Annotated in this window: 50 protein-coding genes (2 of these 50 cut by a window edge); 9 read left to right on the forward strand and 41 right to left on the reverse strand. The window is 71.9% G+C overall.

The window, feature by feature from the left end; genetic code table 11:
- The 11 genes from ABIA32_RS24280 to ABIA32_RS24330 all read right to left on the reverse strand — a co-directional run.
- A protein-coding gene (locus ABIA32_RS24280) for a hypothetical protein (RefSeq protein ID WP_370099235.1) crosses the window boundary here: on the reverse strand, positions 1-1240 show its 5' portion. The gene continues 164 nt to the left of window position 1, outside the view; only the first 1240 of its 1404 coding nucleotides appear in the window; it begins with the start codon at positions 1238-1240; the stop codon falls past the left edge of the window.
- Between the two features lie 29 nt (positions 1241-1269).
- Positions 1270-2691, reverse strand: coding sequence for a hypothetical protein (locus ABIA32_RS24285; RefSeq protein WP_370099238.1), 1422 nt, complete (start codon positions 2689-2691; stop codon positions 1270-1272).
- Between the two features lie 171 nt (positions 2692-2862).
- Complete coding sequence (locus tag ABIA32_RS24290; protein ID WP_370099240.1) at positions 2863-4560, reverse strand: hypothetical protein; 1698 nt, start codon at positions 4558-4560, stop codon at positions 2863-2865.
- 131 nt (positions 4561-4691) lie between these two features.
- Positions 4692-5657, reverse strand: a complete 966-nt coding sequence (locus tag ABIA32_RS24295) for a hypothetical protein (RefSeq protein ID WP_370099243.1) — start codon at positions 5655-5657, stop codon at positions 4692-4694.
- Positions 5658-5749: 92 nt separating this feature from the next.
- Complete coding sequence (locus tag ABIA32_RS24300) at positions 5750-6550, reverse strand: type III pantothenate kinase (protein WP_370099246.1); 801 nt, start codon at positions 6548-6550, stop codon at positions 5750-5752.
- Between the two features lie 44 nt (positions 6551-6594).
- Positions 6595-7551, reverse strand: coding sequence for a carboxylating nicotinate-nucleotide diphosphorylase (gene nadC, locus ABIA32_RS24305; protein WP_370099249.1), 957 nt, complete (start codon positions 7549-7551; stop codon positions 6595-6597).
- A 224-nt stretch (positions 7552-7775) separates the two neighbouring features.
- Positions 7776-9449, reverse strand: a complete 1674-nt coding sequence (locus ABIA32_RS24310) for an L-aspartate oxidase (protein WP_370099252.1) — start codon at positions 9447-9449, stop codon at positions 7776-7778.
- Entirely contained in the window at positions 9446-9901 is a 456-nt protein-coding gene (panD, locus tag ABIA32_RS24315; RefSeq protein ID WP_370099255.1) for an aspartate 1-decarboxylase, read from the reverse strand. The genes ABIA32_RS24310 and panD overlap by 4 nt, the downstream gene beginning before the upstream one ends.
- A 49-nt stretch (positions 9902-9950) precedes the next feature.
- Positions 9951-10802 carry a pantoate--beta-alanine ligase gene (gene panC / locus ABIA32_RS24320; RefSeq protein ID WP_370099258.1) on the reverse strand — a complete coding sequence of 284 codons (852 nt, stop codon included), beginning with the start codon at positions 10800-10802 and terminating at the stop codon, positions 9951-9953.
- Positions 10799-11737: a Rossmann-like and DUF2520 domain-containing protein gene (locus tag ABIA32_RS24325; RefSeq protein ID WP_370099261.1), complete on the reverse strand. Its 939-nt coding sequence runs from the start codon at positions 11735-11737 to the stop codon at positions 10799-10801. Before ABIA32_RS24325 ends, panC begins: the two co-directional genes overlap by 4 nt.
- A 120-nt stretch (positions 11738-11857) precedes the next feature.
- The gene (locus ABIA32_RS24330) at positions 11858-12526 is read right to left on the reverse strand and encodes a lysophospholipid acyltransferase family protein (RefSeq protein ID WP_370099265.1); all 669 of its coding nucleotides are present in this window, start codon (positions 12524-12526) and stop codon (positions 11858-11860) included.
- A gap of 107 nt (positions 12527-12633) precedes the next feature.
- Between ABIA32_RS24330 and ABIA32_RS24335 the strand changes: the two genes are divergently transcribed.
- Entirely contained in the window at positions 12634-13776 is a 1143-nt protein-coding gene (locus tag ABIA32_RS24335) for a low specificity L-threonine aldolase (protein ID WP_370099267.1), read from the forward strand.
- 165 nt (positions 13777-13941) lie between these two features.
- On the opposite strand, the gene ABIA32_RS24340 is transcribed toward ABIA32_RS24335, so the two are convergent.
- Positions 13942-14619, reverse strand: coding sequence for a response regulator (locus ABIA32_RS24340; RefSeq protein WP_370099270.1), 678 nt, complete (start codon positions 14617-14619; stop codon positions 13942-13944).
- A gap of 17 nt (positions 14620-14636) precedes the next feature.
- Positions 14637-15815, reverse strand: coding sequence for a sensor histidine kinase (locus ABIA32_RS24345; protein WP_370099273.1), 1179 nt, complete (start codon positions 15813-15815; stop codon positions 14637-14639).
- 112 nt (positions 15816-15927) lie between these two features.
- Between ABIA32_RS24345 and ABIA32_RS24350 the strand changes: the two genes are divergently transcribed.
- Together ABIA32_RS24350 and ABIA32_RS24355 are read left to right on the forward strand one after the other, a co-directional pair.
- The gene (locus ABIA32_RS24350; RefSeq protein WP_370099276.1) at positions 15928-16950 is read left to right on the forward strand and encodes an SAM-dependent methyltransferase; all 1023 of its coding nucleotides are present in this window, start codon (positions 15928-15930) and stop codon (positions 16948-16950) included.
- Positions 16947-18098, forward strand: a complete 1152-nt coding sequence (locus ABIA32_RS24355) for an NADH-quinone oxidoreductase subunit D (RefSeq protein WP_370099279.1) — start codon at positions 16947-16949, stop codon at positions 18096-18098. Before ABIA32_RS24350 ends, ABIA32_RS24355 begins: the two co-directional genes overlap by 4 nt.
- A 24-nt stretch (positions 18099-18122) precedes the next feature.
- Here the strand turns inward: ABIA32_RS24355 and ABIA32_RS24360 are convergent, their stop codons facing one another.
- The 7 genes from ABIA32_RS24360 to ABIA32_RS24390 form a co-directional block, all read right to left on the reverse strand.
- On the reverse strand, positions 18123-19769 hold the full coding sequence (locus ABIA32_RS24360) for a hypothetical protein (RefSeq protein ID WP_370099281.1): 1647 nt from the start codon (positions 19767-19769) through the stop codon (positions 18123-18125).
- Positions 19770-19843: 74 nt separating this feature from the next.
- Complete coding sequence (locus ABIA32_RS24365; protein WP_370099284.1) at positions 19844-20332, reverse strand: DUF3180 domain-containing protein; 489 nt, start codon at positions 20330-20332, stop codon at positions 19844-19846.
- 59 nt (positions 20333-20391) lie between these two features.
- Positions 20392-20979: a 2-amino-4-hydroxy-6-hydroxymethyldihydropteridine diphosphokinase gene (folK, locus tag ABIA32_RS24370; RefSeq protein WP_370099287.1), complete on the reverse strand. Its 588-nt coding sequence runs from the start codon at positions 20977-20979 to the stop codon at positions 20392-20394.
- Positions 20980-20993: 14 nt separating this feature from the next.
- Entirely contained in the window at positions 20994-21356 is a 363-nt protein-coding gene (gene folB, locus ABIA32_RS24375; protein ID WP_370099290.1) for a dihydroneopterin aldolase, read from the reverse strand.
- A gap of 151 nt (positions 21357-21507) precedes the next feature.
- Complete coding sequence (locus tag ABIA32_RS24380; RefSeq protein ID WP_370099293.1) at positions 21508-21966, reverse strand: nuclear transport factor 2 family protein; 459 nt, start codon at positions 21964-21966, stop codon at positions 21508-21510.
- A 5-nt stretch (positions 21967-21971) separates the two neighbouring features.
- Positions 21972-22829: a dihydropteroate synthase gene (folP, locus tag ABIA32_RS24385; RefSeq protein ID WP_370099295.1), complete on the reverse strand. Its 858-nt coding sequence runs from the start codon at positions 22827-22829 to the stop codon at positions 21972-21974.
- Positions 22830-23035: 206 nt separating this feature from the next.
- Positions 23036-24844 (reverse strand): phosphatidylglycerol lysyltransferase domain-containing protein, encoded by a 1809-nt coding sequence (locus tag ABIA32_RS24390; protein ID WP_370099298.1) that lies wholly within the window; start codon positions 24842-24844, stop codon positions 23036-23038.
- A 190-nt stretch (positions 24845-25034) separates the two neighbouring features.
- Between ABIA32_RS24390 and ABIA32_RS24395 the strand changes: the two genes are divergently transcribed.
- The gene (locus ABIA32_RS24395) at positions 25035-26195 is read left to right on the forward strand and encodes an alpha/beta hydrolase (RefSeq protein ID WP_370099301.1); all 1161 of its coding nucleotides are present in this window, start codon (positions 25035-25037) and stop codon (positions 26193-26195) included.
- Between the two features lie 87 nt (positions 26196-26282).
- Positions 26283-27428 (forward strand): alpha/beta hydrolase, encoded by a 1146-nt coding sequence (locus ABIA32_RS24400; protein ID WP_370099304.1) that lies wholly within the window; start codon positions 26283-26285, stop codon positions 27426-27428.
- 271 nt (positions 27429-27699) lie between these two features.
- Here ABIA32_RS24400 and folE read toward each other — a convergent pair whose 3' ends face one another.
- From folE to dacB, 6 genes are all read right to left on the reverse strand, one after another.
- The gene (gene folE, locus ABIA32_RS24405) at positions 27700-28308 is read right to left on the reverse strand and encodes a GTP cyclohydrolase I FolE (protein WP_370099306.1); all 609 of its coding nucleotides are present in this window, start codon (positions 28306-28308) and stop codon (positions 27700-27702) included.
- 104 nt (positions 28309-28412) lie between these two features.
- Positions 28413-30431 carry an ATP-dependent zinc metalloprotease FtsH gene (ftsH, locus tag ABIA32_RS24410; RefSeq protein ID WP_370099309.1) on the reverse strand — a complete coding sequence of 673 codons (2019 nt, stop codon included), beginning with the start codon at positions 30429-30431 and terminating at the stop codon, positions 28413-28415.
- 300 nt (positions 30432-30731) lie between these two features.
- Positions 30732-31295 (reverse strand): hypoxanthine phosphoribosyltransferase, encoded by a 564-nt coding sequence (gene hpt, locus ABIA32_RS24415; protein ID WP_370099312.1) that lies wholly within the window; start codon positions 31293-31295, stop codon positions 30732-30734.
- A gap of 107 nt (positions 31296-31402) precedes the next feature.
- Positions 31403-32527 carry a tRNA lysidine(34) synthetase TilS gene (tilS, locus tag ABIA32_RS24420; protein WP_370099314.1) on the reverse strand — a complete coding sequence of 375 codons (1125 nt, stop codon included), beginning with the start codon at positions 32525-32527 and terminating at the stop codon, positions 31403-31405.
- A gap of 232 nt (positions 32528-32759) precedes the next feature.
- Positions 32760-33866: a zinc-dependent metalloprotease gene (locus ABIA32_RS24425; protein WP_370099317.1), complete on the reverse strand. Its 1107-nt coding sequence runs from the start codon at positions 33864-33866 to the stop codon at positions 32760-32762.
- 362 nt (positions 33867-34228) lie between these two features.
- Positions 34229-35716, reverse strand: coding sequence for a D-alanyl-D-alanine carboxypeptidase/D-alanyl-D-alanine-endopeptidase (gene dacB / locus ABIA32_RS24430; RefSeq protein ID WP_370099320.1), 1488 nt, complete (start codon positions 35714-35716; stop codon positions 34229-34231).
- A 141-nt stretch (positions 35717-35857) separates the two neighbouring features.
- On the opposite strand from dacB, the gene ABIA32_RS24435 reads away from it, so the two are divergent.
- Positions 35858-36361, forward strand: coding sequence for an inorganic diphosphatase (locus ABIA32_RS24435; protein WP_370099323.1), 504 nt, complete (start codon positions 35858-35860; stop codon positions 36359-36361).
- 128 nt (positions 36362-36489) lie between these two features.
- Here ABIA32_RS24435 and ABIA32_RS24440 read toward each other — a convergent pair whose 3' ends face one another.
- The 6 genes from ABIA32_RS24440 to ABIA32_RS24465 all read right to left on the reverse strand — a co-directional run bounded on the left by ABIA32_RS24440 (position 36490) and on the right by ABIA32_RS24465 (position 43649).
- On the reverse strand, positions 36490-37332 hold the full coding sequence (locus tag ABIA32_RS24440) for an ABC transporter ATP-binding protein (protein WP_370099325.1): 843 nt from the start codon (positions 37330-37332) through the stop codon (positions 36490-36492).
- Positions 37329-38327 carry an ABC transporter ATP-binding protein gene (locus tag ABIA32_RS24445; RefSeq protein ID WP_370099327.1) on the reverse strand — a complete coding sequence of 333 codons (999 nt, stop codon included), beginning with the start codon at positions 38325-38327 and terminating at the stop codon, positions 37329-37331. The genes ABIA32_RS24440 and ABIA32_RS24445 overlap by 4 nt, the downstream gene beginning before the upstream one ends.
- The gene (locus ABIA32_RS24450) at positions 38327-39241 is read right to left on the reverse strand and encodes an ABC transporter permease (RefSeq protein WP_370099330.1); all 915 of its coding nucleotides are present in this window, start codon (positions 39239-39241) and stop codon (positions 38327-38329) included. Before ABIA32_RS24450 ends, ABIA32_RS24445 begins: the two co-directional genes overlap by 1 nt.
- On the reverse strand, positions 39238-40194 hold the full coding sequence (locus ABIA32_RS24455; RefSeq protein WP_370099333.1) for an ABC transporter permease: 957 nt from the start codon (positions 40192-40194) through the stop codon (positions 39238-39240). The genes ABIA32_RS24450 and ABIA32_RS24455 overlap by 4 nt, the downstream gene beginning before the upstream one ends.
- A complete protein-coding gene (locus tag ABIA32_RS24460; protein ID WP_370099335.1) occupies positions 40191-41879 on the reverse strand; it encodes an ABC transporter substrate-binding protein in 1689 nt (562 codons plus the stop codon). The genes ABIA32_RS24455 and ABIA32_RS24460 overlap by 4 nt, the downstream gene beginning before the upstream one ends.
- A gap of 69 nt (positions 41880-41948) precedes the next feature.
- Entirely contained in the window at positions 41949-43649 is a 1701-nt protein-coding gene (locus ABIA32_RS24465) for an amidohydrolase (RefSeq protein ID WP_370099339.1), read from the reverse strand.
- Positions 43650-43755: 106 nt separating this feature from the next.
- On the opposite strand from ABIA32_RS24465, the gene ABIA32_RS24470 reads away from it, so the two are divergent.
- Positions 43756-44478, forward strand: a complete 723-nt coding sequence (locus tag ABIA32_RS24470) for a TetR/AcrR family transcriptional regulator (protein ID WP_370099342.1) — start codon at positions 43756-43758, stop codon at positions 44476-44478.
- Between the two features lie 93 nt (positions 44479-44571).
- Entirely contained in the window at positions 44572-46257 is a 1686-nt protein-coding gene (locus tag ABIA32_RS24475; RefSeq protein ID WP_370099345.1) for a flavin monoamine oxidase family protein, read from the forward strand.
- A gap of 70 nt (positions 46258-46327) precedes the next feature.
- Here the strand turns inward: ABIA32_RS24475 and ABIA32_RS24480 are convergent, their stop codons facing one another.
- Positions 46328-47359: a trans-acting enoyl reductase family protein gene (locus tag ABIA32_RS24480; RefSeq protein ID WP_370099348.1), complete on the reverse strand. Its 1032-nt coding sequence runs from the start codon at positions 47357-47359 to the stop codon at positions 46328-46330.
- A 103-nt stretch (positions 47360-47462) separates the two neighbouring features.
- On the opposite strand from ABIA32_RS24480, the gene ABIA32_RS24485 reads away from it, so the two are divergent.
- Complete coding sequence (locus tag ABIA32_RS24485) at positions 47463-48434, forward strand: helix-turn-helix domain-containing protein (RefSeq protein WP_370099351.1); 972 nt, start codon at positions 47463-47465, stop codon at positions 48432-48434.
- Here the strand turns inward: ABIA32_RS24485 and ABIA32_RS24490 are convergent.
- From ABIA32_RS24490 to ABIA32_RS24525, 8 genes are all read right to left on the reverse strand, one after another.
- Positions 48419-49603 (reverse strand): C40 family peptidase, encoded by a 1185-nt coding sequence (locus ABIA32_RS24490; protein ID WP_370099354.1) that lies wholly within the window; start codon positions 49601-49603, stop codon positions 48419-48421. The genes ABIA32_RS24485 and ABIA32_RS24490 overlap by 16 nt on opposite strands.
- A gap of 93 nt (positions 49604-49696) precedes the next feature.
- Positions 49697-50158, reverse strand: a complete 462-nt coding sequence (locus ABIA32_RS24495) for an isoprenylcysteine carboxylmethyltransferase family protein (RefSeq protein WP_370099357.1) — start codon at positions 50156-50158, stop codon at positions 49697-49699.
- A gap of 67 nt (positions 50159-50225) precedes the next feature.
- Positions 50226-51296, reverse strand: a complete 1071-nt coding sequence (locus tag ABIA32_RS24500) for a hypothetical protein (RefSeq protein WP_370099360.1) — start codon at positions 51294-51296, stop codon at positions 50226-50228.
- A 1-nt stretch (position 51297) separates the two neighbouring features.
- Positions 51298-53001, reverse strand: a complete 1704-nt coding sequence (locus ABIA32_RS24505) for a threonine/serine exporter ThrE family protein (RefSeq protein ID WP_370099363.1) — start codon at positions 52999-53001, stop codon at positions 51298-51300.
- A 115-nt stretch (positions 53002-53116) separates the two neighbouring features.
- Positions 53117-54448 (reverse strand): iron uptake transporter deferrochelatase/peroxidase subunit, encoded by a 1332-nt coding sequence (gene efeB, locus ABIA32_RS24510; RefSeq protein ID WP_370099366.1) that lies wholly within the window; start codon positions 54446-54448, stop codon positions 53117-53119.
- Positions 54449-54476: 28 nt separating this feature from the next.
- Entirely contained in the window at positions 54477-56516 is a 2040-nt protein-coding gene (gene efeU, locus ABIA32_RS24515; protein ID WP_370099369.1) for an iron uptake transporter permease EfeU, read from the reverse strand.
- Between the two features lie 167 nt (positions 56517-56683).
- Positions 56684-57073, reverse strand: coding sequence for a hypothetical protein (locus tag ABIA32_RS24520; RefSeq protein ID WP_370099371.1), 390 nt, complete (start codon positions 57071-57073; stop codon positions 56684-56686).
- A gap of 130 nt (positions 57074-57203) precedes the next feature.
- Positions 57204-57440: the 3' portion of a Zn-ribbon domain-containing OB-fold protein gene (locus ABIA32_RS24525; RefSeq protein WP_370099373.1), read on the reverse strand. It continues 132 nt past the right edge of the window; the window shows 237 of its 369 coding nt (coding positions 133-369); the start codon falls outside the window, past its right edge — the gene reads right to left on this strand; it ends in the stop codon at positions 57204-57206.

The raw sequence follows: 57440 nt of genomic DNA on the forward strand, positions 1-57440 counted from the left end.
GCCAGACCAGGATGCCGGCCATCCCTGCCGAGCAGTAGCCGACGGTGCTGCTGACCGTGTAGCCGCACTCCGGACCCCCAACGACGGTGGTGCCGGTAGGAGCGGTGATCTTCACGAACGGCGCGGCCTCGCCGCCACTGCGGTCGTAGAGCACCGCCGGGCCGTGGTTCGCCATGGTGAAGGACATGGTGACGTCCGTGCCCTTGGCCGCCTTGGCGCTGCTCCCGGTGACGCCGTAGTCGGCGCCGTTGTGGGCGGCGATCCATTCGATGCCGTTGCCCTGGTTCCCGAGCTGGAGCTGTGTGTTCCCGGCCGGCGATGAGCTGGGCCTGCCTGCGACCAGTTGCTTCAGACGGAGCACCTGACCGCTGCCCCGGTGCCAACTGACGCCCGGACCGGGGGCGGTCACCCACTGCAGCGAAGCCTGGTCACCGGCGGGAGCGGCGATCACATCCATGTACGTCCACAGGGCCTGCGGAGTGACCTGCGTCCGCACCGGCTGGGCGAAGGTGACCTTCTCGCCGATCCGCATCCAGTCGGGGAAGTGGCAGAGAGCCGCGTCCTCGTAGCGCTGCCCTTTACGGACGAGCGTGCGGTAGTCGCAGTTGCCGAAGTGTTGGGTGAAGCGGAGGCCAGGCGAGAGCATCAGGCCGACCGCGCTTCCCGCGGCGGGGAGCGTGCCGAGGTTGCTGAAGGTGATCGGCTGGGCAACGGTCGTGCCGACCGCCACGTTGCGGTGCCTGGCAAGCGCGTCGAGGTTGTACGCCGGCCCGCCGACGACCACACGGCCGGTGCCGCCGTGGATGATGAGCCCCGCACCGACGCCCGAGATCGTGAAGCTGCCGACTGACCCCAGCTTGACCCCCTTGAGCGGGGTCACCGTGAACGGAGCCGACTCGCCCATGCCGCCGCTCGCCAGGTCGAAGCTGTCGTCGCAGCTGGCGACCAGCCCGTGGGCCCTGCACTGGGCGGCGAAGGCCACCTTGGCGACCCTGGCCAGCCCGCGCGCGTCGACTGTGAGCGTGACGGACTGGAAGCCGGGGACGTTGCGGCTCGTGCTCCAGTCGAGCTGGGGTGAGACCGCGCCGGCCGCCGGCAGGGCGAGCGGCGCGATCGGCTGCAGCGTGACGACCGGCTGCGGCGTAGCGGTGGCATCCGCCGCGCCCGCACCGAGGCCGAAGGTGACCGCCGTGGCCGCGGCCACAAGGGCGGCGGCGCGGCGGACCGGGAGGAACTTCATGACGATCCCTGAGGTCGGGTGGATGAAGATCAGTTGAGGTGGAGCAAGGTGGCGTCGTTGCTCCGGTTGGGGTCGAAGGACGCCACCCCACCCGGGATCGGACCGGTCTGCAGCCAGACCTTGCCCAAGGCTCCCGGAATGACCCGGTCCACCCGGACGGTCAGGCTGAAGTGGTCCACCCGGCCCGCCCAGAAGTAGTCCATGGAGCCCCAGCAGACGTACGGCCCGTGCGCGGCGACCGTCGGGTCGCCCGAGATGTGCGGCTGGCAGTTGGAGGCCCCGACGATGGTCGTCCCGGGCGGGGGTGTGACCATCGCCGCAGGCGTGCCCTCGCCGCCGCTGCGGTCGAAGAGCGAGGCGGGGCCGCGGTTGTACTCGGTGAAGTAGAAGGTGACTGTGCGGCTCTTCGCAGCCTTGGCGCTGCCGCCGGTGACTCCGAAGTCGGCCGTGTTCACGGCGTAGAGGCTGGCGATCCCGTATCCGTTCCCGCCCGGCAACGGCACGACCCCGTTGGGAGAGCCGGTCGCGCGGCCGGCCTTCAGGGTCCTCAGGCCGAGCACCGCGCCGCTGCCCCGGTGCCAGGTTGAACCGGCGACGGGGGCCGTGGCCCAACGAATCGACGGGTCGCCCTCGGTGGTCACCTGCACGTCGAGGTAGGTGTACAGGGCTTCGCGGGTGAACTGGGTACGGACGGACCGCGCCAGCGTCACCTGCTCGCCGACGCGCAGCGGGCTCTTGAAGTGGCAGAGCGCCCAGTCCTCGTAGCGGAGTCCGGCGTGAACGTAGGAGCGGTAGTCGCAGTTGCTGTAGTGGTCCACGAAGCTGAGGCCCGGCGAGATCATGAGCAGCGCCTCGCTGCTTGCCGCCCCCCGGGTCCCGTCATTGGCGAAGGTCACGGGCTCGGAGATGACCGTCCCGATCCGCTGCTTCTTGTGGTCGACCAGCGGGTTGAGCTGGTAACGGGGCCCACCCACGGTGACCTCACCCCACGCACCACGGATCGTGCCCTGCTGGGAGCTGCCGTAGACCCGGTACCACCCGGTCGCTCCCTGCTTGGCGCCCTTCAGCGCGGACAGGGTCATGCCGGTCGAGGAGCTGACGTTGTACGGCTGCTGGTTGCTGGCGCCCCAGAACATGTCCGGGCAGGTGGCGACGAGCCCCTGCGCGGTGCAGTTGCCGGAGAAGGTCACCGTCGCGACCTTGGCGAGGCCGCGGGCATCGATGACGACCACGGCGTCGTTGACGTTGACGTTCTTCTGGTTGGCGGTCCACTGCCAGTTCGTCTGGGCGGTCCCCGGCGCGGCCGGGAGGGCCGTCTCGATGGGCGTCGCCAGCGTGACCACGGGTTTGGGCGCCGTGGTGGCGTCGGCGGCGCCCGCCCCCATGCCGAAGGCCAGCGCGGCGGCAGCCGTCGCAAGGGCGACGGCGCGGTGGACAGAAGATCGCTTCACAAGCCCCCCTCAATTCAAGAAATCAGGGGCACTCTAGGCCGCGCTACAACGCCCACAAATGGACAGGTCAGGACACTCGCCCGCAAAGAACAAGCCATCTCTTACCGGAGTCATGTCGTCCCGTCCCGGCCCATTTGTGCTGGTCGATCTTCTCTGAGCGCCGACGCGGACTCAGCTGTGGCTGCCCGCACCCGACCTGCGGCGTCGGGTCAGCGCGACCGCCCCCGCACCCAGAGCAATCGCCGCGGCACCGGCGGCGACCAGCGGCAGGGCGTCGGAGCCGCCACCGGTGTGCGCCAGACCGCCGCCGGGGGCGGCAGAGGCGGAGGCGGAGGCCGGGTGGGTCGGCGAGGCGGAGGCCGTCGGGGTGGCGGAGGACGCGATCGTGGCGGTCACCTTGAAGACGGCCAGATTGTTGTCCGGGGTGTTGTCCGCCGGCTGGCCGATCGCGACGACCAGGCCCTCGGCCGCGTTCAGTCGGCTGGTCGGCTTGAGCCGGAACGCGAAGTCCGCCTCCTGCCCAGGCTGCAGCACGCGGGTGACGGCGCAGACGTAGACCGCCGACGGGTCGATGACGCGACCGCCACTGCTCGCCAGCGCCCGCGCCTGAGCGCGTTGGAACGCCGGAGAACGGGTCGACGCACCGCCGGCCTTCGTGCCGTCGACGCAGCCGGTGGGGGCCGACGCGACGCTGACGCCCTTGGGCAGGATCACGGCGATCGCAGCCGTGACCTTCGGGTCGCCCTCCAGGGCGCGGGTCGGCACCAGACCCGCGTTCCGGACGCCGAAGGAGGCGGTCACCGGCCTGCCGACCGTGCCGTGCACGTCGTGCGCGACCGCCGCGACGTCGTCCTTCGTGATGAGGCGCAGCTCGGACATGCCCACGTTGTTGTCGTAGTTGATGTCCAGCGTGCGCGGTTGTACTGCGGGGGACGCCACCGGGACCAGCGTCAGCGCGGCTCCGGTGCCGGCCTTTCCGCCGCCGAAGGTGGAGTCGATGGGCCCGCCCTTCACGTCCCACGCGTACAGCAGCTCTCCCGGGCCGGTGACTATCGGGCCCGCGGTCACCGGCACGTCGGCGCTGAGGCGGTAGGCCTGCCCCGGCTTGACGACGGTGTCGAAGCGGCAGACGACGCCCGCGCCGGTGTCCCCGGGCTGACCGGAGGTGACGCCGTAGGCGCAGTTGCTGTAGTTGCCGGAGCTACCACCGACTCGATAGTCGTCGCCCATGGCGCCGAGGTAGAGCATCACGCCGCCGGTGGCGTCCCGGTCCCCGACGTTGACGACGGTCGGGTTGACCGCCGTGCCCTGCTGCTTCGTCACGCTCAGCACGGCCGGCAGCGGACGCGCCGCCAGGTCCGGTCCGTCACCGATGACGACGGCGGTGCTGAGGTCGCTCTTGGGCTCGATCGGGTCCAGAGCGGCGTCGGCCGCCGTCGCGGTGACGACGACCGAACCGCGCGCGCCCGCCGCCACGCCGGGAGCCGAGCGCATGCCGAAGGTGAGCACCCCGATCAGATCCACGGAGCCGAGGGCACAGCTCGCGTGGAGCTTGGCCGCGTCGGTGAAGGCGCAGTTCTTGGGCAGCGAGAGCTCGACCAGGCCTGCTGCCCTGCTCGCGTCGACGTTCACCTTGACCCCGGTCGCCGAGGGGCCCGCGTTGACGACGTTCACGGTCAGCGGGTGGAAGGTCTGCGCGGGCGCCCCGCTCGACTGCGGGAGCAGCGTGACCTGCGGGCTGGAGAGCACGACGCCGAGGACCGACCCGCCGGAGGCGCCCGCGGGGAGGGCCGTCAGGCCGCCGGATATGACTACGGCGGCGGCGACGGCCCCGAGACGGACCGCCCCCCGCGTGCGTGCGAACGCCATGTGTGGTTCCTGGTGAGGACGAGGTGAGAAGAGGTCAAGATCCAAACACCTCGGGGAACCCGCAGGCTAGGGGGGTGGCCCGAACGTTATCTGTGAATCCCCTGGCAGGCGGCGCTCAGGGGAGCCGGCGCTCAGCCGGTGCCGGTGGCGAGCTCCTCGTCCTGGTCGCCGGCCGGGCGGACGCCGCGCGGGAACAGGTCGCCCGGCGTGGGGATCGGACGCACCGGACGCGCGGAGGCGGGTGCCTTCGGATTCTGGGCCGGGGCCTGGGGCTGGCCGTGCGGTTGGGACGCCGGGGCGGTGTGCTCGGTGCTCTTGCTCATGGCGATCGTTCCTCCTCGACGGGCGGGCAGGGGATACGACTCTGCGCGGGTCTTGTCGCGCAGCCTGGTCGGGCGGTTCGCACGCGCGAAGTCCGCCACCTTCCCCCCGATCGACACGCTCGCGATCCGCGGCGGCCGCGGGATCTCCAGCGCCTGACCCACCGGCGCCTCACTCGCTGACACAGGCTGCGGCTGCCCCTGCGGCTGCGACTTCGACTGCTCCGACTGACGCGCGATCACCTGACGCTCCGCCACCTGCCCGGCCGCCACCGGCAGCTCGGGCGCCGCGCGCGGCGCGGCCAGGGCGAAGACGGGCGACCCGTCGAGCCGACGCCGCACGCTCGCCTCCGCGAGCTCCGCGCAGCGCTGTCGCAGCAGCGTCCGGCGGGCGCGTTCGGCCTGCGCGCAGGGCAGCGCGCTGACCGCGCGCAGCGCGGTGAGGTCGTCGGAGTCCGGCAGGTAACCGTCGGCGACGGCCTCCTCCAGCCGTTCCAGGTAACCCGAGGCGCTTCCCGGCAGGGCGGCGCGGTAACGGACCAGCTCGGCGAGCGCGAACGCACGCATCCGACCCCCCTCGTGCACCGCCTCGTCGATCGCCTCGGACAGCCGGAGGACGTCCTGGACGTCCTCCACCCAGGCGGCACGGGCGGACCCGTCCGGTCTGGCGTCGGCGCCGATCGGTGGATTGAGGACGTGGGCGAGGGCCCGCCGGAGGACCCGCAGCTCATCCGCGCTGAAGGCCATGCCGCCGCGCGACCCGTGAGGCGTAGGCATGGGACGACTGTACGTAGCGAAAAGGGAAAATCGGATGAACCACGAGCATTTCGGCGGGTCGTCCGAATAAAGCCAGCCGTTCGGCGGCGTACTTACTGCTGGCTGGTGGCGGCCGCGGTGTTCCGCTCGTAGACGAGCCGGAGACCGATCAGGGTCAGCCAGGGCTCGTGCACGTCGATGCTGGTCGCCTCGCCGAGCACCAGCGGGGCGAGCCCGCCGGTCGCGATGACCTGGACCTCGTCCGGGTTCTCGGACAGCTCCGCGGCCATCCGGTTCACTATCCCGTCCACCTGCCCGGCGAAGCCGAAGAGCACGCCCGACTGCATCGCCTCGACGGTGTTCTTGCCGATGACGCTGCGCGGCCGGGTGACCTCGATCTTCCGCAGCATCGCGCCACGCACGCCGAGCGCCTCGACCGAGATCTCGATGCCCGGCGCGATCGCACCGCCGACGAAGTCGCCGCGCTCGTTGACGGCGTCGAAGCTGGTCGCGGTACCGAAGTCGACGATGATGCAGGGGCCGCCGTACAGGTGCTTGGCCGCCAGCGTGTTGACGATCCGGTCGGTGCCGACCTCCTTCGGGTTGTCGGTCAGCACGTGCACGCCGGTCTTGACGCCCGGCTCGACCAGCACGGCCGGGACGTCGCCGTAGTAACGCCGCGTCACCTCGCGCAGCTCGTGCAGGACGGTCGGGACCGTGCAGCAGATCGCCAGGCCGTCGACGGACCCGGTCCGCAGCATCGGGTGGGCGCCCATGAGCCCCTGGATCAACACGGCCAACTCGTCCGCGGTGCGGCGCGGATCGGTGGAGACCCGCCAGTGCTCGACGATCTCTTCACCGTCGAAGAGACCGAGCACGGTGTGGGTGTTGCCGACGTCGATCGTGAGCAGCATGGGCGCGCGCCGTTCGTGGTGGGTGAGAGGGACAGGCGGGAGGACTATCCGCGCAGGTCGAGACCGATGTCAAGGATGGGCGAGGAGTGCGTCAGCGCGCCCACCGCGAGGTAGTCGACGCCGGTCTCGGCGACGGCGCGGGCGTTCGCCAGGGTCAGCCCGCCGGAGGACTCCAGCTTGGCCCGACCCGCGACCAGGGCGACGGCCTCGCGCAGCTCGGCCACGGTGAAGTTGTCGAGCAGGATCAGGTCCGCGCCGGCCTCCAGGACGGGCGGGATCTGGGCGAGGGTGTCGACCTCGACCTCGACCGCGAGGTCGGGGTAGGCGGCGCGCACGGCCTTGAACGCCTCGGCGACGCCGCCGGCGGCGACGACGTGGTTGTCCTTGACGAGCGCGGCGTCGGACAGCGCCATCCGGTGGTTGGCGCCGCCGCCGCAGCGGACGGCGTACTTCTCCAGCGCTCGCAGGCCGGGGGTGGTCTTCCGGGTGTCCCGCACGACGGCGCCGGTGCCGCCCAGGGCGTCGGCCCAGGCGCGGGTGGCGGTGGCGATGCCGGACAGGTGGCAGAGCAGGTTGAGCGCGGAGCGCTCGGCGGTGAGCAGGTCGCGGGTCCGCGTGGTCACGCTGAGCAGGACCGTGCCCGCGGCGACGGACGCGCCGTCCTCGACGTGACGCTCGACGGAGAACTCCTCCTCCGCGACGAGCGAGATCACCGCCTCCGCGACCCGGAGGCCCGCGACGACCCCGGCCTCGCGCGCGACGAAGTCGGCGGTCGCGACGGCGTCGGCCGGCACGGTGGCGACGGACGTGACGTCCTCTCCCCCGGCGAGGTCCTCGGCGAGCGCGAGCGTGGCGATGTCCTCGACCTCGACGGGGTCCAGCCCGGCGCTTTCCAGCAGCGCGGCGAGCTCGGGGTCAAGGCCGGTTTCGTACTCTCCCTCACCGCAGGCGCAGCCGTCGCCGCAGCCGTCGACGATTTCGAGTTCTTCGTGGGTATGCACGGACGGTTCCTTTTACTGAGAGGGGAAGTTGCACTACGAGGGGCGCGGGGCTCTACCGATTTGCGGCTACGCCGCGGGGGCGCGACCGGTCACGACGGAGGCCAGGTTGCACCACTAGGGGCGCGGGGAACTGCGCGACAAGCCACCCTGGGACGTAGCGCGCCGAACGAGCAGGGCCATCCGCACTCGGTGGTTGCTCGCGCAGTTCCCCGCGCCCTGGGTGGTCACGGGTTGCTCACCTGCAGATGGCCATCCGTCAAGGTCGTGACCAAGTGCCGCTGCCACTTCTCGTCGTCCCGGTCGGGGAAGTCCTCGCGCCAGTGGCATCCGCGCGTCTCCTCGCGGAGCAACGCGGCAGCGGCCAGCGCCGAAGAGACCAAGTGCAGGTTGGTCGCCTCCCAGGTCTCCACCTGCGGGGGTTCCGTCTTCTCCGGGTTCGGCCCCGAGAGGGCCGCCAGGCCCTCCGTCGCTTCGGCCATGCTGTCTGCGTTCCGCAGCACGCCGACACCCCGCGTCATCACCCGCTGGATCTCCGCCCGCGCCTCGGCGGCCAGCAGCGGCACGATCTCCACCGGGCGGGTGGCGTCCTCGTGACGCGGTGCCAGCTTGCCCAGCCGGTCCCGCTCGATGATGTCCGCGGCGATCCGCTCCGCGAAGACCAGGCCCTCCAGCAGCGAGTTCGACGCCAGTCGGTTCGCGCCGTGGACGCCCGTGCAGGCGACCTCGCCGCACGCGTACAGACCCGAGACGGAGGTGTGCCCGCGCAGGTCGGTCCGCACGCCGCCCGAGGCGTAGTGCGCGGCCGGGGCCACCGGGATCAGTTCCGTGACCGGGTCGATCCCGTGCGAGCGGCAGGAGGCGAGGATCGTCGGGAAGCGCTCCTCCCACATCTCCGCGCCGAAGTGCCGGCCGTCGAGGAACATGTGCTCCGCGCCGGTCTCGTGCATCCGCCGCATGATGCCCTTGGCGACGATGTCGCGCGGCGCGAGCTCGCCGAGCTCGTGCTGGCCGACCATGAAGCGCACGCCGTCCGCGTCCACCAGGTACGCGCCCTCGCCGCGGACCGCCTCGGAGATCAGCGGCTGCTGGCCCTCCGCCTCCGGGCCGAGCCACAGCACCGTCGGGTGGAACTGCACGAACTCCAGGTCCGCGACCTCCGCACCCGCCCGCAGCGCCAGCGCGACGCCGTCGCCCGTCGAGACCGCTGGGTTGGTCGTCGCGGAGAAGACCTGGCCCAGGCCGCCCGTCGCCAGCACGACCGCGCGCGCGTGGACCGCGCCGACGCCGTCGCGCTGGCCCTCGCCCATCACGTGGAGCGTCAGCCCCGCCGTGCGGCCCTCGGCATCCGTCAGCAGGTCCAGCACCAGCGCGTGCTCGATCAGCTCCACGCCCTCGTCGTCCCGCACGTCCCGCACCGCCGAGACCAGCGCGCGGGATATCTCCGCGCCCGTCGCATCGCCGCCGGCGTGGGCGATGCGGCGGCGGTGGTGGCCGCCTTCGCGGGTGAGCATGATCTCGCCGTCGCCGTCGCGGTCGAAGTCCGCGCCCGTGGCCATCAGGCGGCGCACCGCGTCCGGACCCTCGGTCACCAGCGTCCGGACCGCTTCCTCGTCGCAGAGGCCCGCGCCGGCGACGAGGGTGTCCTCGAGGTGCTGCTCGGGGGTGTCGCCGTCCCCCAGCGCCGCGGCGATGCCGCCCTGCGCCCAGCGGGTCGAGCCGTCGTCCAGCATCGCCTTCGTGACGACCAGCACCCGCAACCCGGCGGCGCGCACGCGCAGCGCCGTGGTCAGCCCGGCCACGCCGGAGCCGACGACGACCACGTCCGTGGTCCTCGTCCAGCCGGGGGCCGGGGCGGCGAGCCTGCGCACCGATACCGGTGGCTTGGCCATGACGGTCATGACTGACTCCGTACTGCGTAGGCGGGCTGCGCCGCGACCGTCCCGATCGCGTCGCCCCGCGTCAGACCGCTGCCCTCTGGGGCAGCGGCGGCGTCCGCGCCGGTGTGGGTGATCCGGTTCTCGCGGTCAACGAAGACGATACGCGGCGTGTACGCGCGCGCCTCGGCGTCCTCCATCTGCCCGTAGGCGATGAGGATGACCAGGTCGCCGGGGTGGACCAGGCGGGCCGCCGCGCCGTTGATGCCGATCACGCCGGTGCCGCGCGCGCCGGCGATCGTGTAGGTCTCCAGACGGGCGCCGTTGTCGATGTCGACGATGTGGACCAGCTCACCGGGCAGGATGTCGGCGGCGTCGAGCAGGTCCTCGTCCACGGTGACCGAGCCGACGTAGTGCAGGTCGGCCTGGGTGACGGTGGCCCGGTGGATCTTGGACTTGAGCATCGTGCGGATCATGAGTGGTCACGTCTCCTGTGGAAGTACATGCCGGGGGTTCGGACGGGCGTCAGAACCGGATGCGGACGTTGTCGATGAGCCGGGTCGACCCCACCTTGGCGGCGACGGCCAGCACGGCCTCGCCGGTGAAGTCGTCCCTGTCGATCTCGGTGAAGTCGGACGGGTCGATCAGCCCGAGGTAGTCGAGGGCGATACCGCTCCCCGCCTCTTCAAGTACTGACGACGCCGTCTTCCGCACCGCCGACGGATCGGCACCCGCCGCGCGGGCGTCGCGCCCGGCGAAGAGCGCGCGGGAGAGCGCGAGCGCGCGCTTCCGCTCCTCGGCGGAGAGGAAGCGGTTGCGGCTGGACAGGGCCAGTCCGTCCGCCTCGCGGACGGTCGGCACGCCCACGATCTCCACCGGGAAGTTGAGGTCGGCCACCATGCGCCGGATCAGGGCCAGCTGCTGCCCGTCCTTCTCGCCGAAGAAGGCCAGGTCGGGGGCGGTGAGATGGAGCAGCTTGGCGACAACGGTGAGCATCCCGTCGAAGTGTCCCGGCCGCGATACGCCCTCGTAGCCCGCGCCCATCGGCCCGGCGCTGAGCCGGACCTGCGGCTCACCGCCGGGGTAGACCTCCGCGACGGAGGGCGCGAAGACCAGGTCCGCGCCGGAGTCCCCGGCGAGCACCAGGTCGGCCTCCAGCGTGCGCGGATAGCGATCCAGATCCGCGGCCTCGCCGAACTGCAGCGGGTTCACGAAGATGGTGACGACGACCGTCCCGTCCCGTCCCGCGCGCTCGCGGGCGGCGCGGATCAGCGTGGCGTGGCCCTCGTGCAGAGCGCCCATGGTCATCACCACCGCGCGGCGCGCCCCGCGGCGGGAGACCGCGAGCTCGCGGGCGGTGTTCACCAGGAAGGTCATCGGTTCTCCTCCGCGAGGGCGTCCAGCAGGGCCTCGGCGGCCTCGGGCTTGAGCATCCCGTTGGCCAGCGCGCGGTCGGCGGTGGCGCGGGCCATGGCCCGGTAGGTGTCCAGCAATTGCGGGGTTGTGCGGTGCAATTCGCCGATGTGTGTCCGCACGGTGCCGGCGTCGCCGCGCGCGACCGGGCCGGTCAGGGCGGCGTCCCCGGCGCGCAGCGTGTTGTCGAGCGCCGCGCCCAGCAGCGGGCCGAGCATCCGGCCCGGCTCGGCGACGCCGGCCAGCGCCAGCAGCTCCATCGACTGCGCGACGAGCGTGACCAGGTGGTTCGAGCCGTGCGCCAGGGCCGTGTGGTAGAGCGGGCGGGCCGCCTCGGGGATCCACTCGGGCTCGCCGCCCATCTCCACGACCAGCGCCTCGGCCACCGGCCGCAGCTCCTCCGGCGCGGTCACGCCGAACGGGCAGCCGGCCAGCCTGGCGACGTCGACGCTGGTCCCGGTGAAGGTCATCGCCGGGTGCAGGGCCAGCGGCAGTGCCCCGGCCCGGGTGGCGGGTTCGAGCACCGCGATGCCCTGGGCGCCGGAGGTGTGTGCGAGCAATTGCCCCGGCCGGACCGCACCGGTTGCGGCAAGCCCCGCGACGAGGTCGGCGAGCGCGTCGTCGGGGACGGTCAGCAGCACGAGGTCGGCGGCGGCCATCACCTGCGGCGGGGTGACCAGCCGTACCCCCGGCAGCAGTGCGTTCGCGCGCCGCTGCGACGCGAGGGAGACACCGGAGGCCGCGACCACCTTGTGCCCGGCGTACTGCAGCGCCGCCCCCAGCGCGGGACCGACCCGCCCGGTGCCGATGACGCCGACGGCGAGCCGCGCGGGCCGGTTGTCCGGCGCGGCCGGATCGGGGTCGCCGAAGACAGGCAGCCCGAAGTCGTCAGTGCTCATTGCTCACGCCTCACAGCGGTGCTCTTTCCGTTCCAGTCCCGGAGGGGGGTACCAGACGTTCCGAGTCAGTTTACGGCGGGACGGCGGGGTGACGCTGTGGCGTGCGCTACGTTGCGCGCCCTACGCCGCCTTCGGCGGCTCGTTGTAGACGTCGGCGCGGGGCTGGGCCGAGAGCGCGTGGATGGCGTCCATGATCTCGTCGGTCACCGCGCGACGGACCGGACCGACGGGCGTGACCCCGATCCGGTCGGAGAAGTCGAGCGGCTCGCCGAACCGGATGGTCACCCGGCGGATGCGCGGCAACAGCTTGCCCACCGGCTGGATCCGCTCGGTCCCGGTCAGCGCCACCGGCACCACGGGCGCGCCAGACGCCAGCGCCAGCCAGGCCACGCCGGTGCGCCCCCGGTAGAGCCGCCCGTCGCGCGAGCGGGTGCCCTCCGGATAGATCCCGAAGGCACCACCCTCCTGGAGTACAGCGAGCCCCGCGTCGAGCGAGGCCTGCGCCGAACGGTGGGTGCCGCGCTCGACCGGGATGGAGTCCATCGCGGAGAAGAAGACCTTGGTGAACCAGCCCTTGAACCCCGTGCCGGTGAAGTACTCCGCCTTGGCCAGAAACGACACCGGACGCGGCGCGAGCAACGGGATGACCGCGCTGTCGATGGCGGCGAGGTGGTTGCTGGCGATGATGACGGCGCCGCGCTTGGGGACGTTCTCGCGTCCCACAACGACCGGCCGGTAGATCATCCGCGCCAAGGGGGACAACACCAACTTGGCGAGCGCTTGGGACACGGTTCCTCCGGAGTCGACTGACGGGCGCTGCGGATCGTACGTCATCAGCGGGGGCGACGGGAGCTCCGTCCGCGCGAGGACGCGGGGTCGTCTGAGAGGGTGACCGCATGGCAGACGTAGACGAAAGCTCCCTCGCAGACCCGGCCACCGACCCCGCCGAGCGCCGTTTCACCGCAGTGCGCGGCTGCGAACGACAGCTGTCGGGCGTGCGCCCGCAGAGCCTGGCCGAACGCCTGGCCGACCTGGCCGGCGACGCGGGCCGCGCCGCGTTCGACCTGGACGGACGCTCCGACGTCTACGGTGACGGCATCGTCGCCGCGCTGGAGGACCGCGTCGCCGATCTCCTCGGCACGGACGCGGCGGCGTACTTCCCGACCGGGACGATGGCGCAGCAGGTCGCCCTGCGCTGCTGGGCCGAACGGACGGGCAACCCGCTGGTCGCGATGCACCCGCTGGCCCACCCCGAGGTCCACGAGCGCCACGCCTACGCCCAGCTCAGCGGCCTGCGCAGCGTCTGGCCGACGAACGCGCCCCGCCTGCCGACGGCGACCGAGGTCGCCGACTGCGACGAGCCGTTCGGCACGCTGATGCTGGAGCTGCCGCTGCGCGACGCGGGCTTCGTCCTGCCGGAGTGGGCGGAGCTGCAGGCGACGGTCCAGGCGGCGCGCGACCGCGACGCGGTGGTGCACTTCGACGGCGCGCGGCTGTGGGAGACGACGGCGCACTTCGGCGTCCCGCTGCGGGAGGTCGCGGAGCTGGCGGACTCGGTCTACGTCTCCTTCTACAAGACCCTCGGCGGCGTCAGCGGCGCGGCGCTGGCCGGCCCCGCGGACTTCATCGCCCAAGCGAAGGCCTGGCGGCACCGCTACGGCGGCCAGCTGTTCCAGCAGTGGCCTGCCGCGCTCTCCGCCCTGGTCGGGCTGGACCGGGAGTTGCCGCGGCTGGACGAGTACGTCGCGCACGCGAAGACGGTGGCTCTCGCTCTCGCCGCCGCCCCTGGCTCCCGAATCCATCCTTCGGTGCCGATGACCCACCAGTTCCAGTTCTGGCTCCCCTTCACGGCGGACGAACTGAACGAGGCGACGCTCCGTCAGGCGGAGGAGTCGAAGCGCGTGCTGTTCGGCGGCTGGCGGGATTCCGCCGTCCCGGGCCACGCGCTGACGGAGATCACGGTGGCAGGCCCGGCACTGGAGTGGTCCCCGGAGGACATCGCCAAGGCTTTGACGGAGTTCCTTCTGCAGCTCGGATGAACGATCAGGGGCGCGGGGAACTGCGCGAGCAACCACCCTATGCGGATGGCCCTGCGCGTTGAGGACCATCGGCACGTCAGTGGCTTGTCGCGCAGTTCCCCGCGCCCCTGGAGGTGCAACTGGCCCTCCGCTGTGACCTGTCGCGCCCGCGCCCCCGGCGGGGACTTACCCGCGTGCCTGAACGATGCCCGTCTCGTAGGCCAGCACGACCGCCTGAACTCGATCCCGGAGATCCAGCTTGGTCAGGATCCTGCCGACGTGGGTCTTCACCGTCGCCTCCGAGAGACCGAGGCCCTCCGCGATCTCGCCGTTGGAGAGCCCCTGGGCCACCAGCAGCAGGACCTCGCGCTCCCGTTCCGTCAGCCGCTCCAGCTCCGGGGGCAGCTTCGCTGCCACCGCGGCCGGCAGTACAGCCGTAAAGCGGTCGATCATGCGTCGCGTCGTCGTCGGCGCGACCACCGCCTCGCCGCTGCTGACCGCGCGGATCGCCGCGACCAGTTCGACCGGCGGGACGTCCTTCAGCAGGAAGCCGCTCGCGCCCGCCTTCAGCGCCGAGAACGCGTACTCGTCCAGGTCGAAGGTGGTCAGGATCAGCACCCTCGGCACCGCCGCCAGCCGCGTCGCCGGGTCACAGATGCGGCGCGTCGCCTCGACGCCGTCGAGCCGCGGCATCCGGACGTCCATCAGGACCACGTCGACCTCGGTGTCCGCCAGGATCTCCAGCGCCTGGGCGCCGTCGCCCGCCTCCGCGACGATCTCGATGTCGCTCTGCGACTGCAGCACCATGCGGAAGCCGGTGCGCAGCAGCTCCTGGTCGTCGACGAGCATGATTCGGACGGTCACGAAGGACACACTGCCTTTCAGTTACGGGAAGCACCCAGCGGAAGCACGGCCTTGATCCGGAAGCCGCCGCCGACCCTCGGGCCCGCGTCCAGGCTGCCACCGACCATACCGACGCGCTCACGCATGCCGATCAGGCCGTGGCCGAAGCCGTCCTCGCCGCCTTCGCGGGCCAGCGCCGCGCTCGCGCCGCGGCCGTCGTCCTCGATGACCATGGCGAGGTCGCCGTCCTCGAAGCTGATCCGCACCGTCGCGCTGGCCTGCGGGCCACCGTGCTTGCGGGCGTTGGTCAGCGCCTCCTGGACGATGCGATACGCCGTCAGCTCCACGCCGCGCGGCAGCGGCCTGGGCTCGCCCTCGACCTGGAACTCGACCGGCAGGCCCGCGCTGCGGACCTGCTCCAGCAGGTCCGGCAGCTGCTCGACGCCCGGCTGCGGGACGTACTCGCCCGCCGTGTCCGCGCTGCGCAGCAGGCCCAGCAGGCGGCGCATCTCGGTCAGCGCCTGGCGGCCGGTGCCGGCGATCGTGGCGAGCGCCTCCTTGGCCTGCTCGGGCGAGGAGTCCATCACGTAGGAGGCGCCGTCGGCCTGGACGATCATCACCGAGACGTTGTGCGCCACCACGTCGTGCAGCTCACGCGCGATCCGCGCGCGCTCCGCCGCGACGGCGACCTTGGCCTGCGCGTCGCGTTCGCGCTCCAGCCGCGCGGCGCGGTCCTCGAGCTCCAGGTAGTAGGCCCGGCGGATGCTGGTGAAGCGGCCGAGCACCCAGCTCAGCACGAACGGGGTCGAGGCGAGCACCGCGTACGCGATGATCGACGGGCGGGACATCACGTTGTGGTTGAACGAGATGACCGCGAGCGGCCCGGCCGCGAAGCCGAGCATCAGCGCGGCCCGGGAGGTCCACGGCTTGCCGAACGCGGCCGCGCCGTAGCCGAGCACCAACAGCGCCATGTCGGCGGCGTAGATGTTGTGGGCGTACGCGAGCTGGACGAAGGCGATCGCCGCTCCCGCCCAGAGCACCGCGTCCGGGTAGATCCGGCGCACGCAGAGCAGGCCGCAGAGCCCGACCGAGAGCAACAGTTGGCCGACGCTGCGATCCGCGACCATCTGCGGCACCGACAGCAGGAGCAGCAGCAGCGCCCACGCGGTGTCGGACACCGTGGGGTGGCGGCGGAACCAGCTGTAGAGGAGTTGCACGCTTCCAGATTAGGCAGGGCCGGAGGGTCCGACCGTCCATCGCCGGGGGGACTCCGGTCTCCTCCGCAAGTCGGAGTTGGTTGCCAACGGCACCCGCTGGGAGGGTAGGGGCATGGGCTATCTGCGATGGCGTCAGGCGATGGAGCGGGCCCTCTACGGGCCGGACGGCTTCTTCGTGCGCGCGGGCGCGGGGCCGGCCGGGCACTTCCGCACCTCCGTGCACGCCTCCCCGCTGTTCGCGGGGGCGGTGCTGCGGCTGGTCCAGTGGGTGGACGAGGGGCTGGGCCGTCCGGACGAGCTCGTCGTCTGCGACGTGGGCGCGGGGCGCGGAGAACTGCTGGTCGCGCTGGGCGCGCAGGCGCGGCGGCAGGACCCCGGGCTGGCCAACCGGCTGACGCTGCGGGCCGTGGAGCGGGCCGAGCGTCCTGAGTCCCTGCCCGGCTGGGTCGAGTGGACGGACCGGATCGCGCCGATCGACGCGGGACTGCTCTTCGCCAACGAGTGGCTGGACAACGTGCCGTGCGAGGTCATGGGGCTGGACGAGGAGGGTGTGGCCCGGTACGTGCTGGTCGATCCGCTGACCGGGGACGAGCAGCTGGGCGGCGTCCTCTCGGACGAGGACGGCCGGTGGCTGGAGACCCAGTTCAAGCCCCTTCCGGAGCGGGCCGAGCTCGGTCTGCCCAGGGACCGGGCCTGGGCGGAGGCGGTGTCCACCCTCGGGCGCGGCCTCGCCGTCGCCGTCGACTACGCCCACACCCGCGCGACCCGTCCCCCCTACGGGACGCTCACCGGCTATCGGGCCGGGCAGCAGGTCGCGCCCGTGCCGGACGGCTCCTGCGACCTGACCGCGCACGTCGCCCTCGACGCCTGCCTCGACGCCGCGGCCACAACGAATCCCCGCGTCACCCACAGCCTGTGGACGACGCAGCGCGAGGCGCTGCGCGCGCTGGGGGTCTCCGGGGAGCGCCCGCCGCTCGCCCTCGCGTCGAGCGACCCCGTCGGCTATGTCCGGGCACTGGCCGCCGCCGGGGAGGCGGCGGAACTGACCGCCCTCGGCGGGCTGGGTTCGTTCCTGTGGGGCGCACAGGCTGTGGACATGGGACTCCCGGCGGGATGGCAGACTCTCTCCCCATGAGGGAGACGACGGTCGGCATCGGCGCAGGGGCCACGGAGCTGGGCACCAGCGACATGGTGCTGAACATCGGCCCGCAGCACCCGAGCACGCACGGCGTGCTGCGGCTGCGGCTGCGGCTGGACGGCGAGCTGATCACCGAGGCGGAGCCGGTCATCGGCTACATGCACCGCGGCGCGGAGAAGCTCTTCGAGGCCCGCGACTACCGGCAGATCATCATGCTGGCCAACCGCCACGACTGGCTCTCCGCCTTCGCCAACGAGCTGGGCGTCGTGCTCTCGGTCGAGCGGATGCTCGGCATGGAGGTCCCGGCGCGGGCGACCTGGACCCGGACGATGCTGGCCGAGCTGAACCGGGTGCTCAACCACCTCATGTTCCTCGGCTCCTACCCGCTGGAGCTGGGCGGCATCACGCCGATCTTCCACGCGTTCGAGGAGCGGGAGCGGTTGCAGGCCGTGCTGGAGGAGGCCTCCGGCGGGCGGATGCACTTCATGTTCAACCGCGTCGGCGGCCTGAAGGAGGACCTGCCGGCCGGCTGGTACGGGCGGGTCCGCGGCGTGGTCGCGGCGGTGCGGAAGAAGTGCGAGGTCTTCGACCGGCTGGTGATGGGCAATGAGATCTTCCGGGCCCGGACGCGCGGAGTCGGCGTGCTGTCGCCCGAGCTGGTGCACTCCTACGGCGTGAGCGGGCCGATCGCGCGCGCCTCGGGCGTGGACTTCGACCTGCGTCGTGACGAGCCGTACCTCGCCTACGGCGAGCTGGCGGACGTGCTGCGGGTGCCGGTGCGGCAGAGCGGCGACTGCCTGGCCCGCTTCGAGTGCCTGCTGGAGCAGCTCCACAACAGCCTGGACCTGGCGGACGCCTGCCTGGACCGGATCGCCGAGCTGCCGCCGGGGCCGATCAACCAGCGCCTGCCGAAGGTGCTGAAGGCACCCGAGGGCGCGACCTACGCGTGGACCGAGAACCCGCTCGGGATCAACGGCTACTACCTGGTCTCGCGCGGCGACAAGACACCGTGGCGGCTGAAGCTGCGCTCGGCGTCGTTCAACAACCTGCAGGTGCTGAGCGAGATCCTGCCCGGGACGCTGGTCTCGGACATGGTCGCGATCCTGGGCTCGATGTTCTTCGTCGTCGGCGACGTCGACAAGTAGCCGTCCCGCGGTCCCGCGTAGGCGTCACACGGCGCGGATGGCCCGGACGTCGATCGGCTCGGTCTCGTCCTCGGCGGTGAGGTCGACGATGGCGTGCTCGGTGCGCTCGTGAGCGTTGGTCGGCAGCACGGAAGGCGCCTCCGGCGCGGCGACGTAACGGGCCTGCGCGGCGGCGGCCTCGTCGCCGATGACATCAGCCGGGTCGTTGCCGAGCTTGGAGCCGATCGCGCTCTCCTGCCGCGCGAAGAAGTTGAACGTCCCCGTCGCCCGCCCCTGCCGCGGCAGCGCGGTCGGCGGCACGGCGGCCGCAGGCCGCATCGGCGGCAGCGCGGCCCGCGCCCACGCGGGCGCGGTCGCCGCGGACGGCTGGACGCCTGCGGCGACTGCCTGCCCTGCCATGTACGGCGCGACCAGACCCCGCTGCGCCCCACCCTGTCGCCCACCGGCCCCCGGCGCGGCGTGGCCGTGCCCGGCGGTGCCCCCGGAGGGCCGGCTGTCGCGACCGCGCGTCCGGCCGTCACGACCCTCAACGCCGGAACCTGCAGCAGCCCGCCGATCCACCGCCCCGCTCGCACTGGCCCCGCCGACGCTCTCCGCCGCCTCGCCCGCCACAGCCGGCGCAGCCGCGCCGGATCCCGCAGCACCGCCGACGTTCTGACCCGCCGCCGTGTCGAAGTACCCGCCGGCCCCCTGCGCCGCCTCACCCATGGTCTGGCCGGACCGGGCCACCGCAACGCCCGATCCCGCAGCACCGCCACCGGCCTGACCCGCCGTCGCGGCGATGCCGCCGGCAACACCCTGCGCCGCAGGCGCCTGCACTGCCGCACCGGAAACCTGGCCCGGCCGGTCCGCCGCAGGCGCGGCCGGGCCGCCCACGACCGCTCCCCCGGATCCGAAGGCCTGACCCGCCGCCGCAGGCGCAGCCGCGCCGGATCCCGCAGCACCGCCGACGGGCTGACCGGTCGTCGGGGCCGGGTCGCTGTCCGCGACAGGCGCCGCAGGCGGCTTGGCGTCGCTGTGGAGGTTCTGGACCGCCGCGGACGGCGCGGCCGGGGCCGATTCCGCGGCGAGTTCGCCGTCCGCGCGGGCGGGCGTCAGCTCGGCGCGGGTGGGCTGGCGGAGGGAGAGGGTGTGGCTGGATTCCGCGCGGCGTTCGAGGGTGCGGAGCGCCGACGCGGCCTTGAGGTAGGCGGTGGTGGTGGGGCGGGAGCCGCGCTTCGCCGCTTCGCGGGCCTGGACGGCCTCCGCCTCGCGCAGCGCCTGCTCCGCCGCGAGGCGGGCCCGCTCGCGCAGCAGCTGGCCGTGGGTCGCCTCCGCGTGCGCCAGCTGGCTGCGCTGGGCGAGTACCCGCCGCTCCAGGCGCTTGACCTGCTCCTCCGCGGCCTCCGCCTGGTACTCCAGCTCGGCGACCCGCTCCTCGAAGCGCGCCTCGTCACGGCCGCGCATGGACTGCTCGGCGGCCAGCTCCTGCTCCGCCGCCTGCTCGCGCTGGCGCAGCAGGAACGCCGCCGCGCAGGCGCCCACGGAGACGGAGATCACCAGCACCCGCAGCACGCCGAGACTACTGGTCAGCATCGCCGCCACGAGCCCGGCGAGCGCGAGGACCATACAGGCGAGCGAAGGAAGCGCCCTGCGCAGCGGCGAGGCTTGACGGTGGCGACCACGAGACATGGCCAGAAATCTAGCGTGATCGTCCGACTTATGTCAGGCGAGGTCCCAAAGACGCTCTTGACAGACGGCGACGATCACCGCACGCGGTCGGACGCCGACGGGTCGTCAGGGTCCTCCGGCAGCTTGCAGACCTGCTGCAGCCACAGCGCCGCCGCCATCACCGCGATCCCCGCGAGCACCGCGAACAGCGCCGTGAGCGCCTGCCCCTTCCGGGCCGGGGCCGCGTCCCAAAGGCTGATCAGGAAGACGCCCATGCCGCCGTAGACGCCCGTCACCAGCGCCGCCACGAGCGCGCTCGCCTGGCCCAGCACCACGGCCCGCGCGGCGGACAGCGGGTCGACGCCCTTCGCGTCGGGGACCCGGTCGCGCTGGGCGCGCAGCCGCGCCCGCAGGGAGATCGCCGACGCGGCCAGGATCACCGCGATCACCGCCAGGACGATCGGCGCCGCCGCCGGAACGCCGGGCAGCGAGCCGACGGAGTTCCACAGCCGCGCCCCCGCCCAGGACAGCACCCCGGCGATCAGCGTGATCACGGCCAGCACGAGCGGGCGAAGCGGCTTCACAGATGTCCCTCCAAGCAAGAATCCGCTCCACCGTACCTGGCAGGCGCGGTGATGGGACGTCAGCGAGGCAGGTGCAGCTCGACGTCCTCGCGCCTGCGGACGCCCTCGACGCCGACGGCGGCCAGCAACGCGGCGACCGGACCGTGACCGGGCAGGCTCGCCTCGGGGTCGGCGTCCAGCCAGGGGGCCAGCACGAAGCCGCGCTCGTGCGCGCGCGGGTGCGGCAGGGTCAGCTCGGGGACGTCCTGCTCGACGCCCTCGTAGGCGACGATGTCGACGTCCAGCGTGCGCGAGCCCCAGCGGACCGTGCGGACGCGGCCGAAGGCGTCCTCGATCGCGTTGGCACGCTCCAGCAGCGACTGCGGGGGCAGCGTGGTCTTCAGCAGCAGCACGGCGTTCAGATAGGCGGGCTGGCCCTCGGGGCCGCCGACGCCGTCGGTCTCGAAGACCGCGGAGACGACCTTGACCCGGACGCCGGGGGTGTCCTCCAGCGCGTCGACGGCGCCCTGCAGCGTCTCCAGGCGGTTGCCGAGGTTGCTGCCGAGGGCGATGACCGCACGGCGCGGGTTGTGCAGTGTGGTGTCCGCCGAGTCGACCGTGGCCTTGACCTCGGCGGGGACCGGCGTGGCGGTGGGATCGGTACTCATGGCGTTCATCGGGCTCATCCGCGACTCCGAACGATGGTGATGGTGACGTCGTCGAACGGGACGGTGATCGGCGCGTCCGGCTTGTGGACGGTGACCTCGACCTCCTGTACGGCGGCGTGGCTGAGGCACTGGTCGGCGATGCGCTGGGCGAGGGTCTCGATCAGGTCGACCGGATCGCCGGTGACGACCGCGACGACCTCCTCGGCGATGACGCCGTAGTGCGCCGTGGCGGCGAGGTCGTCCCCGGAGGCGGCCGGACGGGTGTCGACGCCGAGCACGACATCCACGACGAAGGTCTGTCCGAGCTCCCGCTCGCGCGGGAAGACGCCGTGGTGGCCGCGAGCGCGCAGGCCCCTGACCGTGATGCGGTCGAGCATGAGAAGACTCCCTGTGGTCCGGCTCACCGACGACACACGCGGGAGCTAGCAGGCTTCGTTGCCTACGGGCACCAAGCTACCTTGCAATACCGACAATCCTGTTCGGCCCCCATTTGATTCCCAGGTGCCGCCCGAAAGGATCAATCCCCGCTCAGTCCTCGTCGTCGCCACCGGTCAGCACGGGTGAACCGTGGTGGGACCAGAGCCGCCAGCCCTCCTCCGTGCGCCGGAACAGGTTCGTCGCGACCACGCGGCCGCCGACCAGCGGGCCGAGCTCACCCTCCTCCTCGGCCTCGCCGCCGGAGAGGATGTTCTCGGTGCAGGTGACCAGTGCCACATCGCCCAGCACCTCGACCTCGACGTCGGTCAGGAAGAACTGGATGTACTCGGTGTGCGCCATGATCAGCGCGTACGAGCGCAGCACGGAGGCGCGCCCGCGCAGCACCGGCCAGCCCGGATGGACGCAGACCGCGCCGTGCACGTCGTCCGCCTCGGCGCCGGAGACCCAGACGTCGGTCAGCGCGTCCAGGTCACCGGTCTCCAGCGCGGCGTAGAGCGCGAGGTTGGCCTCGGTGACCGCGGCGACCTCGGCCTCGCTCCCCTTGGGCACCCCGGTCACCGGGCGGCCCGCAGCGCCGCCTCGACGCGGACCGCGTCCGCGCTGGCGGTCACCTCGTGCACCCGGACCGCCCAGGCCCCGCCGGCCGCGGCGAGCGCGGAGATCGCGGCGGTCGCGGCGTCCCGCGCGCGGGCGGGCCGCAGTTCGCCCGTGCGGGCGTCGGCCAGCAGCGTGCCGAGGAAGCGCTTGCGCGAGGCCGCGACGAGCAGCGGCCGCCCGAGACGCGCCCAGGCGTCGAGGCGGGCGAGCAGGGCCCAGTCGTCCTCCCTGGTCTTGGCGAAACCGAGCCCCGGATCGACGATCACCTGGCCCGGGTCGACGCCACCGGCGACGACCGCCTCCAGCTGCGCCTCGACTTCGCCCACGACCTCGGTGACGACCTCGTCGTAGCGGGCGAGCGCGTCCATCTCCGTCGACTGACCGCGCCAGTGCATCACCACAAAGGGGACACCGGTTTCCGCTGCGACCTTGACCATGCCGGAATCGGCCCGGCCGCCGCTGACGTCATTGATGACCTTCGCCCCGGCCGCGACGGCGGCCTCGGCGACGACGGCGCGCATGGTGTCCACGCTGACGACCACGCCGGCCTGCGCGAGCCCCCGCACGACCGGCAGCACGCGCCGGAGCTCTTCGTCCTCCGTCACCCGCGTGGCCCCGGGCCGGGTGGACTCCCCACCCACGTCCACGATGTCCGCGCCCTGGGCTGCCAGCGCGATCCCGTGCGCGACGGCCTTCTCGGGATCGAGCCAGAGCCCACCGTCGGAGAAGGAGTCCGGCGTGACATTGACGATGCCCATCACCCCGCAGCGACCCCAATCGGGCAACCCGGGCAGCGTGCGGTGCGGAGTGTTCATGCGTTGATTATCCCGCTCGCCCACGATGGGCAGACGGTCAGCCATGCAACCTCCAGGGGCGCGGGGAACTGCGCGAGAAACCACCCTGTGCGGATGGCCCTGCGCGTTGAGGACCATCCGCACGCCGGTGGCTTGTCGCGCAGTTCCCCGCGCCCCTGGAGGTGCAACTGGCTGTCTGAACGCGGGTGCCCCCGCGCCCCTAACCGCTACCGCGGGGCCGGAAGGGTGATCGCCGCGTTGGGTTCGGGGAGCTGCTTCTGGAAGCGTCGCAGCGCCTTCGGCAGCTCCATGACGATGAACGCCTCCGCCTGGAGCGCAGCGATACCGATGCGCGGCAGGTTCGCCGTGCTCGGGTAGACCAGGAAGCGCGGCTCCCAGATCGGCCGGAACTTCGCGTTGAACTTGTACAGCGACTCGATCTGGAACCACCGCGACAGGAAGACCAGCAACCCGCGCCACGCCCGCAGCACCGGGCCCGCACCGATCCGCTCGCCGCGCGCCAGCGCCGAACGGAACATCGCGAAGTTCAGCGAGACCCGGGTGACGTCCAGCGACGGGCACGCCTCCAGCGCCTTGACGATCAGCAGCTCGTTCAGGCCCGGGTCCGCGTCGCGGTCGCGCCGCATCAGGTCCAGCGAGATGCCGTCCTTGCCCCACGGCACGAAGTGCAGCACCGCCCGGATGTCCGACTGCCCGGCCGGGGCCGCCTCCACGGCCTTGTGCGCCGTCACGACCACGCAGCCCTCGTCACGGATGTCGCCGAAGCGCCCCAGCGCCATCGAGAAGCCGCGCTCGGTCTCCGTGCCGCGCCAGGTGTCCGCCGCGTGGCGGATCGCCTCGCGTTCGGTGGCGTCCAGGTCGGAGACGCGGCGCACGCGGCACTCGTAGCCGGCGCGCTCGATCCGCTTCACCATCTGGCGGACGTTGCGCATCGCACGGCCCTCCAGGGTGAAGTCCGCCACCTCGACGATCGCCTCGTCGCCGATCTCCAGCGCGTCCAGGCCCGCCTCGCGGGTCCAGACCTCGCCGCCGGTCTCGCTGCACCCCATGACCGCCGGGATCCAGGCGTGCCGGTGGGCCTCCTCCATGAACAGCTTGATCGCGCCCGGCCACGCCTCGACGTCACCGATCGGGTCGCCCGAGGCCAGCATCACGCCGGAGACGACGCGGTAGGCCACCGCCGCCTTGCCGGTCGGCGAGAAGATCACGGACTTGTCGCGCCGCAGTGCGAAGTAGCCGAGCGAGTCGCGGGCGCCGTGCTTGACCAGCAGCTCGCGGACCTGTTGCTCCTCCGCGACGTTCAGCTCGGCGAAGGGCTTCGACGGGCGCAGCGCCAGCCACGCCGTGCTGACCGCGGTGAAGAGGCCGAGGCCGGCGAGCGAGTAGTAGACCAGGTCGCCGGTCCGGTCGCCGGTGTACTCGATGGGTCCGCCGATGCCGATCAGGCCCCAGAAGACCTCCCAGAACCGCTCGCGCAGTGTGGGATTGCCCACGGTCGTCTGGGCGTGCGAGCTCACGATGATCATGCCGAGGCCGAAGCTCAGCGCGCCCATCAGCACCAGGTTGAACAGGGCGCGCCAGCGCGTCCGCGGGTCGGAGAGGGCGTAGAACTCGCGGTGGTTGACCAGCAGCACCACCCAGACCACCAGGGTCATAACGGCCGTGCCGGTGTGGTGCCAGCGCAGCAGCTCGACCACCGCGCCGACCGGCAGCAGCACCGCGACCGCGCGGAAGGCGCGCAGCTTACGGCGGCGCAGCGCGTGCGCGAGCATGATCAGCAAAATGCCGATGACCAGCGACAACGCGGTCGCGACGGTGGTAACCGTGCCCGGCAGCAGGCTGGCCATCTGGTGGACCCTGGAGTCGCGGAAGTGCGGGACGACCGCGGCGATGATGTCGAAAATACCGATCAGAGCGGTGGCGTAGCCCACGACCCGTGGCACCCAGGGGCGGGAGATCTTGGGAATCGGCAGGCCCTTACGGGTCGGTCGCTCGGTGGCCACGGGTTCACTCATGGGAGCACAGCGTAGACGCACTGGTAAGGACTTGGTTCCCCGCGTGCGGGCGGAGGTGATGACAGCACATGAAAGATCGCGTTAACGACGCATCATGCTGCTTCACGCGCCGACCTCGGGCATGCTGGTACGTCGGGCCTCAGGGCCCGACCAACGGGCGGACGACACGTAAAAGGCTTGGGCACAGGTAATGGGACTCACCAGCAAGAAACTGGAGCTGCTCGTCGCGCTTCTGGCAGTGGCGAGCTTCGTCGGAACGATCTGGCTGTGGCCCAAGCTCAGCGCCCGCAACTGGAAGGCCCTTCTCGGCCGCATCGGCACGCTGCTGGGCAGTCAGCTGCTCAGCCTGATGGCGATAGGTCTGCTCGCGAACAACTGGGGCGGCTTCTACAGCTCCTTCAGCGACCTGTTCGGCACCGACCAGGGCCCCGTCCCCGGCATCGTCGACCACACCAAGCCGACCTCGGACGGCAAGGGCGCGGGCAGCGTCACGCCGACCGGCGGCGCCAAGCCGGTGGCGCTCCAGCTGGGCGGCGCGGCGGCCGGCGCGGGTGGCGGGTCGGTCGAGCAGGTGAGCATCCACGGTGGCACGACGGGCCTGACGGAGCCCGCGTACGTCTACCTGCCGGCCGCGTACAAGGACCCGGCGAACGCGCACAAGAAGTTCCCCGTCCTGGTCGTCTTCACCGGCTACCCGGGCACCCCGGAGAACCTGATCTCCCGGATGAAGTACCCGACGATCGCCGCCCAGGCGATCTACCAGCAGAAGATGCCGCCCACGGTGATGGTGCTGATGCGCCCGTCGGTGGCCATGCCGCGTGACAACGAGTGCCAGGACATTCCGGGCGGCCCGCAGGCGCAGACGTTTTTCGCCAAGGACCTGCACAAGGCGCTGGCCACCCAGTACAACGTCGCCACGGACGGCAAGGCCTGGGGCGTGCTGGGCGACTCCACCGGCGGCTACTGCGCGCTCTCGCTGGCCATGCGCGAGCCGAACTCCTTCACCGCGGCGGCCTCCCTCTCCGGCTACTACAAGGCCGCCGAGGACTCGACCACCGGCGACCTCTTCGGCGGCAGCCAGGACCTGCGCAACCAGGCCGACCTGCTGTGGCGGGCGAAGAACCTGCCGGGCGTGCCGGTCTCCCTGCTGGTGACCAGCAGCAAGACCGAGTTCGACTACAAGGCGACGCAGGCCTTCATCAAGGCCGTCTCGGCCAAGCCGCCGTACGCGATCTCTTCGCTCTTCCTGGACAGCGGCGGCCACAACTTCAACACCTGGAACCAGGAGACCCCGCAGGCGCTGCCCTGGGTCGCCTCCAAGCTGAGCGTCCCTGGCAACGCCGGCGCCTGAGGCTGAGGTCAACCCGCTGCGATCCGTTCCTTCCGTCGTTGAACACCCCGGACGACGGAGGCGAACGCAGAACGGGGTACGGGTGTGATGGAGCTGACCAGCGCTGCGCTGCTCTGGACGGTTCTCGCGCTGACCGTGCTGGTCACGGTGGCGACGGTGTGGTGCTGGCCGCGCCTGGCCGGTCGCGGCTGGGCTCCGGCTCTGGCCAGGCTCGGCGCGCTGCTGCTGGGCCAACTGGGTCTGGTGCTGGTCGCGGCGCTGCTGGTCAACTCCTACGGCGACTTCTACCCGACCTGGGACGACCTGCTCGGCGGCGACCAGCGGGTCACCTTCGGCGAGGCCGCGGGCGGCAGCGACGCGCACGACCGTCCGACGGGCGGCTCACGGCTGGTCCCGCCGGACGGCAGGGACCCGGCCTTCCTCCCCGGCCCGGCCGACCGCGTCGGCCGGCTCTCCGCCGTCCGCCTGCTGGGCCCCCGGACGGGCCTGCACCAGCAGGCCTACGTGTACCTGCCCCCGCAGTACTTCCAGCCGGCCTACGCCCGCACCCGCTTCCCTGTGGTGCTGATGATGACCGGCTTTCCGGGCACCATCCAGAGCACGCTGGACCGCCTCGCCCCGCCCCGCCAGGCGGCCCGCCTGATCGCGGACGGCCGGATGCAGCCGACGGTGCTGGTGCTGGTCTCGCAGAACGTGGCCCTGCCGAGGGACACCAACTGCGTGGACGCGGTGGGCGGGCCGCAGGTGGACACGTACTTCTCGGTGGAGGTGCCGACGGCGTTGCACTCGGCCTACCGACTGCTGCCCTCGCCGGGCGGCTGGGCGGTGGAGGGCTACTCGGAGGGCGGCACGTGCGCGCTGGCCTTCGGCATGCGGCACCCGACGGTCTTCGGCGTGGTCGGCGACCTGGGCGGCGACTACGGGATCTACGAGAACCACCAGACCGGCACGCTGTTCGGCCCGGACGGGCCCGACCGCGACCGCAGGCTCTCCGAGGCGGACTTCGACTGGCGCCTCACGCACCTGCCGGCCCCGCCGATCAAGGTCCTCCTCGCGACGGCGGTCCGCGACCGCGACTACCACGCGACCCAGCGCTTCCTCTCCGAGGTCCACCCCCCGATGCAGGCCACCCCGCTGCTGCTCCGCTCGGGCGGCCACAACTTCGGCACCTGGGCGGTGGAACAGGGCCCCACCCTCGAATGGCTCAGCGCCCAGCTCTCGCACGGCCAGTAATTTTGGGCAGGACAGCCGGTTGCACCTTCAGGGGCGCGGGGAACTGCGCGAGCAACCACCCTGTGCGGATGGCCCTGCGCGTTCGGATCAGTAGGTGCGTGGATGGCTTGTCGCGCAGTTCCTCGCGCCCCTGAGGTGGTGCAACTTCCCTTGTCGTGCCTGTCGCGCTCACGCAGGGGGCACCTCCCGGCCGAAGGCTGGGGGAGAAGCCGCAAATCGAGCAGAGCCGCCCGCGCCCCTGGGGTGGTGCAACTTCCCCAGCTGCAAACGATCAGCGGCTGACGATGAGGCTCATCGCTTCCGCGCGGGTCTTGCCATCGAGGAGTTGGCCGCGGACCGCCGAGGTCAGCGTCTTCGCGCCGGGCTTCCGGATGCCGCGCACCGACATGCACATGTGCTCCGCCTCGATCACCACGATCACCCCGCGCGCCTCCAGGATCCGCATCAGGGAGTCCGCGATCTGCGTCGTCAGACGCTCCTGTACCTGGGGCCGCCGCGCGAACACGTCCACCAGCCGGGCCAGCTTCGACAACCCGGTGATCTTCCCGCTCTCGGCGGGGATGTAACCGACGTGCGCCACGCCGTGGAACGGCAGCAGGTGGTGCTCGCAGCAGGAGACCAGTTCGATGTCCTTGACCAGGACCAGCTCGTCGTGGCCCAGGTCGAAGACGGTCGTCAGCACGTCCTCCGGCTCCTGGTAGAGCCCCGCGAATATCTCCCGGTAGGCACGGGCCACCCGGGCCGGCGTGTCACGCAGGCCCTCGCGGTCCGGGTTCTCGCCGACGGCGATCAGCAGCTCGCGGACGGCGTCCTCGGCGCGCTTATGGTCGAACTCCCGGACGGCTCCGGCCGAACCCTCGATGGTCACCGGGTCGATCATGAGTAGTTCTCCTCAGCTGAGAATTCGAATGCGAAGACGACATGCCGCTGCCCCAAGGCTAAAGCCCTGGGGCAGCGGTCGACATTCCGGGCAGACGCCCGTGGTTACAGCTCCGGCTGGTCCAGACCCGGCATCGACGGGAGCGTCGTGCCCTTGTCCAGGGACGGGGCGACGTCGCTGACGCCGTTCGTCAGGGCCAGCTCGCGCGGCGACTGCACCGGCGGGCGGGTGGACGGAGTCCTCCGCGCCGAGCCGGTCCACGCCGGGCGCGGCGGGCGCTTGACGATCGGGGCGAAGATCTCGGCCAGCTGCTCCTTGTTCAGGGTCTCCTTCTCGAGGAGCTCCAGAACCAGGTTGTCGAGCACGTCCCTGTTCTCGACCAGGATCTCCCAGGCCTCGTTGTGGGCGTTCTCGATCAGCTTCTTGACCTCCTCGTCCACCAGTGCGGCGACCTCTTCCGAGTAGTCGCGCTGGTGGCCCATCTCGCGGCCCAGGAAGGGCTCGGAGGCGTCGGTGCCGAACTTGATCGCGCCGAGGCGCTCGGTCATGCCGTACTGGGTGACCATGGCCCGCGCGGTGGCGGTCGCCTTCTCGATGTCGTTCGACGCGCCGGTGGTCGGGTCGTGGAAGACCAGCTCCTCCGCCGCGCGACCGCCCATCATGTAGCCGAGCTGGTCGAGCATCTCGTTGCGGGTGGTCGAGTACTTGTCCTCGTCCGGCAGCACCATCGTGTAACCGAGGGCGCGGCCGCGGGAGAGGATCGTGACCTTGTGCACCGGGTCGCTGTTCGGCGAGGCCGCCGCGACCAGGGCGTGACCGCCCTCGTGGTACGCGGTGATCTTCTTTTCCTTCTCGGACATGATCCGCGTGCGCTTCTGCGGACCCGCCACGACGCGGTCGATCGCCTCGTCCAGGGCGTTGTTGTCGATCAGCTTCTTGTCACCGCGAGCGGTGAGCAGAGCGGCCTCGTTGAGCACGTTGCTCAGGTCGGCGCCGGTGAAGCCGGGGGTGCGCCGGGCGACGGCCATCAGGTCGACGTCCGGGGCGACCGGCTTGCCCTTCTGGTGGACCTTGAGGATTTCCAGGCGGCCCTGGAGATCCGGGCGGTCCACGGCGATCTGCCGGTCGAAGCGGCCAGGACGCAGCAGCGCCGGGTCGAGGATGTCGGGACGGTTGGTCGCCGCGATCAGGATCACGCCGCCCTTCACGTCGAACCCGTCCATCTCGACCAGCAGCTGGTTCAGCGTCTGCTCGCGCTCGTCGTGACCACCGCCGAGGCCGGCGCCGCGGTGGCGGCCGACCGCGTCGATCTCGTCGACGAAGACGATCGCCGGGGCGTTCGCCTTGGCCTGCTCGAACAGGTCACGGACACGCGAGGCGCCGACACCGACGAACATCTCGACGAAGTCGGAGCCGGAGATCGAGTAGAACGGCACCCCGGCCTCGCCGGCGACGGCGCGGGCCAGCAGGGTCTTGCCGGTTCCGGGCGGGCCGTAGAGCAGCACACCCTTCGGGATCTTGGCGCCGACGGCCTGGAACTTGGCCGGCTCCTGCAAGAACTCCTTGATCTCGTGGAGCTCCTCGACCGCCTCGTCCGCACCCGCCACATCGGCGAACGTCGTCTTCGGGGTGTCCTTGGTGATCAGCTTGGCCTTGGACTTCCCGAACTGCATGACCCGGGAGCCGCCACCCTGCATCTGATTCATCAGGAACAGGAAGACCACGACGATCAGCACGAACGGCAGCAGCGAGAGCAGGATGCCGACGAAGGCGTTCTGCTTGTCCTGCTTGACCGTGTAGCTGCCCAGCGTCTTGGCGTCGACGGCCTTCTGCAGCTGCGTCTGCAGCTCCGCCGCGAACTGGTCGGACGCGTAGGGCGCCTCGATCTTGTCAGTGCCGTCGTACGTCTTGCCGTCATTGAGCTGGACCTTGATCAACTGGCTGTCGCCCGTGGTCACCTGGACCGACTTGGCATTGCCCTGCGTGACCTGACTGATGACTGCGCTGGTGTCCTCGGTCTTGTAACCCGCGGTCGAGGAGACCACCTGCATCAGCACGACGACGGCGAGGACGGCCAGCACGATCCACATCACCGGCGCACGGAAGTATCGCTTCACGTCCATCCATGCGGGGCGACCAAGGCCGCCCCGTCCCTCCTGCCACTGTGCGGCACCTTCCGGCTCAGCGGCCGGTCGGTGCGTCCTATGTCTGCGTTTGCGTGAACTGCTGTGTTTGTCCTCGACCGCCCCGATAGGAACAGCGAATTATTGGACGGTACCGCAGCCATTCTCCATGTGAACGGTTGCGCTCCCGTGTCAAACGGCTCTTCCCCCTGCCCAACGGAGGAAAACCGGGCCCTGTTCCCACCCGGTACAGCCAAGTGTCACCGATCACGGATGAACGGATGAAGAACGACGGAGAACTCAGGCGCCGGTGCCGTTGTAGACGTGCGGCGCGAGCGTGCCGACGAAAGGCAGGTTCCGGTACTTCTCCGCGTAGTCCAGGCCGTAGCCGACGACGAACTCGTTCGGAATGTCGAAGCCGACGTACCGGACGTCGATGGAGACCTTGGCCGCGTCCGGCTTGCGCAGTAGCGTGCAGACCTCGAGCGAGGCCGGGTTGCGCGACTGGAGGTTGCTGAGCAGCCAGGACAGGGTCAGACCCGAGTCGATGATGTCCTCGACGATCAGCACGTCGCGGCCGGAGATGTCGGTGTCCAGGTCCTTGAGGATGCGGACGACGCCGGAGGACTTGGTGCCCATCCCGTAGGAGGAGACCGCCATCCAGTCCATGGTCACGTCGGAGTGCAGCGTCCGCGCCAGATCGGCCATCACCATGACCGCGCCCTTGAGCACGCCCACGATCAGCAGATCCTTGCCCGCGTAGTCGCGGTCGATCTCCGCACCGAGCTCCGCCAGCTTGGCGTCGATCTCGTCCTTGCTGATGAGCACCTTGGCCAGCTTGGTGCCCATGTCCTTCTCGTCCACCCGCGCTACTTCCTCAGAGCTGGAGTTGCTGGAGTTGGCAGAGTCGTCCCTGCCCCTGCGTCCTCAACCTTACGGGAGCGGGCTGGGCCCTCCTGAACCTCGCGCCGTCAGACTCGTCGGAAGCTGAGGCGGCCCGCCTGGCGCTTCATCCGCACGTTGCCGGGCAGGTGCACGGGGCCCTGGCCGCGCCAGCCGGTGACCAGCAGGTCCATGGCCTCCACGTGGCGGGCGAAGAGCTCACCGCCCGGAGCGCCCGCGGCGAGCGCGGCGCGGCGCAGCACCCTGCGGCGCACGGCGGCCGGCAGCTCGGCCAGCCGGGTGGCCTCCAGGCCGTCCGGACGAGTGACATCCGTCTCCACCTGTGCGGCCCATACGTCGAGCGCGTCGGCGTCGTCGCGGAAGAGGCGGGCGGTGCGGGCCAGCGCCTCGACGACGCCCCCACCGAGGTGCTTCTCCAGCACCGGCAGCACCTCGTGCCGGACGCGGGCACGGGTGTAGGCGGGGTCGACGTTGTGCGGGTCGTCCCAGACGGGCAGGTCGAGCACGGCGCAGGCCTCGCGGGTGGTGGCCCGGTCCAGCTCCAGGAAGGGCCGGCGGTAGCGGCCGGTCGCGGCGGGCATGCCGCTCAGCGAACGGGTGCCGCTCCCGCGGGCGAGGCCGAGCAGGACGGTCTCGGCCTGGTCGTCGCGGGTGTGCCCGAGCAGGACGACGCGGGCGCCGTGCTGCTCGGCGGCGGAGTCGAGGGCGGCGTAGCGGGCGTCCCTGGCGGCGGCTTCAGGGCCGCCGTGGCCGGTGGCCGAAGGGACGCGGACGCCGAGGGCCTCGACCGGGTCCAGCCCGAGGGCGCGCAGCCGCGCGGCGACCTCGACGGCCCGGGAGGTGGAGCCGGACTGGAGGCCGTGGTCGACGGTGACCGCGCCGGCGCGCAGGCCCAGCTTGGCGGCCTCGAACACGGTGGCGGCGGCGAGGGCCATCGAGTCGGCCCCACCGGAGCAGGCCACCAGCACCAACGGCGCGCCGGCGGCGGCGCGGGGGCGGGGCCTGCGGAACTGTGCGTGACGGGGGTCGACGTCACCGACGGACTGGATCAAAGGACGGGGGATGACGGGGGTGGCGGACGTGGCGGCAGTGGCGGTTCCCGCGCTGAAGGTGGCGGGGACCTCGTCGGAGAACTCGGCGAGCACCCGGCGCACCGCCAGGCGTATCGCCGCCACCGCGGGATGTGGACCCATGGTCGATCACTCCTTGGAGCGTGCGGAGCAGAGCGTGCGAAGCAGGAGGCTGCCGCATCGTCTCATACCCAGAGTGACCGGCATGTCGCAGATCGTCGCAGAAGTCACGTCCGACACGCGGCTCCGCCGTCACCGCGCAAGCCGGGTTCGCGCGGACGGGTGAATGCCGAAACGTTTCGGCACACCGCCCGCGCGTCCCCTGGACGCGAGTTGACGAAGGCTCAGCGCACGATCAGCGGTGCATCCGGGCCACCCAGGCGGCGGGGTTGTGGATCTCCTCCTTCGTGGGGAGCGTGTTCGGGGACGTCCAGACCTTGTTCAGGCCCTCCATGCCGACCGCGTCCAGCACCGCGTTCACGAAGACCGCGCCGTCCTGGTACTGCCGCAGTTTGGCGTCCATCCCGAGCAGCTTGCGCAGCAGCTGGTCCATCCGGCTCGCGCCCTTGGCCCGGCGCTGCTGGAACTTCTCCCTGATCTCCGCCACGCTCGGCACGACCTGCGGCCCCACACCGTCCATGACCACGTCGGCGTGCCCCTCCAACAGCGACATCACCGCCGTGAGCCGGCCGAGGATCTCGCGCTGTGCGGGCGTCTGCACGACCTCGACGAGGTTGCCGGGCGTCGGCGCGCCACCGCTGACCGCTTCGCGGAGGCGTTCGAGCAGGGTGGCCGGGTCGATCTCGGTCTCGGCGAGGAAGGCCTGGATCTCGCCCTCGATGTGGTCGCGCAGCCAGGGCACGGCGGTGAACTGGGTCCGGTGGGTCTCCTCGTGCAGGCAGACCCAGAGCCGGAAGTCGTGCGGGTCGACGTCCAGCTCGCGCTCGACGGAGACGATGTTCGGCGCGACCAGCAGCAGGCGTCCGGGGGGCGTGGCGGGCTTGCCCATCGCGGAGAGGTCGGCGGGGACCTCGGCGGGCGCGAAGGTCTCGTACTGGCCGAGAACCTTGGTGGACAGGAACGACAGCACCAGCCCGAGCTCGACGCCGGTCAGCTTCCCGCCCACGGCGTTCATCGCCCCCGCGCCGGGCACGGCGGCCCGCCGTGACGCCATCCGGTTCGCGAGCGGGGTGATGACGGTACGGAACCCGGCGACGTTCGCCTTGATCCACCCCGGCCGGTCCACGACGAGCACGGGCGTGCCGCCGTGGGGAGACCCCATCTTGGTGTAGGCGCGGACGTGGCCTTCGGCCTCACGCGCGTGCTCGCGCAGCTCCGCGACGACGGCGCGGGCCTCGTCACGGGTCACCTCCGGCCCCGGCCGCGCGAAGCGGGTCGCTGTCGCGACCGCGAGATCCCAGTCGATCATGTCCGTGCCCTTGCTACCGCCGGCGCTCGTCATGCGTTCAACCGTACGTTCTCTTCCCCGTTCTGGGCAGAAGGAGCGGGGACAGGTGGGCCCGTTGCACCACCAGGGGCGCGAGGCTTGGCTGACTTGCGCCTCCGGCGCGTGGGCGCGACAGGTCACGACGGAGGGCTCGTTGCACCACCAGGGGCGCGAGGCTCTGCTGATTTGCGCCTCCGGCGCGTGGGCGCGACAGGTCACGACGGAGGGCTCGTTGCACCTCCAGGGGCGCGAGGAACTGCGCGACAAGCCACCGACGCAGGTAGAGCCCCGAACGCGCAGGGCCATCCGCTCGTCAGTGGTTGTTCGCGCAGTTCCCCGCGCCCCTGGAGGAGAGTGCAACTCCCCGCTTGCCCCGGCTAACCCCCGCACCCGCAGGCCGCGACCCTCGCCGCCAAGCGGTCCAGCGCCACCCGCGCCGACGTCGCGTCGGAGCTGCCGTTGGACATGAAGGCGAAGGCCAGCAGCCGGCCGCTCCGGTCCACGACCAGCCCCGCCAGGGTGTTCACCGTCCGCAGCGAGCCCGTCTTCGCACGGACCACGCCCAGACCCGCGGCGCTCCCGTCGCCGCCGTAACGGTTGTCGAGCGTGCCCGTGAAGCCGGCGATCGGCAGGCCGCTGAGGACCGAGCGGAGTTCCGGGTGCGCCGGGGAGGCGTCCAGGACCAGCAGCGCGGTCAGCGCTCTGGCCGGGATCACGTCCTGCGCGCTGAGGCCGCTGGAGTCGGCCAGGTGGGTCGAGCCCAGCGGGACGCCCAGACGGGTGAGCGTCGCCCGCACCGCGTCCGCGCCGCCCGCGAAGGTGGCCGGGCGGCCCGCAGCCAGCGCGCAGGCGTGGCCGAGGGACTCGGCGATGTCGTTGTCGCTCAGGGTCAGCATCCGCTCGACGATGTCGCTCAGCGGAGCGCTCTGCACCTGGGCGAGGGGCTTCGCGCTCCCGGGCGTGGTGCCCTGGCCGCCGGAGGTGTCGACCGCGTATCCGTCCGTCGCCAGGGCGGCGGCGAACGTGGCAACGGCCGCGGCGGCCGGGTCGGCGTCGCGGGGCGCGTCCTCGGTGCTGCGGGGATCGATCCGGCCCTCGTCCGCCGTCAGCGCCTGGACCAGGGCGATGTTGCCGTTGACGCCGATCGGGTGCAGCGCCGGACCGGCGAAGAGGGAGATGTCGTAGCGCAGCTTGACTGCGTGCCCCCCGGGAGCGACTCCCGCCGCGCGGAGCGCCTTCGCGGTGGCCTGCGCCAGGGCGGTGAGGCTGTCCGGGCCGCTGCTCGCGGTGAGCGTCGGGTCGCCGCCGCCGACGAGGACCAGGCCGCTGCCCGCGTCGCCGACGACCTTGGTCGTGAAACGGTGGCCGGGACCGAGCAGGGTGAGCGCGGCCGTAGCCGTGGCGATCTTGTTAGTGGAGGCGGGCTGCTGCGCCTCGTCCGCGCCGGAGCTGTAGAGCGTGCGGCCGTCGGCGACGTCGACGACCGACGCGGTCACCCGGCCGAGCGCCGCGTCGGCCAGCGGGCCCGCCAGCGCGCTGCTGACACCGCCCGAGGTCGGCACGGTCGCGGAGACCCCCGCCGGGGCCAGCACCATCGCGGGCGGGTGCCAGGCAGGACCCGCCGGCCTCGGCGGGCCCGAGGCGACGCCGTGGTGGGTCGCGACCCCGGTCTGACCTGCGGCGAAAGCCCGGTCGCTCACCCGCTGTCCGCCCTGCCACGGGCCGGTCGCGGCGATCGCGGCGACGGCCAGGACCAGCCCCGTGCCTGCGGCGACCCCGGCCACCCAGCGCGTCGGCGCATAGGCGTAGCCGAGCGCGGCCCGCCGTAGAGCCGGGTTCACCGGCTGCCACGCCCTCTCGATCAACGGCCTCGCCCGCGCGCTCACTCGTCCCGCCGTCGCGCCTGCCCAGACCCGCCAGTTCCCCATCCGGCCCTTCCCCATTCCAGAGCACTCCACGCCGTAGGAGACACTATTGGCTGCAACCACTGATATTGGAGGAGAGCCTTGGAGTTCGACGTCACGATCGAGATCCCGAAGGGTTCGCGGAACAAGTACGAGGTCGACCACGAGTCTGGTCGCATCTACCTCGACCGCATGCTCTTCACCTCGACCCGCTACCCGGCCGACTACGGCTTCGTCGACGGGACCCTCGGTGAGGACGGCGACCCGCTCGACGCGCTCGTCATCCTGGAGGAGCCCACCTTCCCCGGCTGCGTCATCAAGTGCCGCGCCATCGGGATGTTCCACATGACCGACGAGGCAGGCGGCGACGACAAGCTGCTCTGCGTCCCGGCCTCGGACCCGCGCTGGGAGCACCTGCGCGACATCCACCACGTGTCGGAGTTCGACCGCCTGGAGATCCAGCACTTCTTCGAGGTCTACAAGGACCTCGAGCCCGGCAAGTCCGTCGAGGGTGCGCACTGGGTCGGTCGCCAGGAGGCCGAGGAGGAGATCACCAACTCCATCAAGCGCCTCGCCGACTCCGGCGAGACCCACAGGAGCCACTGAGCGCAACGCTCCGCACCCGCGGCGCCCCGCGCACACCGAGAACCGCCCTGGGCCTGCCCACGGGCGGTTCTTGCTGTGCGCGGCGCGCCGGCCCGGCGCTGATCCGCCCCCCGACGGACCAGCGGCGCTCAGCCCGGCCGGCTGAGCTCGCGGCGGCGGCGGGCGATGTCGTCCGGGTCCCAGCCCGGGTGCGGGACGGAGGCGAGCAGCAGGCGGGTGTACGGGTGGGCGGGTGCGTCCAGCAGCTCGGCCATCGGGCGGTGCTCGACGGGCCGGCCGCGGTGCAGGACGAGCGCCTCGTCGCAGACGTAGCGGACGACCGCGAGGTCGTGGCTGACGAAGACCAGACCGATGCCCGCCTCGCGGCGGATGTCGGCGAGCAGGTTCAGCACCTGGGCCTGCACGGAGACGTCCAGCGCGGAGACCGCCTCGTCGAGGACCAGCACCGCCGGTTCGACCGCGAGCGCCCGGGCGATCGCCGCCCGCTGACGCTGCCCGCCGGAGAGCTTGCGCGGCAGCGCCTCCGCCTCGCGCTCGCCGAGGCCGACCTGGCCCAGCAGCTCGCGGACCCGCGCCGCGCGGGCGACGCGGTCGCTCAGGCCGTGCAGTCGCAGGACACCGTCGATGGTCGCGCCGACGCCGATCCTGGCGTCGAGGGAGAGGTACGGGTCCTGGAAGACGATCTGCACCGCCTTCGCGCGGGCCAGACGTGCGGCGCGGCCGTGCACGACGGGCGCGAGCGGCGTGCCGAGGACCTTGATCGAACCGCTGTCGGGTCGCTCCAGGCCGACGAGCATGCGGGCCGTGGTCGTCTTGCCCGAACCCGACTCGCCGACCAGGCCGAGCGCGCCACCGGGCGGCAGGGCGAAGGAGACGCCGTCAACGGCGACGGTCGCGCCGTAGGTCTTGCGCAGGTCGGTGACTTGGAGCAGCGGTGCGGGCTGCGGCGCGACGGACTGGGGTTCCGTCATGGGTGGACCTCCGTGGTGAGCAGGAGTTCCGACGCGCGGAAGCAGGCTGCCGAGCGGCCCGGCGCTTCGGGGAGGGGCAGCAGCTCCGGCGCGGCCCGGTCGCAGCGTCCTGGTTCGGCGAACGCGCAGCGTGCGGCGAAGGCGCAGCCGGGCGCGGACTCGTTCAGGCCCATCGGCGCGCCCGGAACCGGCTGGAGCCGGTCCAGCGGGCCGGTCAGCGGCGGGGAGGAGCCGAGAAGGCCGATGGTGTACGGGTGGCGCGGCGTCCCGAACAGCTCGTCCGCGCGGGCGGACTCCACGATGCGGCCCGCGTACATCACGTAGACGCGGTCGCAGGACGCCGCGGCGAGCTCGATGTCGTGGGTGATCAGCAACAGGCCGAGTCCGCGTTCGCGTTGGAGCCGGCCGAGCAGGGCCAGGATCTCCGCCTGGGTGCTGACGTCCAGTGCGGTCGTCGGCTCGTCGCAGAGCAGCAGCTTCGGCTCCCCCGCCAACGCTCCGGCGATCATCACGCGTTGCAGCATGCCGCCGGACAACTCGTGCGGGAACTGCCGCAGATGGCGGGGAGGGTCGGGTAGCCCGACCGCCGCGAGGAGCTCCAGCGCCCACGCCTGTGCCTGGCGGCGGGACCAGCCGTGGGTCAGCCGGAGCGGCTCGGTGAGGAAGTCGCAGATCCGGCGGACCGGGTTGATGCCCGCCCGGGGGTCCTGGAAGATCATGGCGGCGGTCGCGGTGCGCACCTCGCGCAGCCGCGCGGCGTCCGCGCCGACCAGGTCCGCGCCCTCGACCAGCACCCGACCGGTCGTCCGCGCGCCGGGCGGGAAGAGCCCGAGCGCGGAACGCGCGGTCACGGACTTGCCGGAACCGGACTCGCCGACCAGCCCGACGACCTCGCCTGCGGCGACCTGCAGGCCGACCGCGTCGAGGACGGGCCGGGCGGCGCCGGGGAGTTCGACGGTCAACGCATCGATCTCCAACAGGTATTGACTGATCATCAGGACTCCCTTCCGGCGAGGTGGTCGCCGAGCTGTTCGCCGACCACGTTGAAGGCCACGACCACCAGCACCACGGCCAGTGCCGGAAGCACCGCCGACAGGGGCTGCCCGGCCAGCACCGCCCCCTGGCCCTGGTTGATCATCGCGCCCCAGTCGGGCGTCGGCGGCTGCACGCCCAGGCCGAGGAACGAGAGCGCGGCCAGATCCAGCAGCGCGTAGCCGAAGTTGACGGTGGACTGCGCCAGTACGGTCGGCGCGATGTTCGGCAGCAGGCGGCACACCGCGACGTAGACCGGGGCGTGGCCCTGGACCAGGTAGGCGGCGACGTAGGGGCGGTTCTTCTGCTGCGCCGTCAGGCTGCGGACCAGTCGGGCGGTGTAGGGGAGATAGGCGACGGCCATCGCCAGCACCGGCGCGCTCAGGCCCTTGCCGAACAGTGCCACGGCGAGGATCGCCAACAGCAGGGAGGGAAACGCGAAGAGGACGTCCAGGACGCGGCCGATCACCGCGTCCACCCGTCCGCCGCGCCAGCCGCTGAAGAGGCCGACCGCCATGCCGCAGACGCTGGAGAAGACGACGACCCCGAGCGGTCCGAGCAGGCTCGTCCTGGCCCCCTCCAACAGCGCGGAGAAGGTGTCGTGCCCGCCCTGGTCGGTGCCGAGCCAGTGGTCGGCGCTCGGGCCGGCCATGGTGTTCGCGAAGTCACCGATGGTCGGGTCCTGCGGCGCGAGCCAGGGCGCGAGGAGAGCCACCAGCACGAAGAGGAGCAGCAGGACGAGGCAGATCCGGAACAGCCATCCGTGCGCGAGGAAGCCGCGTCGCAGCCAGGCGGCGCCCGGTCGGCGTTGCAGCGTGGGCTGCGACGGGGAGGGCTGGGACGGGGAGGGCGGCGAGGTGGTGGTGCTGCTGCTCATCGGGCTCCTCCCCCGGCGGCGACCCTCGGGTCGATCAGCGGATACAGCAGGTCGACCAGGGTGTTGACGACCACGAAGACGGCGACGACCAGCAGCACCAGCGCCTGCACGACCTGGAAGTCGAGCTCGTCGACGCACTGCACGAGCAGCGAGCCGATGCCGGACATCCCGAAGGCGGTCTCCACGATCGCGGTGCTGACGAGCATCCCGGAGACCAGCAGCCCGGAGACGGTGACGATCGGCCCGAGCGCGTTGCGGAAGACGTGCCGGCGCAGCACGCTCCATCGGGGCGTGCCCCGGCTCAGCGCCACCTCGACGTGCTCGCGGCCCAGTTCGTCCAGCATCGCGCTGCGCGAGACCCGGCTGACCAGTGCCATGAAGGTGACGGAGAGCGCGACGGCGGGCATCGCGACGTGGTGCAACTGGTCCAGCAGACCATTGCCGTCGCCGATGGTCGGGAACCAGCCGAGCCTGACTCCGAAGACCGAGCGCAGCACGATCGCGGCGGCGAACGACGGCACCGCGGCGCCGACCGTCACCAGCAGCAGCACCGTCTTGTCGGTGCGCGTCCCGCGCCGCAGCGCGCCGACGGCGCCTGCACCGATCCCGACGACGGCGATGAGCAGCGTCGACACCCCGACCAGGAGGAGCGAGGCGGGCAGCCGGGAGGAGATCACCGCGCCGACGCTCTCGTGGAAGAGGTACGAGCGGCCGAAGTCGCCGTGCAGGACCGCGTCCAGCCAGTGCCAGTAGCGGACTGGGAAGGGCTGGTCGAAGCCGAACTGCTTGCGGATCGCCGCCAGTTCGGCGGGACTCGGGCTGCGCCCCTTGACCAGGAAGGAGACCGGGTCGCCGGGGGCGAGGTAGAGCGAGGAGAAGACCAGGAAGGAGGTGACCAGCAGGGTTGCCGCCATCCCGAGCAGTCTTCGGAACGTCGCGACGGCGGCGCTCATCCCTGCGCCCCGATCTCGGCGGCCCAGGGGTAGTAGAGGTAGTCGATGGAGGGCTGCACGCCGGTGATCCGCTTGCCGAGGAAGAGGCTGACCGGCTCGGTGTAGAGCGGCAGCCAGGGCAGCTGGTCCATCGCGATCTGCTGCGCCTTCGCCGCGGCGGCGGCGTGCGCGGCCGGGTCGTACGCCCCGACGGCCTGGTTGACGGCGGCGTCGAACTGCGGGTTCGACCAGCTGCCGTAGTTGCTGAACGCGCCGGTCTGCAGCGAGCCGTACATGTCCATCGGGTCGGTGATGGAGGTGTACCAGAAGGTCAGGAAGAGGTCGATGCCCTTGCGCGCGGCGGGGTCGGTGAACAGCGCCGTGTACTTGTCGGGCGAGATCGTGTCGATCTCCGGCTTGAGCCCGATCGCCGTGGCCGCCTGAGCGACGGCCTGGGTGATGATCGTGGTCTGCGAGTCCAGCGGGCTGGTCGCGATGACGACCTTCTGGCCGGTGACACCCGCCTTCGCGGCGAGCTGCTTGGCCTTCGCCGGGTCGTAGGGATAGGCGGGCAGCGCCTTGAGCAGGCCGTCGAGGGTGCTGCTCTGCGGGCTTCCGTTCCAGTTGTTGCGCGTGACGAGGGAGTCCGCGACGTCACCGACTCCGGCGACGCCGGCCTTGATGATGCCCTTGCGGTCGATCGCCATCAGCAGCGCGCGGCGCACGTCGGCGTTGCCCAGTGGGCCCTTGAGGTTGTTGACGACCTCGTCCGCGACGGTGGTGTTCTGTCCGTAGTAGAGCTTGCCCGCCGAGGAGGAGCCGAGCTGCGCGTAGGAGTTCGGCGGGACCATCCAGCCGCCGTCGACCTCGCCGGTCTGGAAGGCGTTGACGCGAGCGGTGGCGTCGGGCAGGAAGACGAACTTCACCTGCTTGGACTTGGCGCGCAGGGTCTGGTCCCAGTAGCCGTCGAAGCGGGTGAGGACGAGGGACTGGCCGGGCGTCCAGGAGGAGAAGGCGAACGGTCCGGTGCAGTTGACGCCCTTGGCCGGGTTGCCGTAGTCCTTGCCGTCCTTGCGCAGGGTCGCGGCGGACTCGACCGTGCCGGGGCTGGCGGCCATGTACTTGTTGAAGGTCGAGTCCGGGGTGGAGAGCGTGACGGTCACCTGCAGCGGGCCGGTCCTGTCGACCGACTTCACGTTCCGGTAGGGGTAGGACCAGTAGCTGCCCACGTTCGGGTCGAGGTTGCGCCGCAGCGAGGCGACGACGTCGTCGGCGGTGAGCGGGCTCCCGTCGTGGAAGTGCACGCCGCTGCGGATCGTGTAGACCCAGGTGGTGGGGGTGGGGTTGGTGACGGCGGAGGCGAGACCGGGCGAGGTGGTCAGGTCCGGGTTCCAGCGCAGCAGGCTCTCGCAGACGTTGGCCAGCACCGTGTTCGGCGGGTAGTCGAAGGCGTAGGCGTAGTCGATCGAGGTCGGCTCGGCGAAGAGGGACCAGGTGAACGAGTTCAACTCACCCGTGCTGGCAGGGGTCTTGGCGGTCAGCTGGTAGGCGGCGGAGCCGCCGGGGCTGTTCCCGGCGCCCGTCGGGTGGGCGGTGCCGCTGCAGGCGGCGGTCAGCGAGAGGGCGGAGATCGCGAGCAAGGATCTGCGCAGCGGGCTCGTGCTCGCGCGCGGGCTGCTCGTGGTGGTGCTCGTGCTGGTGCGCATGGGGAGGCCTCCGGTCGGAGCGGCGGGTCTGGTGCGGGGCGAGGGTCTTCGGCGCGGTGGGGCGGGGACTCAGTTGTCGGCGACGTGGACGGGGCGGCCGTCGATGAATGTCATCCGGACCTTGGCCGCGCCGATCTCCTCAGCCGGTCCGGCGAAGGGGTCGCGGTCGAGTACGACCAGGTCCGCGCACTTGCCGGGCTCGACGGTGCCGGTCTCCTGGTCGAGGTGGTTCGCCCAGGCGCTGCCGGCCGTGTACGCCGTGAAGGCCTGGGCCAGAGTGAGCGCCTGTTCGGGGTAGAAGGGCCGGCGGGGGCGCCGGTCGGCGGCGGCGTTCGGCGCGTCGACGGGGACGGCGCGGTTGACTGCCACGTGGATGCCCCAGAGCGGGTTGGGGCTGCTCACCGACCAGTCGCTGCCCGCGACGAGGCGCGCGCCCGCGCGGGCCAGATCGCCGAACGGGTACTGCAGCGCCGCGCGTTCGTCCCCGAGAAAGGGGATGGTGAGGTCGTCCATCTGCGGCTCGTGCGCCGCCCAGAGGGCCTGGATGTTGGCGGCGGCGCCGACCTCGGCGAAGCGTTTGAGGTCGTCCGGGTGGACGAGCTGGAGGTGGGCGAGGTGATGCCGGTTGTCGTTGCCGCCGTTGGCGGCGCGGGCCAGCACCAGGGCGTCCAGCACCTCGCGGACCGCACGGTCGCCGAGTGAGTGGAAGTGCAACTGGAAGCCGAGTGCGTCGAGTTGCGCCACGGCCTCGCGCAGCACGGCCGGATCGACGAAGCTCAGACCGGAGTTGGCGGTCGCGCAGCCACAGCCGTCGAGGTAGGGCTCGAGCATGCTCGCCGTGAAGTTCTCGGCGATGCCGTCCTGCATGATCTTGACGGAGGTGGCGTTGAAGCGCCCGACCCGGCCGTGCAGACGGCGCTCCAACAGGTCGGAGATCTGCTCGGTGCCGCGCTCGCGGTCCCACCAGAGCGCGCCGACGACGCGGGCTTCAAGCGAGCCGTCGCGGGCGGCATCGACGTAGACGGAGAAGTTGTCCGGATTGCCGGGGAACGCGCCGATCATCGCGTCCTGCCAGGCCGTGACGCCGAGCGAGAAGAGGTGCTGCTGGGCGACGAGCAGCCCGGCGCGGGCCTCCTCGGGCGTGGCCACCGGGACGAGGTCGCCGACCAGGTGCATCGCGCCCTCCTGGAGGGTGCCGATGGGCGTGCCGTCCGGTTCGCGCTCGATCCGGCCGTCGACCGGGTCGGGGGTGTTCCGGTCCACCCCGGTCAGCCGCAGCGCGCGGGAGTTGACCCAGGCGCCGTGGCCGTCGCGGTTGGTCAGCAGCACCGGCCGGTCAGGGACGACGGAGTCGAGCATCGCCCGGGTCGGTATGCCGTCGGGGAAGACGTCCATGGACCAGCCGCCGCCCTGGATCCACGCGGCGTCCGGGTGGTCGGCGGCGTAGGCGGCGACGGTGGCGAGGTAGCCGTCGAGGCTGCGCTGCGCGGAGAGGTCGCACCGCAGCATCTGTACGCCTGCCACGGCAGGGTGGACATGGGCGTCCTGGAACCCCGGTGCGAGCAGACCGCCGTCGAGGTCGATGACGTCGGTCGCCGGGCCGACGAGGTCGCGCAGGGCTGAGTCGTCGGCGACGACGGCCAGGATGCGGCCTTCGCGGACGGCTACGGCTGCCTCGACGGGAGCGTCGGTGGTGGCGGTGAAGACCTTGCCGCCGCGGAAGACGGTGTCGGCCTGTTGTCCGGTGGCCTGTTGTTCGTGCTTCGCCATCGGCGATTCCTCCCCGTGTGGTGGTGAGGAGGAGTGAAGCGGTGCGCAACGTTGTTGTCAACACTGTTGCGCTGAGTCGCTCTCGCATCGTTACACTGGCCGGACCATGTCGAAGCCACCCTTGGACACAGCCGCGAGCGCCACCGCGAGCCGTAGCCGGAGCAAGCGCTCGGGCAGTCAGCTGACCCCCGAAGCGATCATCGAAGCCAGCCTGCGCATCGCCGCACGCGGCAGCGCGGACGCGTTCACCGTGCGCCGTCTCGGCGAGGAGCTGGGCGCCGATCCGACCGCCGTCTACCGACACTTCCGCGACAAGGACGAACTGCTGCTGGAGGTCGCCGATCGCACCCTCGGCGAGGTTCTGGACAGCATCCCGGAGGGGCTGAACTGGCAGGACCGCATCCGCGCCCTGGCCGACGGCTCGCTCGCGGTCGCGCTCAAGTACCCAGCCGTCGCCTCGGCCATGGCCAGCCGGACGACGCGACGGCCCAACGAGTTCCGCGTGGTCGAGCTCATCCTCGGCGCGGTGACCGAGGCCGGCCTCAGCGGCACGGACGCGGCGGTCCACTACCGGATGGTGGGCGACTCACTGCTCGCCCTGGTCGGCCAGCGCGCCGCCTACCTGCTCTTCTCCCCGGAGGCACGGGCAGCCGACGAGTCGGCCTGGAACCGCGAGTACCGACTCGTCGACCCCGAGGCCTTTCCGCAGATCACGAAGGCTGCACTGGAGTTGGCCGGGGTGTCGCAGGACCAGGTCTACGACGCCAGGGTCGAGGCGCTGATCACCGCGATCGAGCGACGGGCGGTGGAGCTGCGCGGCGGCGCGTGAGGTGAGGAAATTGGCGCAACACTGTTGACAACAGCGTTGCGGCGGCAGTTCACTCCCGGTCAGCATCGTTCGATCCCCCAGAGAGGGATTCTCATGCACCGGGAATCTGCCAGATCGAGCTCCACTCCCCCACTGACCATCGCCGCGCCCAAGGCCCGCACCGGCCTGCCGGACCGGCTCGGCCTCGCCTTCTCGCTGCACGGCGAGGCCCGACGTCGCGGCATGCCCGTCGCCGAGGTCGCCGGCGAGCGCGCTGAGCGGGCCGAACGCGAACTGAACCGCCGTCAACTGCTGGCCGGGGCGGGGGCCGTCACCCTCGCCGGCCTGGCGGGAGCGGCGCTGGCCGGCTCGACCCGAGCCGCCGCGGCCACGCCGTCCGTCGCTTCCCCGCGCGTCGTCATCGTCGGAGCCGGCCTGGCCGGGCTGCGCTGCGCGCACCAGCTGTGGACCGGCCCCCGGGCGATCGCCTCGACCGTCTACGAGGCCGACACCACCCATGTCGGCGGTCGCTGCTGGTCGTTGCGTGGCTTCTTCGCAGGCGGCACGGTCAGCGAGCACGGCGGCTCATTCATCAGCTCGACCGACACCGCCGTACTCAACCTCGCCAAGTCCTTCGGCCTGAAGACCGAGTACGCCAACGGCGGCACTCTCAACGCGGGTACCTACGCGGGCTGGATCAACGGCAGCCGCTACGACGGTCCGCAGCAGCAGAGCGACTGGGTCGCCGAGGCCTACAACGCCTTCGCCGCCTCCTACGCGGCGATGGGCACCCCACGCTGGAACAGCGCCACCGCAGAGGCGAAGCGTCTGGATCAGCTCTCCTGCCTCGACTACCTGACCCAGATCGGCCTGCCCTCGGGGTCGGCGCTGAGTCAGCTGATCCAGTCCATCCAGCTCCAGTCCGGTGGCGAACCCGCGAACTCCTCCGCACTGGGCATGATCGGCTTCCTCGGATCCTCGTCGACCTTCGACGGTGGCGCCGGCTTCGACGAGAAGTACCACCTCGTGGGCGGCAACGACCAGTTGGTCAGCGGCATGGTCGGGCAACTCCCGGCCGGAACCGTCCGGCAGGGCTACCAGCTGGTGGCCGTGGTCCAGAACACCGACGGCAGCTACACCTGCACCTTCACCTGCCCCGGCAGCAGCAGTGCGTCGGTCACGGCGCAGGCGGACCACCTGGTGCTCGCGCTCCCGTTCAGCACGCTGCGGGACGTCGACCTGACGCGCTCGGGCCTCTCGGCGCTGAAGCTGACGGCAATCCAGCAGCAGGGAATGGGCCAGAACGCCAAGCTGGTCACCCAGCTGAACAGCAAGACGTGGCCGTCGCTCGGCTACAACGGCGTCAGCAACACCGGCCCGACCGGCTACCAGACCGCCTGGGACGGCTCGGTCCAGCTCGGCGCGAAGGGCAGCCCCGCCCTGCTGGTCAACTTCCCCGGCGGCGACACCGCCCGCTCCGTCCTGACCGGCGCGGCCCACGGTCCGGCCCCGGCGGCGGACGTGAACTGGTTCCTGTCGCAGATCGAGCACGTCTACCCGGGCACGACCGCCGCGTTCAACGGCTTGGCCTACGAGGACCACTGGTCCCTCGACCCGTGGCACAAGGGCGCCTACCACTACTACGGCATCGGCCAGTACACGAGCATCGCCGGCTACGAGGCCGTCCAGGAGGGTCGCATCCACTTCGCGGGCGAGCACACGGACGTCGACAACGCGACGCTGAACGCGGCGGTCGCCTCGGGCGAGAGGGCCGCGACGGAGGTGAGCGCGCAGGTCTGAGCGCGAGCTCAGCAGATGCTGCGGGTTGCGGGTACCGGGGATGGCCAGGACGTGCGGCGCGGTGGCCGCCCTACTGACTCACCTCAAGGGAAGCGTGCACCGCCAGCGCGCGGAGGAAGTCGGGCGCGTCGAAGATCTCGCCCGCGGAGGCGACCCCGACCGTCCTGGTCCGTCCGTCGAGGATGCGGCTCACTGCCTCCACCGCGAGCGGCGCGGTGATGGCGTAGATGTCCTGACCCCTTGCCGCAGCGCGCCGTTCGCTGTCGCCCGAGCGCACGACGACGTCGACCACGAAGGTCTGGTCGGACCGTCCGCGCTCGTCGACCCCGGTCGGCGCCGGGGTGTCAGGAGCCGCGAGATCCCTGGCTGCCTCCGTGGTCATGTAGGTGCGGACCTCGGGGATGGAGAGGTGGCTGGGGATGGTGACGACGTCGGCCATCGTGAACTCGGCCAGGACGGTCCGGGGGCCCGTCGGGTCGGGAAAGGGCCACGTCAGGGTGGGCAGCTCGTCGTTGTGGTACTCCAGCGCCCCCTTCGTGTAGCGGACGCGTCGGCCGTTCCGCCGCTGCCCGGAGACCGTGCCCGCGGCGCGCGTCCCCTCCGTGGGGTGCCAACTGCTGAGCCCGTAGGCCATGTGCGCCTCGTCGGCCGTGGTCCAGTCGCCCATCGCCGCGGTGGCCAGCAGGTCGCCGAGGCCGCCGAAGAAGGCCATCGCCGGAACGACGGCCACCCCCGCGACGCGGGCGCGGTCCGCGAAGTCCGCGAAGCTGTCGGCGTTGGCCTCGATCTCGGCCGCCACGTCCACGTAGGGGATCCCGGCGCGCAGGGCTGCCTCGATCACGGGGGCGGCGGTCGTGGCAAAGGGCCCGGCGCAGTTGATCACAGCGGCCGCGTCGGCCAGTGCACGGTCCAGCGAGGCCGCGTCGTCGACGGAGGCCTGCCGGGCGTCGAGTCCGGGGTCGGCTGCCGCCATCGTCTGCAGCTTCTCGGCGTCGCGGCCCACGAGCACTGGGGTGAACCCGCGGTCCCTCAGCTCTGCCACCACGAACCGGCCGGTGTGCCCGTACGCGCCGAACACCGCCACCGTCTGCGCCGATCCCATGAGTTCTCCCCGTTGCGCTCGACTGATCCGCTACCGACATCCTGACCCGGCCGACACCGGCCCCGCCAGCGTCTGGAACGCCACTACACGTACAGTTCCGGACATGAGCTCAGTCGCGCTGGCCGTCACCGACGGGATGCTGCACTTCGAACTGTCCGTGGCGTACGAGATCTTCGGCGCCGCCCCGGCGGGCGTCGCGGGCCCCTGGTACGACGTCACCGTCTGCGGGCCCGCGGCCGTGCAGGTCGGCCGGTTCCGGCTGGAGCCCGACCACGGCCTCGACCGGCTCCAGCACGCCGACACCGTGATCGTCCCCGGCTGGGCCGACGTCGACGTGGACCCGCCCGCCGAGCTGGTCGACGCGCTGCGGACGGCCCACGAGGCGGGCGCGCGCGTGGCCTCCCTCTGCACGGGGGCGTTCGTGCTGGCCGCAGCCGGACTGCTGGACGGGAAGCGTGCGACCACGCACTGGGCGCACACCGAGGTGCTGGCCGCCCGGTACCCCCGGGTGGAGGTGGACCCTGACGTCCTCTACGTCGACAACGGCACGGTGCTCACCTCCGCGGGCAAGGCTGCCGCGCTGGACCTCTGCCTGCACCTCGTCCGCCTCGACCACGGCGCGTCGGTCGCCAACGCGGCCGCTCGCCGCCTGGTCGTGCCGCCGCTCAGGGCCGGTGGGCAGGCCCAGTTCGTCACCGCCCCGGTGCCCGCCAGGAACGACCACCCGCTCGCGGCGCTGTTCCCCTGGGCGATCGAACGGCTCGACCAGCCGCTGTCCGTGGAGGACCTGGCCCGCGAGGCGCGGATGAGCTCGCGCAATCTGGGCCGCCACTTCAGGGCGGCCACCGGGACCACCCCGCTGCAGTGGCTGCTCACGCAACGGATCCGCCGCGCCCAGGAGCTGTTGGAGAACACCGACGACAGCGTCGACGCCGTTGCGGAAGCCACCGGCATGGGCACCGCCACGACGCTGCGTCGACACTTCAACCGGACCGTCGGCGTACCCCCGGACACCTACCGCCGCACCTTCCGCAGCGGGAGCGGCCGAAGCAGTGGCGGTCAGGGGCGGGCGTAGTAGTCCGGGGTGCCCATGATCCAGAGGGAGGCGGTCTTGACGACATCGCCGGTGCGGGGGGCCTCGATGATGGTGTCCGAGCCGGTGTAGAGGGCGACGTGGTAGATGCCCGAGGGCCGGCCGTCGTGGGACCAGAAGACCAGGTCGCCCGGCTGGAGCTGGCGGTACGTCAGTGGCTGGGACTCGGCGTACTGGTCGGCGGCGAAGTGCGGGAGCGAGACGCCCGCGCGCTGCCAGGCACGCATGGTGAGGCCGGAGCAGTCGTAGGTGTCCGGGCCCGCGCCGCCCCAGACGTAGGGCAGGCCGAGCTGGGCGCGGGCGAAAGTCAGGACGCCTGAAGTGTCGCCGGGCGTGGGCGTGGACGCAGCGGCGGACGCGGCTGCCGCGCTCTGCTGCTTCTGCAGGGCGGCGAGGCGGGCCGCCTGGGCGGCCAGGGCCTGGGCGCGCGCCTCGGTCAGCTGCAGCGCGATGCGCTGCGCGTCGGCCAGACCCGCGAGGAGCTGGGTGCGCTGCGCGTCCAGGGCGGTCACCTGCCCCTGCTGGTCGGCGAGCTGCTGCTGCGCTTGCGCACGAGCGGCCTGGACCTTCGCCGTCGCAGCGGCGGCGGCCGCGCTGGCCTGCTGCGCTGCAGCGGACGCGCGGGCGGCGGCCGACGCGGTGGCGGCGGCGGCCTGCAGGATGCCGCTCGCCCGCTCGGCCGCCCCGCGTGCGGCCTGGGCGGCGAGGGCAGCGGTGTCCGGGTTCTGCGCGGCGAGCAGGCCGACGAGGCCGTTGAGCTGCGGCGGGCCGCCGTCCTGGTACTGCTGCGCGGCGAGCGCGCCGACCTCCTCGCGGGCGGACGCGTTGGCGAGATCCGCGCCGGCCGCACCGGCGGCGGCGGTCGCGGCGGCGGCCTCCGCGCGTTGCTGAGCGACGACGGCGCCGTTGTAGGCCTCGACGGCGGCCTCCGCGCGGACGTTCAGTGCGGCCTCAGCGCTCTGCGCCGCGGCGAGCTGCGCGGCGACGGCGTCCACCCGCGCCTGCGCCGCGCCCGCGGCGCTCTGGGCCGCGGTGACGTCGCCGACGGACGGCCCTGGCGGCGTGTCGGCGCGCGCGCTCGCGAAGGCCTGCGGCAGGGCGAGGGCGGCGACCAGGAACATCGCGGGGAGAATGGCGGTGCGGCGGTTCACATTCACAAGTCTGGCCATCCGTCAGAAACCTGTGCACGGCGGGCGGGCCACTCGGGTGACGGAGCCTCAGCGAGGAGATCTGCCCGGACGCCCCTACAGCCAGCGCCGGACGCGGCGCGCGTAGGTCTCGTACTCGGCGCCGCGCGAGGTGCGGAGGTAGCGCTCCTCGGGGAGGATCGCGCCCCAGGTCAGCAGGGCCACGCCGAGCGGCAGCAGGACGAGCGCCCAGAACGAGGGCCAGAGCAGGGCGAGACCCGCGTCGAGGGCGATGAGGCCGAGGTAGAGGGGGTTGCGGGAGAAGCGGAACGGGCCGTGCTCCAGCAGGCGGGTCGTCGTGCCGCCGGGGAGCAGCGCCGTGCGGTGGCGGGCCATGAGCAGCAGCGACCAGCCGTTCCACAGCGCGAAAGCGGCCACCAGCGGCCAGCCGACCGGCCGGAGCGCGCCGGGGAGCCGGACCGGATCGCCCGCCCAGGCCGTGACGGACCAGCCGACCGCCAGCGGCACGCCCAGAGCGAGCGGAGGCCAGACCCGGTAGCTCGGAGCGTCGTCCGTCACGCCACCAATCTGACACAGCGTCGGCGACTCGCCTACCCCCGCCGCACGGCGCCCGCCGCCCGCCGCCTCAGCGGTGCTTGGCCCGGCCCGCGGCCACCGCGCGGCGGCGAGCGGCGGCGGCTCGGCGGCGGGCGGATTCGGCCGAGCTGGAGGCGGGGGCGGTCGGGGAGGACGGGCCGTGCTTGGCCGCGAGGCGGTTCAGGCGGGCCAGGCGGCGGACGCGGGCCTGGTCGAGCGGGGCGTAGGCGGCGTGCTCCAGGCGGGCCGTGACGCGATGGGCCCAGCGTTCGGCGAAGAGGTGGGCGCGGCTCGGTTCGACGCCGGGCGGGGTGGGCTTGCCGGCGATGAGGTCGAAGAACCACTGGCGGGCCAGGTCCGCGCGCCGGTGCCAGCGGGCCTCGCGACGCCGGGCGCGGGCGTACTTGCGCGGGCGGCCGGTGTACCGCCAGCGCGCCCACGGGCTGCGCGGACGGGCCAGCCGGACGGCCGCGATCCATGACAGGCCGGGGACCATGATCCCGAGCATGCCGCTCCAGAACTTGCCCTTGAGCAGGGCGACCACGGTGAAGCAGGCGTTGGTGGAGATGATCCCGACCAGACCCCAGCGGACCGGTGCGTCCGGGGTCACGCCCAGCGGCAGGTAGCCGACCAGCAGCAGGCCGGTGAAGAGGATCCCGATGATGACCGCGTCGACGGACTTGCGGCCCTGCTCGCTCCAGTAGACGTCCTCCAGGTGCAGCAGCAGGGCGAACTCGTCGAGAACCAGCCCGCAGCCCATGCCGAAGAGCAGCCCGGCTCCGTCGATCCAGGGATGCGATCCGTCCGTCGCGAACACCACGAAGCCCGCGACCAGCAGGAAGAAGACCCCGAAGACCACGTGGTGGATATGCAGCCCGCCCGGGGTGACGTTGCCGGGCCACCACTTCACGCCGCGCCGGATCATCCGCACGCTGAACCGGATGAACAGGAACGAGGCGATGAAGCCGACCAGGAGCAGGAACAGCGGCTGCTTGCCGGGGTCCTGGATGTGGTGGACGTAGTAGTCCCCGATGTGGGCGGGCAGCTCGACGGCCCTCGACACGGACACCCCCACACCGGACGCCTCCACGCCGGACGCGGCCATCACAGGCGCCGCCACGTCAGAAGCCCCGCGTCCGCTTCGCCGCGCGGCGGACGAAGTTCGGGCCGTCGCCCTGAGGGATCTTCAGGAAGAGCCGGGCCAGCTCCCCTCCCAGGTTCACGCCGACGGCCAGCGCGAGTGCCAGCGCCGCCGCCCGGATGACCGAGAGCAGGCCCGGGATCGGCTCGTTCTGGGTGAAGGAGAGCAGGCCGATGTAGATCACCGACCCGGGCAGCAGCGGGCCGAGCGCCGCCGTGACGTAGGGCAGCGAGGACGCGTACCGGTAGCGCGAGGCCATCTGGCCGAAGAGACCGACCAGCATCGCCGCCAGCGCGGTCGCCACGATGGCGGAGATGCCCGCCTGCCGCAGCACGCCGAAGACGGTCCAGCCGATGCCGCCCAGCAGGGTGACCACGAGCAGCACCCGCCGCGAGGACTGCAGCAAGACCGCGAAACAGAGCGTCAGCGCCAGCGCGGCCGGGAGCTGCACCAGCGGAGCCTCCTGCTGGGCGAAGGTCTGCTCCGGGTGGAGCTTCGCGCCGAGGCTGACACCGGCGTAGAGGACCAGGGTCACCCCGAGCACGATGCCGACGACGAGGTAGAGCACCTCCAGCAGGCGGGCGGCGGCCGTGATGTAGAAGCCGGTCAGGCCGTCGGCGACGGCCGCGACCAGCGCGCGTCCGGGCAGCAGTGCGTAGAGGCCACCGGTGATCACGACGGAGCCGCGCAGCCCGGTGCCGATCAGGGTCAGCATGACGCCCAGCGCGGCGGCCGGCATGGCGGCGACGACGAACTGGTAGAACTCCGGCAGCCCGCGCGTGGAGACCAGCCAGGCCAGCCGGTCGCCGACCACCGAGGCGACGAAGGCGCAGGTCAGCACGAGCCACGCCTGGCCGTCCGCCTTGCCGCCGACCAGCATCGTCGCCGCGCCGGCCAGGCCGCCGGTGGCGAGGGAGAGCACCCAGGTCGGGTAGGGATGCCGGTTGCGGCGGATCTCGGCGAGGCGGCGGTAGGCCTCCTCGACGCCGGCCTGCTCCCCCGTGATGTCGGCGACCAGCCGGTAGACAGCGGCGAGACGGGTGTAGTCGGAGCCCCGCCTGCGCACGACGCGGGCCGAGGTGATCGGCGGCTCGATCAGCGAGGGCTGGTAGGTGATGGAGATCAGCGTGAAGGTGACCTGCGGCTCGCAGCGGTCCAGGCCCAGGGCGTGCGAGACGCCGAGCATGGCCGCCTCGACGTCCTCGGCGGCCTCACCGCTGGCGAGCAGCAGCTCGCCGATGCGCAGCGAGAGGTCGAGCACGCGGGCGATCTTGGGTGCGGGGACCTCGGCGGGGCGCTCCTCCGTCTCGGTGCGCTCGAAGGCCGGTCGTTCGGACATGGGGGTGCGCAGCAGCGTCCGCATCCGGTCCGGCCAGGGGGCGGGGCCGGGCGCGCCCTTGCGCAGGGAGACCACGGGGATGCCGGCGGTGGGGGTGTAGCCGAAGTGGGCCCAGTCACTGTCGGGCTTCCGCTGTCCTGCGTCCTCGGCGTCCCACGGGTCCTCGGGCTCGACGGGGGCGGCCTCCAGCGACGCGGGCGTGGTGCCGACCGGCTCCGCGTGTCCGAGCAGGCCCGGAGTGACCGTCAGCTCCTCGTCCGGCCCCTCCGCTTCCGGTCGCCCCGATTCTTCGGGTCGCTCCGACCGCTCGTCGTCGGGCTGTCCTGGCTGCCTGCCCTCGGGCACCTACTGCTCCCCTCGTGTTTCCGCCTCTTACCTTGCCCGATCGGAAGAGGCGACGCATACCCGCTTACGCCGCGTATCCGGCGAAAGCGGACATACTTCCCGACGTGCTGCCGCCTCAGGCCGAGAGCAGCCCGCGGCCGAGCCAGTCGGAGGCGTCCTGCACGCCAGGCAGCGCGAAGAAGTAGCCGCCGCCGGTGGGCGAGATGTAGTCGACCAGCGGCTCGTCGATCAGCCGGGTCTGAGTCGCCTCGAACTGCCGGAGAACGTCCTGCTGGTAGCAGCAGAAGGCAAGGCCCATGTCGAGGTTGCCGACCGCGTCGACGCCCCGGTCGTAGTTGAAGCCGCGGCGCAGGATGCGGGTGTCGTCGCTCTGCGCGGTGCGCGGGTTGGCCAGGCGGATGTGGGCGTCCAGCGGGATCGCGTTGCCCTTGGGGTCCTTGGCGTAGTCGGGGGTGTCGGTCTCGTTCGCGCCGTCCAGCGGCGCGCCGGTGTCCTTGCGGCGTCCGAACATCTTCTCCTGCTCGGTCAGCGAGACCCGGTCCCAGAACTCGACCAGCATCCGGATGATCCTGATGACCTGGTAGCTGCCGCCGACGGCCCACGCGGGCTCCCCCGCGCCGGGCCGGACCCAGACCAGCTTGTCCATCTCGCGGCCGGAGCCGGTGTCCGGGTTGGCGATGCCGTCCTTGAAGCCGAGCAGGTTGCGCTGGGCGCCGGTCGGACGCGGCGTGCTCTGGAAACCGTCGATGCGCCACTTGACCTGCATCAGGCCACGGGTGTGCCGGGCGATGTCGCGCATCGCGTGCAGCACGGTGTCCTGGCGGGCGGCGCAGATCTGCAGGCTGAGGTCGCCGTGGCACTCGGCCGGGTTCAGGTTGTCGTTCGGGAAGGTGCGCATCAGGCCGAGCTTGACGGGCCGCTGCTCGGCCAGCCCGTAGCGGCCGTCGAAGAGCGAGGCGCCGACGCCGACCGTCACGGTCAGATCGTCGGCCGGGACGACCGGGCCGAGGATGCCGTTGTCGGCGGGGGGCGCGCCGACGCCGAGGTCGGGCGGGGTGCCGCCGGCGGTCAGGAAGCGGATCCGCTCGGTGAGGGTGCGGAACAGCTTCTCGAGACCGGCGCGGTCCTGCGCGATGACCGTCATCGAGAGGAAGGCGGCGAAGGCGGGGGCCGGGGTGGTGATCCCGGCCTGGTGCGCGCCCTGGAAGTCGACGGCGCCGGTGCTGAGGTCCGTCGCGCCGTTCTTGCTGTCCGCGGCGGCGGGCGACGCGACGGCGCCCGTCAGCGCGAGCCCGCCACCCGCGAGCGCGGCACCGGCCGCGCCCGCGCCCAGCGCGGTCTTGACGAAGGAGCGGCGGGACGCGCCTGAAGGCTGACCACTGCTGGAGCCGGTGCCCGAGCCGAAGCCGAAGGGGCAGGAGCCGACCGGGGTCTGATTGTCAGTCATCTCAGGTGTCTCAGGTGTCTCAGGCATCTCAGGCCGACTTCCGGATCTCGAGCAGGTCGGGGATGGGGGCGAGGTCTTCCAGGAGCTGGCCGAGCGCGCCGTTGAGGGTCGTCCGCAGCGTCGGAGCGAGCTGGGCGACGGGGGTCCAACTGCCGTCGGCCTGCTGGGCCTGCTTGAGCAGACCGCCGAAGCGGGCGATGTCGGCGTCGACCGTGCCGAGCAGCTTCGGGCTGCGCTTGGCGATCAGCGGGCGGAGCACGTCGAGCAGCTCTTGGGTGCCGGCCAGGTTGGCCTGAGCGGTGGCGAGGTTGCTGCCGCTGCCCTCGTCGGTGTCGGCGGTGAGCTCGAACTGGAGGGTGTTCTCCAGGATCTCGTGGGTGCGCAGCGGCAGGTCGGCCGGGTCGAAGGCCTGGGTCGGGAAGGCCCTGCGCAGCCCGGTGACGTCGGCGGCGAGCTTGTCGGCGACCGGGGCGAGGGCGGCGGCGTTCTCGCCGTGCCAGAGGCCGTACTCCAGACGGTGGAAGCCGTGGAAGTCCGGGTCGGCGGTGCCCTTCGGCAGGCCGTCGGCGCGGCCGTTGATGGCCTTGTCGAAGTCCTGGAAGGTCCCGTAGGCCGCACCGAGGGAGGAGTACTGCACGTGGGCGGTCAGCCAGTCGCGCTTGGCGGCGGCGAGGTCGCCCGCGTGCAGGTCGGCGGCGAGCTTGGCGGTCTGCGCCTGCAGGGTGGCCAGTCCCGCGTCGACGTACTGCTTGTACTGGGCGAGCGGACCGGCCAGGTCCTCCTCGGAGACCGGGAGCACGGCCTGGACGGCGGCACCGCCGGAGACGGTGACGGCGGCTGAGGTGACCGCCTTGCCGCCGGTCGGCACGCAGCGCCAGGCGTACTGGCCCGAGCCCAGGGTGGCGACCAGCGCGCGGGTGGTGCCCGGGGCCAGGCCCTCGATCTCGCCGTAGACGGCGTTGGTGTCCGGGTTGATCAGGTAGACCTCGGAGGTCTGCTGACCGGTGTTGCGCATCTGGAAGGTCTGCTGACCGGGCTGGGGGGCGGTGAAGCCCTTGCCGCACTCGGTCGGCGACACGGAGACGGTCGCGGCGGCGGCCTGCTTGCCGCTGGAGGTGGCGATCACTGTCGCGGCGACGACGGCGGGCACGGCCACGACGGCGACGGGAACGAGCCACCTGGGGCGCCCGGCGGATTCGGCAGGCTCGGTTTCAACAGGCATGGCCGCGACCGGCGCGGGAGCGGGCTTCGGCACCGGGACGCGGGAGCCGCGCAGGAAGAGCGTCATCACGACGGCCAGGTAGACCACGTAGGCCACGACCTGAAGCCAGGTCATCTGCGTCGTGAGGTTGAAGACGCCCCGGACCAGGGTCGCGTACCAGGAGTTCGCGTCGATGCTGCCGCTGAGGTCGATCGCGTAGTGGCCCGCGCCCGGGAGGACGCCGCCCTCCTGAAGGTCGCGCAGGCCGTAGGCGAGGACGCCGGCGGCGATGATCACGAGACCGACGCCGGTGTACGTGAAGAACTTGGTCAGGTTGATCTTCAGGACCCGGCGGTACAGGCCCCAGCACATCGCCGTGGCCAGCACCAGGCCGATCGCCGCGCCGACCATCGGGCCGGTGCTCTCGCCCGCGGTCTGCGCCGTGGTCCAGATGAAGAGCGCCGTCTCCAGGCCCTCGCGACCGACCGCGAGGAAGCTGGTGACGACCAGCATGCCCGCGCCCAACGCCAGGGCGGCGGTCACCTTCTCCTTGATCTCACCGGAGAGGTTGCGGGCGTTCCTGCGCATCCAGAAGACCATCGCCGTGACGAAAGCCACCGCGACGATGCTCAGGTAACCGCCGAACGCCTCCTGCGCCTTGGTCGACAGATTGGCCGAAGTGAAGGTGAGGACGGCGCCGAAGCTGAACGAGAGTCCCAGCGCGGCGAACACGCCCGTCCACACCTGCGGCAGTCGGCCCTTCTCTCCGCCACGCACGAGGGTCGCGACGAGGATGGAGACGACCAGCCCGGCCTCCAGCCCCTCCCGCAATCCGATCAAGAAGCTGGGAAGCGCGTCGTCCCACATCAGTAAGGACCCCTCCCCGGGGACAGCCCGGTTTGACCAGTACGGCGGCAGCAGCCGACCGCGCGAGCGGTGAGCTCGGAGGTTAGCTTAGGCATACCTAAGTACCGGCCTCAAGGCGGGGGTCGCCGGCAGGTCGGCGCCGGGGGCGCGGGGGGCGCGGGGGTGCCTCAGCGCACGTGCACCGTGACCGGCGGCGTCACGCGGTCCACGACGACGTGGCCCTGGCCGTTGACGCCGAGCAGCTCGGCGCGGAAAGCGACGGCGCCCGCGTGCCGAGCACGGACGGACAGGCGGAGCGTGCCCTCGTGGCCGCAGCCGACGACGTGCCAAGGCCCCCGCCCCACGCGCTCTTCGACGCAGAGCCGGATCGGCACGCCACCGAGGTCGTCGGTGGTGCCGGCGGCCACCAGGTGGATCTGCCCGCCGACGGCGACGCTGTGCGGATCGGCTCGCAGGGCGATGGAGGACTTGGCGAAGGCCGGGGTGGAGGCGGTGAGCGCGACGCCCGCTGCGAGGAGCGACGCGGCGAGCAGCGAAGTGGCACGACGTGCGGACATGACGATCCCTCGATTGCAGGCTGGGTGCGTGCAGGCTCAGTGCTTGCTGTGGCGCATCCGGGAGGACGCGGTCAGCGTGCAGAGAGTTGCAGATCGAAGGTCGGGAGTTCAACCAGCCGGGCGGCGGGGGTCAGGCAGCCGAAGGACGGAAGAGGGGACGCAGCGAACCGTCACTCGTCTCGGCGACCTCGAGTCGCACGGGCGCGCCCTGCCAGATCCGGTGCGCGGGAGTCGGCGCGAGCTGGGCCCACATCCGGAAGCCCTCGTCCAGTTCGACCACGGCGGTGCGTTCCTGCCAGTCCGGGGCGAGCGTGGTGCGGGGCAGCGCGTGGATTCTCCCCTGGCCGCTACTGCGCTCCCAGACGAA

The organism is Streptacidiphilus sp. MAP12-20, assembly GCF_041262525.1.
In the GTDB taxonomy this organism is placed as follows: Bacteria; Actinomycetota; Actinomycetes; order Streptomycetales; family Streptomycetaceae; genus Streptacidiphilus.

Coding starts and splice junctions, on each gene's coding strand:
- folE (WP_370099306.1), bottom strand. CDS start 28,308: ATGATCGACCCGGTGACCATCGAGGGTTCGGCCGGAGCCGTCCGGGAG.
- panD (WP_370099255.1), bottom strand. CDS start 9,901: ATGATCCGCACGATGCTCAAGTCCAAGATCCACCGGGCCACCGTCACC.
- ABIA32_RS24335 (WP_370099267.1), top strand. CDS start 12,634: ATGGCAGACGTAGACGAAAGCTCCCTCGCAGACCCGGCCACCGACCCC.
- ABIA32_RS24445 (WP_370099327.1), bottom strand. CDS start 38,327: ATGATCAGTCAATACCTGTTGGAGATCGATGCGTTGACCGTCGAACTC.
- ABIA32_RS24450 (WP_370099330.1), bottom strand. CDS start 39,241: ATGAGCAGCAGCACCACCACCTCGCCGCCCTCCCCGTCCCAGCCCTCC.
- ABIA32_RS24290 (WP_370099240.1), bottom strand. CDS start 4,560: ATGGCGTTCGCACGCACGCGGGGGGCGGTCCGTCTCGGGGCCGTCGCC.
- ABIA32_RS24460 (WP_370099335.1), bottom strand. CDS start 41,879: ATGCGCACCAGCACGAGCACCACCACGAGCAGCCCGCGCGCGAGCACG.
- ABIA32_RS24325 (WP_370099261.1), bottom strand. CDS start 11,737: ATGAGCACTGACGACTTCGGGCTGCCTGTCTTCGGCGACCCCGATCCG.
- efeU (WP_370099369.1), bottom strand. CDS start 56,516: ATGTGGGACGACGCGCTTCCCAGCTTCTTGATCGGATTGCGGGAGGGG.
- ABIA32_RS24390 (WP_370099298.1), bottom strand. CDS start 24,844: ATGAGTGAACCCGTGGCCACCGAGCGACCGACCCGTAAGGGCCTGCCG.
- ABIA32_RS24440 (WP_370099325.1), bottom strand. CDS start 37,332: ATGACGGAACCCCAGTCCGTCGCGCCGCAGCCCGCACCGCTGCTCCAA.
- ABIA32_RS24400 (WP_370099304.1), top strand. CDS start 26,283: ATGGAGCTGACCAGCGCTGCGCTGCTCTGGACGGTTCTCGCGCTGACC.
- ABIA32_RS24455 (WP_370099333.1), bottom strand. CDS start 40,194: ATGAGCGCCGCCGTCGCGACGTTCCGAAGACTGCTCGGGATGGCGGCA.
- folK (WP_370099287.1), bottom strand. CDS start 20,979: ATGAGTACCGATCCCACCGCCACGCCGGTCCCCGCCGAGGTCAAGGCC.
- ABIA32_RS24395 (WP_370099301.1), top strand. CDS start 25,035: ATGGGACTCACCAGCAAGAAACTGGAGCTGCTCGTCGCGCTTCTGGCA.
- panC (WP_370099258.1), bottom strand. CDS start 10,802: ATGACCTTCCTGGTGAACACCGCCCGCGAGCTCGCGGTCTCCCGCCGC.
- ABIA32_RS24355 (WP_370099279.1), top strand. CDS start 16,947: ATGAGGGAGACGACGGTCGGCATCGGCGCAGGGGCCACGGAGCTGGGC.
- ABIA32_RS24480 (WP_370099348.1), bottom strand. CDS start 47,359: ATGGGATCGGCGCAGACGGTGGCGGTGTTCGGCGCGTACGGGCACACC.
- tilS (WP_370099314.1), bottom strand. CDS start 32,527: ATGGGTCCACATCCCGCGGTGGCGGCGATACGCCTGGCGGTGCGCCGG.
- ABIA32_RS24425 (WP_370099317.1), bottom strand. CDS start 33,866: ATGACGAGCGCCGGCGGTAGCAAGGGCACGGACATGATCGACTGGGAT.
- ABIA32_RS24300 (WP_370099246.1), bottom strand. CDS start 6,550: ATGCTGCTCACGATCGACGTCGGCAACACCCACACCGTGCTCGGTCTC.
- ABIA32_RS24295 (WP_370099243.1), bottom strand. CDS start 5,657: ATGCCTACGCCTCACGGGTCGCGCGGCGGCATGGCCTTCAGCGCGGAT.
- folB (WP_370099290.1), bottom strand. CDS start 21,356: ATGCTCGACCGCATCACGGTCAGGGGCCTGCGCGCTCGCGGCCACCAC.
- ABIA32_RS24360 (WP_370099281.1), bottom strand. CDS start 19,769: ATGTCTCGTGGTCGCCACCGTCAAGCCTCGCCGCTGCGCAGGGCGCTT.
- ABIA32_RS24475 (WP_370099345.1), top strand. CDS start 44,572: ATGCACCGGGAATCTGCCAGATCGAGCTCCACTCCCCCACTGACCATC.
- ABIA32_RS24465 (WP_370099339.1), bottom strand. CDS start 43,649: ATGGCGAAGCACGAACAACAGGCCACCGGACAACAGGCCGACACCGTC.
- efeB (WP_370099366.1), bottom strand. CDS start 54,448: ATGACTGACAATCAGACCCCGGTCGGCTCCTGCCCCTTCGGCTTCGGC.
- folP (WP_370099295.1), bottom strand. CDS start 22,829: ATGAACACTCCGCACCGCACGCTGCCCGGGTTGCCCGATTGGGGTCGC.
- ABIA32_RS24485 (WP_370099351.1), top strand. CDS start 47,463: ATGAGCTCAGTCGCGCTGGCCGTCACCGACGGGATGCTGCACTTCGAA.
- ABIA32_RS24470 (WP_370099342.1), top strand. CDS start 43,756: ATGTCGAAGCCACCCTTGGACACAGCCGCGAGCGCCACCGCGAGCCGT.
- ABIA32_RS24520 (WP_370099371.1), bottom strand. CDS start 57,073: ATGTCCGCACGTCGTGCCACTTCGCTGCTCGCCGCGTCGCTCCTCGCA.
- ABIA32_RS24310 (WP_370099252.1), bottom strand. CDS start 9,449: ATGACCGTCATGGCCAAGCCACCGGTATCGGTGCGCAGGCTCGCCGCC.
- ABIA32_RS24350 (WP_370099276.1), top strand. CDS start 15,928: ATGGGCTATCTGCGATGGCGTCAGGCGATGGAGCGGGCCCTCTACGGG.
- ftsH (WP_370099309.1), bottom strand. CDS start 30,431: ATGGACGTGAAGCGATACTTCCGTGCGCCGGTGATGTGGATCGTGCTG.